Here is a 56650-nt window from a genome sequence, read left to right as displayed (position 1 = left end):
GGTGGGTCTTCTGGTAAATCGCCGTCGAGCGCGCGCCGGAGCGGCAATAGCCGAGCATCGGCCGCGGGAATTCATCGAGCGCGTCGACCATGCCCTGCACGGCTTCCTCGGTCACGCCCATCGGTCCAACCGGCACATGGGCGATCTCGAGGCCGAGCTCCTTGGCGCGCGCCTCGATGACGGAGAACGACGTCTGGTCGGGACTTTCGTGATCGGGGCGGTGGCAGACGATCGATTTGAACCCCAGTGCCTTGATCTCGTCGAGCTCCTCCAGCGTGATCTGGCCCGAAACCGAATATTCATCGTCGATCTGGCGAATATCCATCGTCTTGTCTCCTCAAAAATCGTGGGCTGAAGGTCTACGACGGAGGTCTGCCAGCGTCAACAACACTTCGTTCACAGGAAGGTAAAGGTCAGCGCATAGCTTCGGCTCTCGCCGGGCGCCAACATGTTGAACTCACCAGCGGCCTGAAGCTCGTCGCGCGATATCCAGCGATGCGAAACCGGCTCGATACCGATGATATGGGCGGGCGCCTTCTGGTTCCGCCAGACCTGCAGATGGGGCAGCGTGTCGGCGCGGAAGCGCACACGCAGCGTCCTGCCGCCGATTGCGGCGATCGGTCCGAGGCGGACCTCTGCGAAGCCCTCCTCCGTCGCCGGCGCCGTGACGCAGAAGATGCCGCCCGGCTCCTCGCCGAACGCCCAGGGGAAACCACCATTCTCCAGCATCTGGCCCTCGAGCCGCGTGCCCTCGTCCAGCCATTTGCCGCCAGTGTTTATGTGGTACATCAGGAAGGTCGGCACTGTCCGATCGCTCGTATTGACGACTCGGTCCTCGAGCCGCACCTCGCCGGTCGCCCCATCGATCCGCCACAGCCGCTCGATGCGCTGCGGCAGTCCTTCGACGGTGGTGATGTCGATATCGGCGCGGCATTCGGCATTGCCGTTCTCGAACTTCGTCCACAGCACCTTTGCCGTATGGCCGGAGGCTGATCCGTGCAGCGGATAAACCTTGCCGTCGTCCCGGCCGGGAATCGGCTGGCGGTGGCGGATATGATCCGGCCCGCAGGTGAAGAGAAAGCCTTCGAGCGAGTGGTCGATTCGCGCATCACCGTCGTCGGGAATGGCACGTTTCGGCGCGATGTCGACGCCGTCGACAATGCATCCGCCGATATCCAGCACCGATGTTTCGTCCAGCATCAGGCGCGGGCCGCTTGCGGCGGCAAATTCGATCATCACGGTCTCCTCGGGGAATTGTCGGCCCCTTAGAGCGCCGTGCGTCCTTTCGGACGCACAAAGGACGCTCTAACACTTTGAATCGACGCATTGTGCTTTTCGAAAATTGATTCCGATTTTCGGAAAGCACAATGCGCTAGCGTTAGGTTTCGCGCCGCCATTCGTCAATCGGTGCCGTTCCTATCTTGTGGTTTTGCAGCAACCGTGGAATTCGCKGAACTGCCACAAGGACGCAAACGTTTATGAGTAAAAGGAAATCTTAGTGATTTTCATATTTTGTTCAGCACGGTTTCATAAATTCCACACTAGCGTCAAAATTCGCATGTGTGTGTCTGCCCAGTCACTGTTCGAGGTGTGAGACGTGAATCGCTTTTTAAAATCGGCATTTTGCCTCGCAGCCAGCTTGGCTGCCCTTGCGGCTATAGCGCCGGAGGCAGGCGCGCAGCAGTTCCGCGACCGCCGCCAGAGCGATATCGTGCTCGTGACGCCAAACGGCGAAATCCTCGACTACGTTCCAACTGGCTATGCCTACGCCCGGGATCGTAGCGGCAATCGCGTGTTGATCGATGCCTATGGCAACGTCGTCGCTACCGAGATGCGCGCCCGGGGCTACTATCCGCCGCGGCCCGGCCCGCGCGAGGTCTATAACGACCAGTACGGCGACGACCCCTATTATTCCGACAACAATCCCGATGGCGATACGCGTTATTCCGAGCGGGGCGCCGTCACCGGCGGCATTCCGCGCGATGCGGCGATCGAACGCCGGCCGCTTGGCGAGCAGCCCTATCCCGATGACAACAGTATCGGTAATCCGCAGCCCGGCGACGATTATGCCTCGATCGACCCCGATCAGCAGATCCCGCCCGCCGACGCGCCCAAGACCGCGCCTGATGAGCCCGTCATCACGCTGAAGAACAAGTCGAAGCCCGAAATCGTCGCGCTGCAGGTCTTCCTCGATCGTGCCGGCATCTCTCCGGGTGTCATCGACGGCCATATGGGCTCGAACGTCACCAAGGGGATCTATGCCTATGACCAGATGACCGGATCGAAGCTCGATCCCAACGACACCGATGCCATTCTGGAAGAGCTGCGCATGAACGGCGGCCTGCCCGTCGTCAGTTACACGATCACGCCGGCCGATGCCGCCGGTCCCTTCGTCGCGGAGATCCCGGAGGATTATTCGCACAAGGCGCTGCTGCCGTCGCTCGCCTATACCTCGACTACCGAAATGCTGGCCGAACGCTTCCACATGGATGAGGCCTTTCTCAAGGAGATGAACCCCGGCGCCGATTTCAGCGTTCCCGGCACCGTCATCAAGGTCGTCAATCCGGGTGAGCCGAAAAGCGGCGAGGTTGCCCGTATCATCGCCGACAAGGGCCGCAAGCAGGTCTTCGCCTATGACGGCGCCGGCAATCTCCTCGCCGCCTACCCGGCATCGATCGGCTCCACCGACACGCCCTCTCCGTCAGGCTTGGTGAACGTCGAGCGTGTCGCCTTCAATCCCGGCTATACCTACAATCCGAAGATCAATTTCCAGCAGGGTGCCAACGACAAGATCCTCAACATCCCGCCCGGCCCGAACGGTCCCGTCGGCACCGTCTGGATGGCGCTTTCCAGGCCGACCTACGGCATTCACGGCACGCCCGAACCCTCGAAGATCGGCCGCACCCAGAGCCACGGCTGCATCCGCCTGACTAACTGGGATGCCACCGAACTTGCCAAGATGGTCAAGCCGGGAGTGACGGTCGAATTCGTCGACTGAACATACCATCGCGTCTTCAGGCGGAATGACCGCAAAGCGAACAGACAACAATGTCACGCGACTGGATCGACCAATACGCGGCGGGATCGGCGCTGCCCCGCACTTTGACACAACAATCTAGCGCGGGCCGCGACGGCAGTTCAAAATTGCTCTTCCGCACCAAAGTTTGGAACCCGAAAGCGCGCCAAAAGCTATTAAATCTGTAGATTTCACTTCCTAACATTTTGGAGGTCGTATGAAATCGCTTGTTCGATTGGCTTTAAGCGTTTTGGCGGGTTTGGTCGCAGTCGGCACGGCGCAGGCTGCCGATGTCTCGGAAATTCGCGTGGACTGGGCGACCTACAACCCGGTCAGCCTCATTCTGAAGGATGAAGGCATCCTGGAAAAGGAATTCGAAAAGGATGGGATCAAGATAACCTGGGTCCAGTCCGCAGGCTCCAACAAAGCCCTGGAATTCCTCAATGCCGGCTCCCTCGACTTTGGCTCGACGGCGGGTGCGGCTGCATTGATCGGCCGCGTCAACGGCAACCCGATCAAATCCATCTATGTGTATTCGCGTCCGGAATGGACTGCGCTCGTAACACGCAAGGATACCGGCATCGCCAAGGTCCAGGACCTCAAGGGCAAGTCCATCGCCGTGACGCGCGGCACCGACCCGCACATTTTCCTGGTGCGCGCCCTTGCCGATGCAGGTCTGACTGAAAAGGACGTTTCGCTTGTTCTGCTACAGCACGCGGACGGCCGCCTTGCGCTGAAACGAGGCGACGTCGACGCTTGGGCCGGCCTCGATCCGATCATGGCCTCCGCCGAGATTGAAGATGGCGATGTGCTGTTCTATCGCAAGCCGGAAAACAACAGCTGGGGCGTGCTTAACGTGCGCGAAGAGTTTGCTATCGCGCATCCTGATCTCGTCAAACGCGTGCTTGCTTCCTACGAGAAGGCGCGCATTGAAGCTCTGAAAGATCCGACCAAGCTCAAAGCCGCCCTCGTTGCCGCCACCAAGCTGCCCGACACGGTGATAGAGCGCCAGCTGGAGCGCACGAACCTCACCTATTCCGTGATCGGCGATGCACAGCGCGAGACGATCGAAGCAGCGGGTCTCGCTTTGCAAAAGGCCGACGTCATCAAGGCGGATGTCGATGTCGTCAAGACCGTATCGTCGCTGGTCGATCCCAGCTACGCCTCGGCCGCTCTCGGCCAGTGAAGCGATAGAAAGAACGTTCCCATGTCCTTGGTGCACATCGCGCTGTCATGGCACAATACGGAAACAGGAAGGGAGACCCGGCAGCGCCGGGTTTCGCCTTTCGATCGCCCGATTGTCGGAATCGTGTTTCCGGTTGCGTTGTTTGCCGCCTGGGAAATCCTCGTTCGTGCGGGAATAGTCGGAGGTCGTTTGATGCCCCCGCCCTCGAAAATTCTCTATACGGTCTATGCGCTGGCGGCCTCCGGCGATCTGGGAACGCATGTCGGCGCGACGCTGCGCAGAGTGGCGATCGGCTTCGCCTTCGGGTCCTTGGCGGGGACCGCTCTTGGGGCGCTGACCGGCTACTCCAAACCGCTCGCACGTCTGCTGGATCCGACCCTGCAGGCTCTGCGAGCCATTCCCTCCATTGCCTGGGTGCCGCTGTTCATCCTGTGGTTCGGTATTTTCGAAGCCTCCAAAGTCGCCCTGATTGCCGTTGGCGTCTTCTTCCCGGTCTATCTAGGAGTCTATGGCGCCGTCGTCGGCGTCGATAGGCGCATCGTAGAGGTCGGTCGCGTCTTTCGGCTTTCGGGCTTCGAGCTCATTCGTCTGATCTTGCTGCCGGCGGTCCTTCCGGACTTTATCCTTGCCCTGCGCGCAGGCCTGGGCCTCGGTTGGATGTTCGTCGTTGCGGCGGAATTCATGGGCGCATCCGAAGGCCTGGGATATCTTCTGGTGGATGGTCAGCAACTCGGAAAGCCGGATCAGATCCTGGCGGCTATTTTGATCTTTGCCGTTGTCGGCAAGGCGACCGATAGCCTGCTTCTGATTGCGAGCGCGCCGTTCCTGCGCTGGCGCGACACCCATGCGAGCGGGATCTGACATGCTTGACATCCGCTCCCTATCCAAGATCTACCCCAATGGAACACATGCTCTGCAAGACTTCTCCCTCAGTATCGGTAAGGGAGAGTTAGTCGCGGTCATCGGAGGATCGGGTTGCGGCAAGAGCACCCTTCTGAGACTGTTGTCGGGCCTCGAAGCCCCTACACAGGGCGAAATCAGCTTGGAGGGACGGCTGCTGAGAGAGCCGGACTCGCTCGTGAATATCGTCTTCCAGGAGCCCCGGCTCTTTCCATGGCTGACAGTCGCGGACAATATCGGTTTCGGCCTGCGCCATCTGGCAAGCAGCGAACGGGATGAGCAGGTATCGGCGGCCCTGGAGAAGATTGGCCTTCGCGGCCACGAGAAGCGCTGGATAAAGGAGCTGTCCGGCGGTCAGGCGCAACGCGTGGCCCTGGCGCGAGCACTCGTGACGAAGCCGGCCGTTCTCCTCTTGGACGAGCCCTTCTCCGCACTCGATGCGATGACGCGTGTCGAACTCCAGGATCATCTGATCGATCTATGGCGCGTGAATGCCACGACGATGCTGCTCGTCACGCACGATATCGAAGAGGCAGCCTTTTTGGCGGATCGCGTTGTCGTGATGCGCCCTTGGCCGGGACGCATTCTAGAGGTGGTCGATATAGGCCTGCCGCGACAACGCAATCGCATGTCGGACGAATTGGCCGAAGTCAAAAGGCGTCTTTCCGACCTTCTGGCTCATTCTCTCAATGATGGCAGCCGCACGGCAAGCGCCTGAAAACGAAATGCGTCGCGGACCGAACCGGACGCACTTCGTTCCAGGATGCGGGGACTCAGGCTGCCGTCGCCATGCGGGCGGACGCCACCAGCCTCACCGGCAGCTTGCGCATCATTTCCTCGGCAAAACAGGTGGCGTTTTCACGGGCCTTGTCGAGGTTGCTGACGCGCGTGGGATCGATCGTGTGCAGCGTGCCGCCACAGTCGAAGATGTCGCGAAAGGCGGAGCGTTCGATAATTGCGGTGTCCAGCACCGGCACATGCCGTTCGCTGAGCAGCGACTTGACGACTTGCAGCGCCCGTGTCGTCACCATCGAGTTGACGCGGGTCAGCACCACCGAATGGCCAATCTTGATGCCGGCCTTCTCATCCAGATACTGCAGCAGTTCGAGCACCTGCGCGCCACCGCGCGCATCCATTGCACAGCCCTGGATCGGAATCAGCACGTGGTCGGAAAGGCCGACGGCGGTGGCAAGCAGCGGATTGCGTGCACCCGGCAGGTCGACGATGAAATAGTCGGTATTGTGCTTGTTCTCGCTGATATGCTGCGGCAACGAGGCGGTTGTCACGAAATCGATCACCGAAAGRTTGGCCACGTGACCAGAGATCTCGTGCCAGCGTGAAATCCAGTGCTGCGGATCGGCGTCGAGAATGGTGACGCGATAGCCTTTGCGGGCAAGCTCGGTCGCGAGCAGGAGAACAGCGGTCGTCTTGCCGGCGCCTCCTTTGGTATTTGCGAATGTGATAACAGGCATGTTCGGTCCTCGGAAGGAAAGAGGTGCGAGCCGGAATCGCTCTTTTACGCACCCTCGGAGCATCGTGCGGTTAATCCATCCTTTCTAATCATGGTTAACAAATTCGAAACACGCGCGGCGAAATTGCAGCCGGTATTTTTCACATCCCTAAAACTTGGGATATCGCGGCAACGAAAAAAGCCCGGAAAACCGAGGTTTTCCAGGCCAGTCAGAAGGTCCGCTCTAATATTGTCAGAAGCAATCCCTGAAAAGGACCTTGGTATTTTCGAGCGTCATTGCAACCGGGTTGCCGCCTGCACTCGGATCTTCGATCGCCATGGCCGACAATTCGTCGATGCGGTCGGCAGCGATTCCCATCGCCGACAGCGTCTCCGGCACCCCGAGTTCGGAGCGGAGCTTCAGCACATAGTCGTAGAATCCGTCGAACCCGCCCGAAATGCCGAGATAGGCGGCGGCGCGGCCGATCTTCTCCTCGATCGCCTTGCGGTTGAAGCGCAGCACCGCCGGCATCACCACCGCATTGGTCATGCCGTGATGGGTGTTGTAGACGGCGCCGATCGGATGCGAGAGCGCATGGATGGCGCCGAGCCCCTTCTGGAAGGCGACGGCGCCCATGGCGGCGGCGGCCATCATGTTCGCGCGGGCTTCGAGATCGGTGCCTTCCCTGTAGGCGCGTGGCAGGAATTCCTTGACGAGCCGCATGCCTTCGAGCGCGATGCCGGCTGACATCGGGTGATAGAAGGGCGAGGAATAGGCCTCCAGGCAATGGGCGAAGGCATCCATACCGGTGCCGGCCGTAATGATCTTCGGCATGCCGACCGTCAGTTCCGGATCGGAGATGACGACGCCAGGCAGGAACTTCGGATGGAAGATGATCTTCTTCACATGCGTCTCGGAATTGGTGATGACGCTGGCACGCCCGACTTCCGAACCGGTGCCTGCCGTTGTCGGTACGGCAACGATCGGGGCGATGCCCTCCAGGCTCGCGCGCGTCCACCAGTCGCCGATATCTTCAAAATCCCAGACCGGCCGCGTCTGGCCGGCCATGAAGGCGACGCACTTGCCGAGATCGAGGCCGGAGCCGCCACCGAAAGCAACGACGCCGTCATGGCCGCCGTCCTTGAAGGCCCTGACGCCGGCTTCGAGGTTCTTCTCGTTCGGGTTCGGATCGACATCGGCAAAGATCGCGCGGCCGAGACCTGCATCCTCGAGGATATCGAGCGCAGTCTTGGTGATCGCCATCGAGGCAAGGCCGCGGTCGGTGACGAGCAGCGGCTTCTTGATGCCGAGGCTCTTGCAGGCGACGGCCAGTTCAGTGATGCGGCCCCGGCCGAGCTTGACCGATGTCGGGTAGCTCCAGTTTGCGGTGATGTTGCTGCTCATGCTGTGACTTTCTTCAGATGGAAGGATTTCGGACGCGTCAGATTCTGGAAGCCGATGATCGACAGCGAGCCGCCGCGGCCGGTCTCCTTGACGCCGGTCCAGCAAAGTGCCGGGTCGAGATAATCCGCGCGGTTCATGAAAACGGTGCCGGTTTCGATCTCGCGGCCGAGCCGCCCTGCCCGCTCGACATCCTGGGTCCAGAGCGAGGCCGTCAGCCCGTACTGGCTGTCGTTCATCAAAACGAGTGCCTCCTCGTCGCTCTTCACCTTCATGATGCCGACCGCCGGACCGAAAGTCTCTTCGCGCATGAAGGCCATGGAGTGGTCGACGTCGACGAGAACCTGCGGTGCAAGATAGGCGCCGCCGTCATCCTGGGGGAAAAGCTTGGGATCAACAAGCGCTTTGGCGCCCTTGGAAACCGCATCGGCGATCTGCTCGCGCACCACCTTGGCGAAGCGCTTGTGCGCCATCGGCCCGAGCGAGGTATCGGGATCGAGAGGATTGCCGAGCTTGTAGTTCGACACCCAGGCAACCGACTTCTCGACGAAGGCGTCATAGAGCGATTCATGCACGTAGATGCGCTCGATGCCGCAGCAGCACTGGCCGGAATTGTAGGTCGCGCCGTCCATCAGCGTGTCGACGGCTGCCTCGAGATCCGCGTCCTCCATGACATAACCCGGATCCTTGCCGCCGAGTTCGAGGCCAAGTCCGGTGAAGGTGCCGGCGGCGGCCCGCTCCATCGACCGCCCGCCTTCGACCGATCCGGTGAAGTTGACGAAATTGAAGCTGCCGGCGGCAATCAGCGCCGATGTCGTTTCATGGTCGAGAAAGACGTTCTGGAACACATCTTCGGGAACGCCGGCCTCGGTGAAGGCCTGCACCAGCCGCTCACCGACCAGCAGCGTCTGCGAGGCATGTTTCAGCACCACGGTATTGCCGGCCATCAGTGCCGGCGCAATCGTATTGATCGCCGTCATATAGGGATAGTTCCACGGCGCGACGACAAAGACGACGCCATGCGCCTCGCGCTCGATGCGGCGCTCGAAACGCTCGCTCTCCTCGACGACGAGAGGCGCCAGCGCATCCGCTGCGATCGAAGCGACATAGTTGGAGCGCTCGTTGAAGCCCTTGTATTCGCCGCCATATTTTACCGGCCGACCCATCTGCCAGGCAAGCTCCGGCACGACGACGTCGGACATCTCGTTCAGCCGCGCAGCACCCTTCAGCACCAGCTGCACACGCTCTTCGAGCGGCCGTTTCGCCCAAGCCTTCTGCGCCTTGCGCGCGCGCGCCACCACGTCCTTGGCGGCATCGAGAGAAAGTGCGGCACGCTCGGCATAGAYCGACCCGTCAACCGGTGAAATGCATTGGATCATTGCCATGATCGAATCCTGTCCTCGTATTCTTCAAAATCTTTGCGAAGGCCGTAGCCCCTCATCCGCCTGCCGGCACCTTCTCCCCGTAAACGGGGCGAAGGGGATATGCCGCACCGGCTTTCCCCAACATCGACGCTGCGTTTGGCACGTTCCCTCTCCCCGTTTTACGAGGGGAGGGTTAGGGTGAGGGGCAAGCAACCCGCAAATGCCTATTAAGCTCTTTCGAAACCGCGCGCCACTTCCCAGTCGGTGATGCGGCGGTCGTATTCTTCCTGCTCCCATTCGGCGGCGCGGGTGTAATGGTCGATCACGTCGTCGCCGAAGGCTTTGCGCAGCATTGCCGATTCCGTCATTTCGGTCGTGGCCGCACGCAGCGTGCGCGGGATTTCGCGAACGCCCTTGCCGCCATAGGCGTCGCCGACGAAGGGGGCTTCGAGTTCCAGCTTGTTCTCGATCCCGTCAATGCCGGCGGCAAGCAGCGCGGCGAAGGCGAGATAGGGATTGAGATCGGAGCCGCCGACGCGGCACTCGATACGAATTCCCTTGGTCTCCTCACCGCAGAGCCGGTAGCCGGCGGTGCGGTTGTCCTTGCTCCAGATCGCCTTGGTCGGCGCAAACGTGCCGGCCATGAAGCGTTTGTAGGAGTTGATGTAGGGCGCCAGGAAATAGGTGATCTCGCTCGCATGGGCGAGAAGCCCGGCGATGTAATTGTGCATCAGCGGCGACATGCCGTATTTGCCGGTATGGTCGAAGAATAGCGGCTTTTCCTCCAGGCTCCAGAGCGACTGGTGGATATGCGAGGAACTGCCGGCCGCATTGTAATTCCACTTGGCGAGGAAGGTGATGGCCTTGCCCTTCGACCAGGCGATCTCCTTGCAGCCGTTCTTGATGATTGCGTGGCGGTCGGCCATGGCGAGCGCATCGGCGTAGCGCACGTTGATCTCCTCCTGGCCGGCCGAAGCTTCGCCCTTGGAGTTCTCGACCGGGATGCCGGCGCCCTGCAACCCGGTGCGGATCGCCCGCATCACCTCTTCCTCCTTGGTGGTCTGGAAGATGTGGTAGTCCTCATTATAGGCGCTGGCGAGCTTGAGGTTGCGGTAGCCGGAAGTCTGCGCCGCCTCATAGCTCTGGTCGAACAGGAAGAATTCGAGCTCGGAGGCCATGTAGGCCTTCATGCCCATATCCTCGAGCCGCTTCACCTGCTTCTTCAGGATCGCGCGTGGCGAGTGAGCGACTTCCTCATGCGTATGATGGTCAAGCACATCGCAGAGCACCAGCGCGGTGCCTTCCAGCCAGGGAATTCGACGCAGCGTCGCAAGATCCGGCTTCATCGTGTAGTCGCCGTAGCCCTTCTCCCAGCTCGTCGCCTTGTAGCCGGAGACGGTCTCCATCTCCATGTCGGTGGCGATCAGGTAGTTACAGCTGTGCGTTTCCTTCCAGGCGCTCTCGACGAAATATTCCGCCTGGAAACGCTTGCCCATCAGCCGGCCCTGCATATCCACCTGGCAGGCCAGAACCGTGTCGATGCGCCCTTCGGCAACATCTTTCCTGAGGTCGTCGATTGTGTAGCTGCTGCTCATGATTGATCCGCYTGAATTGGATTGACAAAATCGGGGCAACGAAATCGCATGCGCTCGGCCGGACTTTTCGGCCCGATGCCTTTTCGTTGAACCGTGATGGGGCCGCAGGATGCGGCCCCGCCATTTGAGAGGGAAGCCTTGATGCTTAGTTTTCGCCGCTTTCGCCGACGGCTGCTTCGGCGGCCGCGATCTCGGCCTGACGCTTTGCCACTTCGGCGCCGATCGGCGGCCCCTTGAAGCGACGGCTTTCGAAGCCGAACCAGACGATCGCGGTCAGCACCAGGAAACCAACGGTGATGTAGAGCGCCCATTCATTCGGCGGCTGGATGCCGAGGATGAAGATCAGGATCATCGCGATCACAGTCAGCACCGCGAAGAGCTTGAAGACGCCTTCGCCGAGGTTCCATGGCCCCATCTTGTCCCACTTCGACGTGCCCCAGGCGAACAGGCCGAGCGTGATCGGGATCGCGAAGGAGAAGAACAGGAAGATGACCGTGCACGAGACGACGATCGTATAGACCGGCGTATCGCCGATCGAAACGAGCGAGGAACCCCAGACGAACAGAACCGACAGGATCGAGCCGGTCCAGATCGCAGCCACCGGCGTGCGATACTGCGGACTGACCTTCGACAGTGCCTTCGATGCCGGCAGACCGCCGTCACGCGAGAAGGCAAAGATCATGCGCGAGACCGAGGTGACGGTCGCAAGCCCGCACAGCCACTGGCTGACCAAGATGGCAAGATAGAGAATATCCTTGACGATCGGGTTCACCTGGCTGTCCATCGCCCAGAAGAACACGTTCCAGCCCTGCTTTGCCGCATCATCCATATTCGGCAGCATCAGAACGAAGGCGCAGAGCATGATGTATCCGAAAAGCGCCGACCAGAGAACCGACGCGACCATGCCGCGCGGGACCGATTCGGCAGCCTTGACTGTCTCTTCCGACGTATGCGCCGAGGCGTCATAGCCGGTGATGGTGTAGATCGGCAGAAGCAGGCCGAGAAGGAAGACCCAAGCACCGGAAGTGGAGGGCCAGACATTGCCGCCGACTTCGCCGGAATAGTTGGCGAAGGTAAAGAGGCGACCGATCTCGTAGGAGGGCGCTGCGATCAGGCAGACGGCCGCCAGCGCGATTGCTGTTGCAAAGATCAGATAACCCGAAAAGTCCGTCAGCTTCGCGGTCAGTCCGATGCCCATGTGGTTGACGAGCGCCTGCGCGCCGGTGATGACAACGAGGAAGGCGATGCGCACCATCGTCGTATCCGTCAGCCCGAAATAGCTGGTGCCGAACGAACCCATGAAGAAATAGTAGGTGCCGACGTTGATGGCGCCGAGCACAGTGACGAGACCGAGCAGGTTGAACCAGGCGGTCAGCCAGCCGGTGAAACGGTTACCGAGGATGGAGCCCCAGTGATAGAGGCCGCCGGCCGTCGGATAAGCGGAGCTGATCTGCGCCATGGCGACGGCGAAGACGAGCGAGATGAAGCAGCCGAGTGGCCAGCCGATGCCGATCGCGGCTCCGCCGGCGCCCGAGGTTGCCTGCGCCAGCGAATTGATGCCGCCGGAGAGGATGCAGATAATGGAGAATGATACGGCGAAGTTCGAGAACGAGCTCATGCGTCGTTCGAGTTCCTGGGCATAACCCATGGAATGCAGGATGTGCACATCCTGCTTCTTGTCCAGTTCGGAATAATCCGACATGACTTCCCCCTGTTCACGATCGGCCGCGGGATTGCGGCCGGTTCAGTGCCAATTGTCCGCGGCATTTTCGCCGTGCGGACGTCCGCAGTTAAACTGCTCCCTCGGGTCTTCTTTTTATGTCAGGCGTCCAGGCTTTGCTGGAGCAGCCCTTTCAGATAGTCGGCCATGACCCCTTGGCCGATATCGTCTGCGATGAGGTCGTTACGGACCTCGATCATCACATTGCGCAAGCCGTTCGAAAGCCCGTGCAGGATCAGCGTGTGGGTCACGCCGTCCTCAGGCCCGTAAGGCTGGTTGCGTTCCGTCCTGTAAAGCGGCGCTTCGGCCGCGACCTCCAGCATACGGTCGGCAAGCCGGCTGTCCTCATCGTGCAATATGCCGAGTTCGACGGCACGTTCGCGGCCGTGATAGACCGGCGTGAAGCTGTGCATCGTCACGATGACGCTGTCTTGTCCCCTCGCCCGGCGATCGCGGATCAGTCCGCGAATGGCGTCATGGAAAGGAACGTAGAGCGCGTCGGTGCGCGCAAGCCGTTCTTCAGGGCTCAAATCCTTGTTGCCGGGGACGGCGTAGATCTCGCTGGTTTCCGGCATGGCGCCGGGTGAACTGGGCGGCCGGTTGCAGTCATAGATAAGCCGCGAGAACCGCTGGCAAACAAGCGTCGCGTCGAGCGCTTCCGATATGCTGCGGGCGACCGCAAGCGCGCCCGGGTCCCAGGCAATGTGGCTGGTGAGCGCCTCGCTGGGCAGGCCGAGATCGCCGAAAAGGGCTGGAAGCGCATTCGAAGCGTGCTCGCAGATGAGAAGCACCGGACTCCGGCCGTGGATGCGCTCGATCCCGACGCAGTCACCGTCCGCTTCGCTGAGGATTTTCGGTCGGGCTAGCACCAAAGGCGCCACTCCTTATCCCTTAACAAATTCCTTATGAAGAAAAGAATTCTTCAGGTTTCAACCTGTGTCAAGCATCCACTGAAAATTTCTTTTCATGACAGTGGTTGACATGGATTATGACAGCGTTGTTAACTTTGAGTGGGAAAGTGGCGCCAGACCATCCCGGGGAGCATAAGTACGTGACAGTTGCGTCGAAGACGGTTTCGGACGTCATACACTCGCATTTGGGGGTGTTGACGCGTGCCGAGAAGCAGCTGGCCGAGAGCCTGCTCGACAATTATCCGGTCTCCGGGCTCGGTAGCATCACCACGATCGCCGAGAACGCCGGCGTCTCGACGCCGACCGTCGTGCGCATGGTGCAGAAGCTCGGCTTCAAGGGCTATCCGGACTTTCAGGCGCATCTGCATCAGGAAGTCGAGGCGACGATCTCGAACCCCATCGCCAAACATGACCGCTGGGCGCAGAACGCCCCAGGCACCCATATTCTCAACCGTTTCGCCGATGCGATCATGGGCAATCTGCGCCAGACGCTGACCGATCTCGACACCGCGACTTTCGACAGCGTCGCCGCGTTGCTCTCCGACCGTAAGCGCGGCCTTTATTTCGTCGGCGGTCGCATCACTGGCGCGCTTGCCGAATATTTCTTCACCCATATGCAGGTCATCCGGCCGGCAACGACACTGCTATCGTCGAATTCCAGCAGCTGGCCGCAATATGTCCTCAACATGAATGCCGGCGACATCCTGATCATCTTCGACATCCGCCGCTACGAGCAGGAGATGGTGAGCCTCGCCACCGCCGCCCGCAAGCGTGGCGCCGAAATCGTCGTCTTCACCGACCAGTGGGCCTCGCCCGCCGCCAAGCTCGCCAGGCATGCTTTTCGCGTCCGGATCGAGGCGCCGTCGGCCTGGGATTCCTCCGTCGTCACCCTTTTCATCGTCGAAGCGCTGATCGAGGCCGTTCAGAATTCGACCTGGGACGAGACGAAGGAGCGCATGAAGACACTGGAAGGCCTGTTCGAGCAGACCAGGCTTTTCCGTAAACCCGGCTAGGAGGACAAGATTAAAACAGAAGAAAAACAATGACGGATTTTCACGGAACCACGGCGCGCTGTCGCAAACGAAACATTGCCGCAACCGCCTGCTATTTAGGGTGAAATGAACGTCATCCAATCGTCATACAAGCTTCATGTAAGCTCATTAACAGCATCGCCAGACACTGAAAACCCGAAGGAGAACAACAGTGATCTCTAACATTTCTCGACTACTGTCGCTTTCTACTGCGATGATCGTGGCTTCGACCGCGATTGCCGCTGCCGAGCCGAGCGCTGAACTTATCGCCGCCGCCAAGAAGGAAGGCACGCTGACGACGATCGCTCTTCCGCACGACTGGTGCGGCTACGGCGAAGTCATTGCCGGCTTTAAGGCCAAGTATGGCCTCGAGGTCAACGAGCTCAACCCGGATGCGGGTTCGGGCGACGAAGTCGAAGCCATCAAGGCCAATAAGGGCAACACCGGCCCGCAGGCTCCTGACGTCATCGACGTCGGCCTCTCTTTCGGCCCGTCTGCAAAGAAAGACGGCCTGATCCAGCCTTACAAGGTCTCCACCTGGGACTCCATCCCGGATACCGCCAAGGATGCCGAAGGCTACTGGTACGGCGACTACTACGGCGTTCTCTCGTTCCTCGTGAATAAGGATCTCGTCAAGGAATCGCCCGCCGATTGGGCCGACCTGAAAAAGAGCGACTACGCAAACAGCGTTGCCCTCGCAGGCGACCCGCGCACCGCCAACCAGGCCGTCCAGGGCGTCTATGCCGCCGGTCTTTCCGCATCCGGCGGTGACGCTGCCAAGGCCGGCGAAGAAGGTCTGAAATTCTTCGCCGAATTGAACAAGAACGGCAATTTCGTGCCGGTCGTTGGCAAGGCGGCTCCGTTCGCGCAGGGCTCGACGCCGATCATCGTTGCCTGGGATTACAACGCCCTCTCCTGGGGAGAAAGCCTCAAGGGCAATCCTCCGTTCGAGGTCGTCGTTCCGAAGTCGGGCGTCGTTGCCGGTGTCTACGTCCAGGCTATCTCCGCCTTCGCTCCGCACCCGAACGCTGCCAAGCTCTGGATGGAATACCTTTATTCCGACGAAGGTCAGCTCGGCTGGCTGAAGGGCTATTGCCACCCGATCCGCTTCAACGATCTTGCCAAGAACAACAAGATCCCGAAGGAACTGCTCGACAAGCTGCCGCCGGCTGCAGCCTATGAAAAGGCCGTTTTCCCGACGCTCGAAGAACAGTCCGCTGGCAAGGAAGCCATCACCAAGAACTGGGATTCCGTCGTCGGCGCCGCCGTCAAGTAGCCTCTAATCCTGCCTCCCCGCCGCAAGGCGGGGAGGTTTTCTCACTCCGACGCCCCAGGATGAGCTTTTCCATGAGCACCGTTTCAACGCCTATGGTGCGCAGTGCCCCCTTGATCAACAGAGATCGCGTGATCGACTGGCTGGGCATTGCACCCTTCATCATTTTCTCCCTGCTGTTCCTGATCATCCCCACGCTTTATCTTGTGGCGGGCGCATTCCTGACGCCCGAGGGCGATTTCACGCTGAAGAATATCGGTGATCTCTTTACCCCATCCATCATGAGCGCCTACTCGATCAGTATCCGTGTCTCGGTGGCGTCGGCTCTAGGCGGTGCGCTGATCGGCTTCTTCCTCGCCTGGGCCGTCGTGCTCGGTGGCCTGCCCGCCTCCGTCCGTTCGACGCTCTTGACCTTCTCCGGTGTCGCCTCGAATTTCGCCGGCGTGCCCCTTGCCTTCGCCTTTCTCGCAACGCTCGGCCGCACCGGGCTTGTGACGATTTTCCTGCGCGAATGGTTCGGCTTCAATCTCTACGGCACCGGCTTCAATCTGCTGTCCTTCTTAGGCCTCACCATCACCTACATGTATTTCCAGATACCGCTGATGGTGCTGATCCTGACGCCGGCCCTCGACGGCATGAAGAAGGAATGGCGTGAAGCCTCGCAGATCCTCGGCGCCACCAACCGCCAGTACTGGACGATGGTCGCGCTGCCGATCCTTTGGCCGAGCCTGCTCGGCACGACGCTGTTGCTCTTCGCCAATGCTTTCGGCGCCATCGCCACCGCTTTCGCGCTGACCGGCAGCTCGCTGAACATCGTGCCGATCCTGCTCTACGCGCAGATCCGCGGCGACGTTCTGCACAATGCCAATCTCGGTTACGCCATCGCGCTCGGCATGATCGTTATCACCGGCGTCTCCAACGTCCTTTACCTCATGCTGCGCATGCGCGCCGAACGGTGGCAGAAATGAAAGCTCAACGTCTCGGAGCCTGGATCGCTGTCATTCTGGGTGCATCCTATTTCGTCATTCCGTTGATCGGCACAATCGAGTTTTCGTTGCGCATGCGCCGCGGCGAATACAGCCTCGATGCTTATGAGTCGGTATTCTCCGACATTCAGTTCCGCGAGACCTTCGGCTATTCCATGTTGATGGCGCTTCTGACCATCGTCTTCGGCATGCTGCTCGTCGTGCCGACGGCCTATTGGGTGCGCCTGCGCCTGCCGCAGATGCGTCCGGTCGTCGAATTCATCACGCTGCTGCCGCTTGTCATTCCGGCGATCGTCATCGTCTTCGGTTACCTCAGAATGTATAATTCGTCCTCTTACCTACCGTTGACGGGTTCGACGACCGGCACCAACGCCCTGCTGGTCTTCTCCTATATCACGCTGTCCCTGCCCTATATGTACCGCGCCGTCGATACCGCCATGCGCGCGATCGACGTCCGCACGCTGACGGAAGCGGCCGAAAGCCTCGGCGCCCGATGGACGACCATCATGTTCAAGTGCATTTTCCCGAATGTCATGAGCGGCGTGCTCTCAGGCGCTTTCATCACGCTGGCGATCGTCATGGGCGAATTCACCTTTGCCGCACTTTTGAACCGTCCGGCCTTCGGTCCCTACCTGCAGCTCGTCGGCGCCAACAAGGCCTACGAGCCTTCGGCGCTTGCGGTCATCGCCTTCTCGATCACCTGGCTCAGCATGGGCCTGCTCAACCTCGTTTCCCGCTTCGGCAAAGCCGCCCCGGCAAAGGCTTAAGGTATCTGGCTCATGTCTTTTCTCACGCTGAACAACATTCAGAAATCCTTCGGCCCGGTTCAGGTCGTCAAGAACTTCAACATGACGATCGAGAAGGGTGAGTTCATCTCCTTCCTCGGACCGTCGGGCTGCGGCAAGACGACCGTCCTGCGCATGATCGCCGGCTTTGAAACGCCGACTGGCGGCACGCTGACCATCAACGGCAAGGATCAAAGCTCGCTGAAGCCGAACCAGCGCAATATCGGCATGGTGTTCCAGGCCTACGCGCTGTTCCCCAACATGACGGTGCACGACAACGTCGCCTTCGGCCTCAAGGTGGCAGGCGCGCCGAAGCCTGAGGTCGACGCCCGCGTCAAGGAAATGCTCGGCCTGATCAAGCTCGATCACCTGGCCGACCGCTTCCCCTATCAACTGTCGGGCGGCCAGCAGCAGCGTGTCGCCCTTGCCCGTGCGCTTGCCGTCAAGCCGCAGGTGCTGCTGCTCGACGAGCCGCTCTCCGCACTCGACGCCAAGATCCGCGTGTCGCTGCGCGAGGAAATCCGCCAGATCCAGCAGCAGCTCGGCATCACCACGGTCTTCGTCACCCATGATCAGGAAGAAGCCCTGTCGATCTCCGACCGCATTGTCGTCATGAATGCCGGTAAGGCCGACCAGATCGGTTCGCCCTTCGAGATCTACAACACACCGGCGACGCGCTTCGTAGCCTCCTTCGTCGGCACGCTGAACCTCATCGAGGCCAAGGTCGTCGATCCCGATACCAACCGCATCCAGATCGGCGATCAGGGCATAACGCTGAAGCAGTCCGTCGCCGCCCACAAGGCCGGCGAAACCATTTCGCTAGCCCTGCGTCCGGAAGCCGGCTCGCTCTCCGACAGCGTCAAGAGCGACACGGCGCTGACCGGTCAGGTCGTTTCGGCCCATTTTCTGGGGTCGGTCATCCGCACCCGCATGAATGTTGGCGGCAACGTCATCTCCTTCGATATGTTCAACAGCCCGGGCACCACCCCGCCGCAGGCCGGCGAAACGGTAACGCTGCGCTTCATGGCAGCCGACCTGCTCATCATCCGCGACTAACCAGCGTAGCGCGACCTCGCCTGGAAGGCGCCGCCGACGCGGCGCTTTTTTCATTTCAGGCCGGCCGACCTGTCAGCAAACGTGATGCAGCCATCACCGTAAAGCACTTGAACTCTCCCAGCCCGGTGCCACAAGTTGAATAGACCAAATGAGCCGGGCAGCCCTCCGCCCGGCATTTACGCGATGGGATATGTCAATGATTACCTGCCACCTGCGTTATGTGATCGATCCGTACAAGCTTGCCGAATTCGAGGAATATGCCCGGCTCTGGATTCCGATCGTCAACAGAATGGGCGGCACCCATCACGGTTATTTCCTGCCGTCCGAAGGCGCCAACAACATTGCCGTTGCCTTGTTTTCCTTCCCGAGCCTTGCCGCCTACGAGGACTATCGCACACGCATGGCGAGCGATCCGGAATGTCAGGCCGCTTTCGAACTCGACAAACGCAACCGCAGTATCGTCAGCTATGAACGCAGCTTCATGCGGCCCGTGCTCGGCTGAGCGAACCGCACACGAAGGGAAACGAAAAAGCCCCGCCAGGCTGGCTGGCGGGGCTTTTTCGTTCTGTCATGCGCTTAGCGGATCGCCTGGTCGTCTACATCGAAGCGATGCACATGCGCCTGGTCCGGGGTCGCATAGACGATCTCGTCCGGCTCATACTGGTGCTCGCCGAAAAGACGCGCCGTCAACAGGCCGCATTGATCAGATTCGAGATAGATGATCGTGTCGGCGCCGAGATGCTCGACATGCACGACCTTCGCAGCCCAAGTCCCCTGTTCGCGCGACAACGTCAGGTGTTCGGGACGCACGCCGATCGTCTTGGCGCTGTGATCGCCAACCTTCTCGGCCGCGATGAAATTCATCTGCGGCGAGCCGATGAAGCCGGCGACGAAAACATTGGCCGGTCGTTTATAGAGTTCCATCGGCGAACCGATCTGCTCGATCGCCCCGGCATTCAGCACCACGATCTTGTCGGCAAGCGTCATCGCCTCGACCTGATCGTGGGTGACATAGATCATCGTCGCCTTCAGACTGCGGTGCAGCCGGGCGATTTCGAGACGGGTCTGGACGCGCAGCGCCGCATCGAGGTTCGACAGCGGTTCGTCAAACAGGAAGAGTTCGGGTTCGCGTACGATGGCACGGCCGATGGCGACGCGCTGGCGTTGGCCGCCGGAGAGCTCGGCCGGCCGCCGCGCCAGATAGGGTTCCAGCGAAAGCATGCCGGATGCCTTGCCGACACGCTTGTCGATCTCGTCCTTGGCGGTGCCGGCCTGCTTGAGACCAAGCCCCATATTGTCCTTGACCGTCAGATGCGGATAGAGCGCGTAAGACTGGAACACCATGGCGATGCCGCGCTTGGCCGGCGGCGTCAGCGTCTCATCGCGACCATTGATGACGACGGCGCCTGACGTGACGTCTTCGAGGCCTGCAATGCTGCGCAGCAGCGTCGATTTCCCACAGCCCGACGGCCCGACGAAGATGACGAATTCGCCGTCCTTGACCTCAAGGTCGATGCCTTTCAGCACCTCATGCGTGCCATAGGTCYTGCGGATGGATTTGAGTTGAAGCGATCCCACTGTTTTTCCCTTACAATCTGACCGGCTGGCCGGTACGCACGCTCTCGTCGGCGGCAAGGCAGATGCGCAGCGACGCCACCGCATCCGCCATATGGCGGTCGAGGTCCAGATCCTCGCGGATCGCCCTCAGCATGAAGGCCTGTTCCAGGTCGCAGAGCGCCTGATGGCCGGGTTCGCCTTCCATCGTCATGTCCTGGTCGGGTCGGATGAACTTGCCGTCAGGCCCGGTCTCGGCAGTGTGCAGCCGGATCACCGAGGTCTTGGTGTGTGTGTCGATATCGTCGGACTTGGCGTTCGGATCCATGACGATCGACACCGCGCCTTTCGGCGACATCACATCCTTCACGAAGAAGGCGGTCTCCGAGATCATCGGGCCCCAGCCGGCCTCGTACCAGCCGACCGAACCATCCTCGAACAGCACCTGCAGGTGACCGTAATTATACATGTCGGCGGCGATCTCTTCCGACATACGCAGCCCCATGCCGCGCACCTCGACAGCCTTGGCGTCGGTGATCTGGCACATGACGTCGACATAATGCACGCCGCAGTCGACGATCGGCGAGGTGGTGCGCATCAGCGACTTGTGCGTCGCCCACGTCGGGCCGCTGGACTGCTGGTTGAGGTTCATGCGGAAGACGTAAGGTGGACCGAGCTTGCGCGCCTCTTCGATCAGCTTCATCCAGGAAGGATGATGGCGAAGGATATAACCGATCACCAGCTTGCGCCCCGCCTTCTTAGCTGCCGCGACGACGCACTCGGCATCGGCGACGGTGGTTGCAAGCGGCTTTTCCACGAAGACGTCGCAGCCGGCCTCGAAGGCGGCGACGGCATAATCGGCATGACTGTCGGAGTAGGTGTTGATGGAGCAGAGGTCCGGCTTCAGCTCGGCCAGCGCCGCCGTGAAGTCGGGATGGATCGTATAGCCCTGCAACTCAGGCTCCAATTGCGGCGTCGAGCGGTTGACGAGACCGACGATCTCGAAGCCGGGATTGTTGTGATAGGCGAGCGCGTGGCTGCGACCCATATTGCCGAGGCCGGCAACGAGGACACGGATCGGTTTTACTGTCACTTGACGGCTCCTGACGTGATGCCGCGGATCAGCTGCCGCGAGAAGATGACGTAGAGGACGAGGATAGGCAGGATCGCCAGTGACAGCGCCGCCAGCACCGCGTTCCAGTTGGTGACGAACTGGCCGATAAAGATCTGCGAGCCGAGTGTGACCGTCTTGGTGGCCTCGGAGGGCGCGAGAATCAGCGGGAACCAGAGGTCGTTCCAGATCGGGATCATCGTGAACACCGCGACCGTCGCCATCGCCGGGCGCACCAGCGGCAGCACCAGACGGAAGAAGATCGCATATTCGGAAAGCCCGTCGATGCGCCCGGCATTCTTCAGATCGTCCGAAACCGTGCGCATGAATTCCGACAGGATGAAGATCGCCAGCGGTATGCCCTGCGCGGTATAGACGAGGACCAGCGCCGTCAGCGTATTGACGAGGCCGGCCGCGACCATGCCCTGCAGGATCGCCACCGTGCCGAGACGGATCGGGATCATGATGCCGATCGCCATGTAGAGACCAAGCAGCATATTGCCGCGGAAGCGATACTCCGAGAGCGCGAAGGCCGCCATGGCGCCGAAGAGCAGCACCAGCAGGATCGAGACGATCGTGACGATGAAGCTGTTCTGGAAATAGGTGGCGAAATCGCCCTGCCCGAGCACCGTCTGATAGCCGACGAGGCTGAAGGTCGACGGCGTCGGGATCATCAGCGGCTCGCGGAAGATCGAGGCACGATCCTTGAACGAGTTGACGATGGTCAGAAACACCGGAAACAGCGCGACCAGCGTATAGGCGCTCAGCGCCAGATGCACGAGGCCGGTGCGGATGGGAGATGTGCGTGCCTTGGACATGCGCGCTCCTCAGAACTGGTAGCGACGCATGCGCCGCTGGATGACGAACAGATAAAGCGAGACGCCAGCGAGAATGATGAGGAACATCACCGTGGCGATGGTCGCGCCCATCGAGCGGTCGCCGAGCTGAAGCTGGAAACCGAAGAAGGTGCGGTAGAGCAGCGTGCCGAGAATGTCGGTCGACATGTCTGGCCCGGCAAGCGCCCCCTGCACGGTATAGATCAGGTCGAAGGCGTTGAAATTGCCGACGAAAGTCAGGATCGAGATAATGCCGATCGCCGGCAGGATGAGCGGCAGCTTGATTTTCCAGAATTGGGCCCAGCCGGTGATGCCGTCGCATTCGGCCGCCTCGATCACCTCTTCGGGGATGCTGAGCAGTGCGGCATAGATCAGCATCATCGGAATGCCGATATATTGCCAGTTCGAGATCAGCGACACCGCGATCAGCGCCGAACCGGACTTACCGAGCCAGGGCGCGAACAGGAATTTCAAGCCGATGAGATCGAGCATCCAGGGCGCCACACCCCAGATCGGCGAGAGGATGAGCTTCCAGATGAAGCCAACGATGACGAAGGATAAGAGCGTCGGCAGAAACATCGCCGTGCGGTAGAAGGCAACGCCGCGCAGCTTCGGCACCGAAAGCAGGGCGGCAAGCGCCACGCCTATCGGGTTCTGCACGCACATGTGGATGGCAAAGAAGATCAGGTTATTGACAAGGGCATTCCAGAAATCGCGCGCCCAGCGCGCATCGCCGAACAGCACCTTGAAATTCGCCAGTCCGACGAAGGCCGGCTGCCCGTCGACCGTATTGTAGAGCGACAACCGGAGCGTTTCGATGAGCGGCAGCACCATGACGGCGGAATAGACGATCAGGGCCGGCAGCATGAAGACGAAGATGTGCCAGCGCACCGGGCGCCTGATCGGGACGATATCGACCGCGTTGTCGGTTTCGCTCATGGCTTTTGCCTGTTCTTGTCGACTGGCCGCAAGGCGCAGCACAGATGGAAAACATTGCGCCTCACCCTGCCCTTCTCTCCGGCTGCGGGGAGAAGGAACGTGCCCTGCTGAAATGCCATGTCGGGCTGGGAGGTCGCTGCGAGTCTCCTTCTCCCCGCAAGCGGGAGAAGGTGGCCAGCAGGCCGGACGAGGGGCGGCAAACGCCGCCCCTGATCACATCACTTGGCCGGCTTGTACCAGCTGTCGAGGCCCTTCTGGAGCTTTTCGGCAGCAACCGCAGGCGTATCCGTGCCGTTGATCACATTGGCCGATTCGACCCAGGTCTCGTTTTCGAGGTTCGGCGTGCCGCGCGACAGGATCTGATAGGTCGAGCGCATGGTCGACTTGTACGGGCCGCGCCAGGAGACGAACTCCTGAGCGAGCGGATCGGACATCTTGACCGGGGTGGAGTTCAGGCTGAAGAAGCCCGGCAGCGAGTTCGCATAGATGTCGGCGAACTCAGGCGAAGCAACCCAACTGAGGAACTTCTTGGCTTCCTCGGCATGTGTGCTCTTCGCGTTCAAGGCGACGCCGATGTCCGGATGGTCGGAGATGTAGCCGGTGTCACCGGCCTTCGGAACCGGCGGCGGGAAGGCGCCCATCTTGAACTGCGCCTGGCTGTTGAACAGCGAGATTTCCCACGAACCGGCCGGGTAGATGGCGGCACGGCCGAGCGTGAAGAGGTTCTGGCTGTCCGAATAGGTCTGGGCTTCGAAACCGTCGCCGAGATAGGGCTTCCACTTGGCAAGCTCTTCATAGGGCTTGACCCATTCGGCGTCGGTCAGCTTCTGCTTGCCTTCGATCAAGGCCTTACGGCCTTCCTCACCCTTCCAGTAGTTCGGGCCGATATTCTGGTAGCCCATGGTGGCGGCCTCCCAGAGATCCTTGGTGCCCATGGCGAGCGGGATGTAGGTGCCGTCGGCCTTGATCTTGTCGAGCGCTGCGTAGAACTCGTCCTGCGTCTTCGGCACGGAGATGCCGAGCTTATCGAAGGCGTCCTTGTTGTAGATGAAACCGTGGATGACCGATGCCATCGGCACGCAGAAGGTCGACTTGCCATCGTCGGTCGCCCAGGCGGCCTTGGCGACCGGAGAGAAGTTCTCCATGCCCGGCAGGCTGGTAATGTCGACGAGCTGTTTCTTGTTGAAGAGCTCGAGCGAGGTGAACGGACGGCAGGTGATGATGTCGCCTGCGGAACCGGCATCGAGCTTGGCGTTCAGCGAAGCATTGTATTCGGTCGGCGCGGTCGGCGAGAAGACGATCTTGATGCCCGGGTTCTTGGCTTCGAACGCCGGAATGATCTTTTCCTGCCAGATCTGCAGGTCGTCGTTACGCCAGCTTTCGAGCGTCAGCGTGACGTCGGCGGCATGGACGAGACCTGCCGGCGTCAGCAGGCTAGAGGCAAGCAGCAAGCTTTTCAGAGCAGTGTTTTTCATTTCCCTCTCCTGTTGTCAGGCGCCGAAGGCGCCGTTTTTCGATCTGAAACAAGCAATTGGCGTGTCTGAGGAAACACCCCAATGCCCCTTGGAGGACCGCCAGCGACTGCCGGCCCCGAAAGCTCGTGGACGCAAAGGCGGATCGCCTGCGGCCGGAAGTGCGCGCCTTCCCGGTGACCTGCACCGGGCGTGGCGAAATGACGAGGGAAAGCCGATGGATGCCTGAACTCAACCACTGGCCACACGGGCCGGCAGGTGTCCTTGCAATCATCCTCGAAGCGGTTCCGGCTTGGCTTTACTGCCGGTTTTTGTGGGCTTCGAAACGCTGTTCCCTTTGATCGAATTAAGGCCAAAAAAATACCAATTGTCCAGCCGAATTTAACTTTTTCGCTGCCAAAAATTCATTAAAAAATTTTATCTAGCAAAATCAATAAGATAAAAAGATTGATTTTCTCCTTCATTCCCACTTGGTAAATGGTATTTTTTTGGTATTGTATTAAAAAACATGGGGAACGGCATATTCGGAGGCCCGATGACGGAGCTTGCAATCGGCATAGACGGCGGCGGAACAAGCTGCCGAGCCGCGGTCGCGGACAGAAACGGCAATATCATCGGCCGCGGCAAGGCAGGCCCTGCCAACATTCTGTCGGATCTCGAAAACTCTCTTCTCAATATCGTTGAATCCGCCCGGCAGGCGCTGCGCGATGCCGGGCTTGCTGCAGAAACCATTTCCTCCGTCGCAGCCGTCGTCGGCGTCGCAGGCGCCAATGTCGGGGATTACGGCAGGCGAATCGAAAAGGCCCTGCCCTTTGCCGAAGGCCGCGTCGTCACCGATGCACTGATCGCGCTGCAGGGCGCGCTCGGCGATGCCGACGGCATCGTCGGCGCCTTCGGCACCGGCTCGGTCTATAACGCCCGTAGGGATGGCCGACTGAATGGCATCGGCGGCTGGGGTTTCGTCGTCGGCGACCAGGCAAGCGGCGCCCGCCTCGGCCGCGACCTCCTGGAACGATCGCTGCTCCCCCATGACGGAGTGCGCCCGGCATCGCCGATCACCGAAGCGGTCATGGCCGAATACGGCAATGATCCGGAGCGTATCGTCGAATTCGCGCATTCGGCAAGACCGAAGGACTTTGCCCGCTACGCACCGATCGTCTTCCAACATGCGGCCAAGGGCGATGCCGTCGCGGTCGGCATCGTCACGGATGCCGCAGCGGCGATCGGCGAAAGCCTCGACGCGCTGCTCTGGCCTGAATGCCCGTCGATCTGCCTGCTCGGAGGTCTTGCTGAAGCTTATGAACCCTGGCTTTCCGAACGCTACAGACCGCTGCTCGCCAGACCGAGGAACGATGCCTTGCACGGCGCGGTGGAACTTGCGGTGAAGCTCCTGAACGATCGGCAGAGAGGCGCGGCATGAGCGACGACCTCGCTACCATCCTGTCCCTGGAGCGCCTGCAGGCTGCCGGCACCGGCCCGCTCTACGTCAAGCTGCGCCGCATGCTCGAAGAGGCTGTGCGCACCGGCACGCTCGGCCACGGCGATGCGCTGCCGCCGGAACGTGACATCGCCGAATTCGCCGCCGTCAGCCGCGTCACCGTGCGAAAGGCGATCGACGATCTTGTCGCCGACGGCCTGCTGGTGCGCCGCCACGGCTCGGGCACCTTCGTCGCCAAGCCGGTCTCCAAGGTCGAGCAACGCCTGTCGCAGCTCACCTCCTTTACCGAGGATATGGCGCGCCGCGGCATGTCCTCCCGCTCCGAATGGCTGCACAAGGGCATCCACACCCCCTCGCCCGACGAGATGATGATCCTTGGCCTCGGTACCGACGTCAAGGTTTCGCGCCTCTCCCGCCTGCGCATCGCCGACGACCAGCCGCTGGCGATCGAGAACGCTAGCGTCTCCGGCGAATTCCTGCCCGATCCCTCAGCCGTCACCAATTCACTCTATGCCGAACTCGAACGCCTCCAGGTTCGCCCTGTGCGCGCCGTGCAGCGCATCTCGGCGACCAACATGAAGGAAGCCGATGCCCAGCTTCTCGGCGTCTCCGTGGGTGCGGCCGGCCTGTCGATCGAGCGTATTTCCTATCTCGGCTCAGGCCGCGCCGTCGAATTCACCCGCTCGCTCTATCGCGGCGACGCCTATGATTTCGTCGCGGAGCTGACGATCGCGGTGACTTGAACCGCAAAGCCGACAGCATCGGCTCCAAGGAATAATCTTCTTGATTTTCAAAAGCATGGAGCCGGAAAGTGAATCACTTTCCGGCTCCATCGTTTCTTGAATCACTTTATCAGCGGACGACGCCAAACGGCTGGTTACGCCGCATCCTCGATCTCGGTTTCGACCTTGCGCGGCACGTAGTTCAGCACCGGTCCGAGCCAGCGCTCGACTTCGGAAACCTCCATGCCCTTGCGGGCCGCATAGTCTTCCACCTGATCGCGCTCCACCTTGGCAACGCCGAAATAATAGGAGTCGGGATGGCCGATATAGAGGCCGGAGACCGAGGAACCCGGCCACATCGCATAGCTCTCCGTCAGCTTCACGCCAGCCGCTTTTTCAGCGTCGAGCAGTTTGAACAGCGTTGCCTTTTCGGTGTGGTCAGGCTGGGCGGGATAACCGGGCGCCGGGCGGATGCCGGCATAGGCTTCGGTGATGAGATCCTCCTTGCTGAGCGTCTCGTCCTTGGCATAGCCCCAGTATTCGCGTCGTACCTGTTCATGCATGCGCTCGGCAAAAGCTTCGGCGAAGCGGTCGGCCAGCGCCTTGACGAGGATCGAAGAATAATCGTCGTTCGCCCGTTCGAAACGTTCGGCAATGGCGATCTCCTCGATACCCGCCGTCACCACGAAGCCGCCGACATAATCCTGAACACCGCTTGTGACAGGCGCGACGAAGTCGGAGAGCGCCACGTTCGGCCGCCCGTCCCGCTTCGAAAGCTGCTGCCGCAGCGTATAGAAGGTCTCAAGCTCCTGTTTCCGGCTCTCGTCCGTGAACAGCCGGATATCGTCGCCGACGGCGCCGGCCGGCCAGAAGCCGATGACGGCGCGCGGGCGGAACCACTTCTCGTCGATGATCTTCTTGAGCATGGCCTGCGCATCGGCCCAGAGCGCGCGCGCCGCCTCGCCCTGCTTCTCGTCTTCCAGAATGGCGGGGTAACGGCCGCGCAGCTCCCAGGTCTGGAAGAACGGCGTCCAGTCGATGTATTTGGCAAGCTCGGCCAGATCGTAATCCTCGAACACCCGCGTGCCGAAGAATTGCGGCTTCACCGGCTGGTAGGCAGACCAGTCGATCTTGTGGGCATTCTCGCGAGCCCGGGGCAATGGCAGGCGCACCTTCTCGGCCTCGCTGCGCGCATGGGCGGCCGCCACCTTGGCATATTCGGCTCTTATATCGTCGACATAGCTCTGGCGGGTCTCCGGCGACAGCAGCGCCGAAACAACGCCGACGGCGCGGCTCGCATCGGTGACGTAGACCGTCTGCCCCTTGTTGTAGCCCGGATGGATCTTCACGGCCGTATGCACGCGGCTGGTCGTCGCCCCGCCGATCAACAGCGGGATCTCGAAACCCTGCCGCTCCATCTCGGCGGCAACATGCACCATCTCGTCGAGCGACGGCGTGATCAGGCCGGAAAGGCCGATGACGTCGACCTTCTCGGCAATCGCCGTTTCAAGGATCTTCGTCGCCGGCACCATGACGCCGAGGTCGACGATCTCGTAATTGTTGCAGGCAAGCACGACGCCGACGATGTTCTTACCGATATCGTGTACGTCGCCCTTGACCGTCGCCATCAGGATCTTGCCGGCCGACCGGCGTTCATCGCCGCCGTTGAGGCGCTTTTCCTCTTCCATGTAGGGCAGCAGCACGGCGACCGCCTGCTTCATCACGCGCGCCGACTTGACCACCTGCGGCAGGAACATCTTGCCCGAGCCGAACAGGTCGCCGACGACATTCATGCCGGCCATCAGCGGCCCTTCGATGACGTGCAGCGGCCGGGCGGCCTGCAGGCGCGCCTCCTCGGTATCGGCCTCGATATATTCGGTGATGCCGTTGACCAGCGCGTGTTCGAGACGCTTCTCGACGCTCCATTCGCGCCAGGAAAGATCCTGGACCCGGCCTTCCCTGGCACCGGCGCCACGGAAACGCTCGGCCACTTCGAGCAGCCGCTCGGTGCCGTCGGGGCGGCGGTTCAGCACCACGTCCTCGCAAGCCTGGCGCAGCTCGGGATCGATATTGTCGTAGACGGCAAGCTGGCCGGCATTGACGATGCCCATGTCCATGCCTGCCTGGATGGCGTGGTAGAGGAACACGGCATGCATCGCCTCGCGCACCGGCTCGTTGCCGCGGAACGAGAAGGACAGGTTGGAGACGCCGCCCGAAATATGCACCAGCGGCATGCGCTCGCGGATCGTCCGCGTCGCCTCGATGAAATCGACGCCGTAGTTGTTGTGCTCTTCGATGCCGGTGGCGACCGCGAAGATGTTCGGATCGAAAATGATGTCCTCAGGCGGGTAGCCGATCTTTTCGGTCAGCAGCTTGTAGGCGCGCGTGCAGATATCCACCTTGCGCTCGTAGCTGTCCGCTTGCCCCGTCTCATCGAAGGCCATGACGACGACGGCGGCACCGTAATTGTGCAGCAGCCGCGCCTGGGCGAGGAAGTTCTCCTCGCCTTCCTTCAGCGAGATCGAGTTGACGATCGGCTTGCCCTGGACGCGCTTCAGGCCGGATTCGATGATCGAGAACTTCGACGAGTCGATCATCACAGGCACGCGGGCGATGTCAGGCTCGGCGGCGATCAGGTTGAGGAACTCGACCATCGCCTTTTCGGAATCGATCAGGCCTTCGTCCATGTTGATGTCGATCACCTGCGCCCCGTTCTCAACCTGGTCGCGGGCGACATCGAGCGCTGCGGTGAAATCGGCGTTGGTGATCAGCTTGCGGAAGCGGGCCGAGCCGGTGACGTTGGTGCGCTCGCCGACATTGACGAAGGGGATGTCCTTCGTCAGTTCGAAGGGTTCGAGACCCGACAGCGACATGAAGGGGCGGTGCTCGGGAATCGGCCGTGGCTTGTACTTGGCAACGGTCTCGGCGATCGCCTTGATATGCTCCGGCGTCGAGCCGCAGCAGCCACCGACGATGTTGACCAGGCCTTCGCGGGCGAAGCTGTCGATCTGCGCCGCCATCAGCTCCGGCGTTTCGTCATACTGGCCGAACTCGTTCGGCAGGCCGGCATTCGGATAGGCGCAGATGAAGGTGTCGGCAACGCCCGAAAGCTCCTGCAGGTGCGGGCGCATCGCATTGGCGCCGAGCGCGCAGTTGAGCCCGATCGTGAAGGGATTGGCATGGCGCACGGAATTCCAGAAGGCCGACGGCGTCTGGCCGGACAGCGTGYGGCCGGAAAGGTCGGTGATCGTGCCGGAGATCATCACGGGCAGACGCACGCCCTTGGCCTCGAAGCGCTCCTCGCAGGCGAAGATCGCCGCCTTGGCGTTCAGCGTGTCGAAGATCGTCTCGATGAGGATGATGTCGGCGCCGCCGTCGATCAGCCCGTCGATCTGCTCGCCATAGGCGGAACGCAGATCGTCGAAGGTGACGGCGCGGAAACCGGGATTGTTGACGTCAGGCGAGATCGAGGCGGTGCGGTTGGTCGGCCCGATGGCGCCGGCGACAAAGCGGCGGCGGCCGTCCTCGCGCTCGGCGCGCAGTGCCGCCCGGCGCACGATCTCGGCGCCTTCCTTGTTGAGGTCGTAAACCGCACCTTCCATCTCGTAATCGGCCTGCGCGATGCGGGTCGAGGAGAAGGTGTTGGTCTCGAGAATGTCGGCGCCGGCCTTGGCGTATCTGTAATGGATCTCTTCGATCGCATCCGGCTGGGTCAGGATCAGAAGGTCGTTATTGCCCTTCTGGTGACAGGCGCAGCCGATGAAGCGCGTTCCGCGAAACTGGTCTTCGTCATAGCCGAGCCCCTGGATCTGCGTGCCCATGGCGCCGTCGAGAACAAGGATGCGTTCGCTCGCGGCTTGTTTCAAAGCTGCGAAAACTTCACTGCCGTCACGCTTGCCCGTTTCCGGACCAAAGAGATTGTCAAACACGGGAGGGCTCCTTGACGTCATAAGACCAGACTTCCAAATCACATAAAGATATCTTTATGTCAATATATGCCTGGCGATTTCGTGCTTTGCAAGTCTACAGCGCCGCGCGTCTTTTAAGACGCGCAAAGGACGCTGTAGCAGTTTGAATCTGCGCATCGTGTTTTCCGAAATTCGATTTTCGGAAAGCACGATGCGCTAGCCAGATGACAGGCTTGCCCGACCTCTATATAGGCGTTTGCGACGCTTGTGCACGAAATCGGAGGAGCATCATGGCACCCGCAACCGGCAACGCCGCGCTTGGAAACTGGACGACCCGCGCCTATCATCGCGACTGGCTGCTGACCCAGGCGAACGGTCTTTTCGATTTCTTCCAGCACAATTCGGTCAACCCCAAGGGCGGTTTCTACGATCTCGACGACCAAGGCGGGCCGCTCGACGCCGAGGGCCAGGTCCGCGGCATCCATATCGCCGCGCGCGCCGTGCATTGCTTCTCGATCGGCGCCCTGCTTGGTCGTCCCGGCGCTGCCGATGTCGTCGACCACGGCATGGACTATATCTGGAACCATCATCGCGACCGGAAAAATGGTGGCTATTTCTGGTCCCTCGACAATAACGGTCCCGTCGATTCCAACAAGCAGGGCTATGGCCATGCTTTCGTGTTGCTTGCCGCCTCAGCCGCAAAGACGATCGGCCATCCGCTTGCCGACGGCATGCTTGATGATATCACCGAGATCCTGAATACGAAGTTCTGGGAAGCGAAACACGGCGCAATCGCCGAGGAATTCACCGCCGACTGGCAGCCGCTCGACGGCGGCGCCTATCGCGGTCAGAACTCCAACATGCACCTGACCGAAGCGCTGATGGCGGCCTTCGAAGCCACCGGCGACCGGGACTATCTGACCAAGGCCGAAAGCATCGCCGATCTCGTCATCCGTCGCGCCGCCGGTTCGGTTGACTGGCGCGTCGCCGAGCATTTCGACGCCGAATGGAATCTCGACAAGACATACTATCATCCGAATGAAATGTTCCGCCCGGCCGGCACGACACCCGGCCACTGGCTGGAATGGGCCCGCCTCATCCTGCAGCTCTGGGCGCTCGGCGGCAAACGCATCGAATGGATGCCGGATGCGGCCAAGGCGCTCTTTGCGCAATCCATGGCGCTCGGCTGGGACAACGACAAGGGCGGCTTCTTCTATACGCTCGATTGGGACGACAAGCCCGCCAAGCGCAACAAGCTCTGGTGGCCAGCCTGCGAAGGTGCGGCCGCTGCACATTTCCTCAACGAACACCTGCCGAGCGATTACCACGAAGAGAGCTACCGCAGGATCTGGAACGTGATCGAACGCGCCTTCATCGATCACAAGAACGGCGGCTGGCACGAGGAACTGACGGAAGATCTCGTCCCCTCGCATTCGCTGTTCCCCGGCAAGGGCGATATCTATCACGCCCTGCAGGCCTGCCTCATCCCACTCTTCCCGGCAACGGGCAGCCTGACAAGGGGCATCGCCGAGGCCGGCGGGAAGCTCTGAAGCAGAGCATGATGGCGAAAAGTGTGAGCGGTTTTCGGTATCACGCTCTAACTATTCAATTTACAGCGTCCTTTGCGCGTCCGAAAAGACGCGCGGCGCTATAAGGATCAGTAACCCGGCGCCGGCAGTTCGACACTCGGGTTCCGCTGGAACCACTCGACATCCTCGTTGACACGGTCGAGATCGTCCTGCACGTCGCGCTGGTCGCGGCGGATGTCGTGCATGTCGTCTTCGAGATCCTCGGTCCGCCGGCGCAGTTCCGAGCGGTCACCGTCCTTGGCATCTCTCAGCTTGTCGGAAAGCTCGTCGATTTCAGTTTCCTTATTGCTATAATCGCTCTGCATCGAGCTGAGACGCGACTGCAGCTCGTGCTGCTTGCTGCCGAGGTTGAAGCCGCGCAGGAAGCCCGGCGCGGTCTCGGGCGGGCAGACATTGGCGTAGCCGCTGCCCGCCTGGCCGCGCGCAAGCCCGCTGAGCGGCGTGCAGTAGCGCACCAGACCGGCCTGATATCCCTGAAACCAGATCGTCTGATCGGGTACGATCTTGACCCGCTCGCAGGATTTCGCATGTGCGGCGAAGCGCTGTTGCGGCTCGTAGCCCGCCGCGCCGTCGCTCTCGCCGATCACCCGCCAGTCGGCGGCGACGCATTCCTCCTTGGAAAGCGTGTTGCAGGAGGCAAGCAAAAGGCCGAAGCCGATGGTGGCGGCAAGCGCAAGAAACAAGCGGATCATGGCGTCCCGGGTAAGATGAGGAGTGCGATGCCGCAGCTTAGCCGTAGGACAAGCCCGCGTCACCGTCACGGCGACGCAAATTTGAAGTTTTCATGGCTTTTTTCTGTCAAAATTACGGCGGGAAAAACCGCATCAAAGCGGCGGGGCGAGCCGGAGCGTATCCAGATCCTTCGCCAGCATCAGCGCCAGCGCTTCGACCGCGAGATTATGGTCGTCGCGCTGCGGCAGTCCCGAGACGGTGACGGCGCCGATGCAACCGGTGCCCTTGACGTTGATCGGGAAACTGCCGCCATGCGGCGCATAGTCGGCGCCGGAAAGCCCGTTATCCTCGACCGTCTTGCCGTCCTTCTGCAGCTTCAGGCCGGAAGCGTAGCTGCTGCGGAAATAACGCAGCACCATATTGCGCTTGCGACGCACCCAGTTGACGTTGTCGGGCGTGACACCCGGGAGTGCCGCATAGAAGACCGGCATCGAATGCAGGGTCACGTCGATCGCGATGCCGAGGCCGCGCTCGGTGGCGAGTTCCTGCAGAAGCTTGCCGAGCTGCCATGCCGTCGTCAGGTCGAAGGCGTCGAAGCTCAGGACTTTCTCCTGCTCCGCGATCCGGCTGAGATCGTCCTCGATTGTCATGGGTAAAGCGCTCCTCTGTCGCGATGATCCGTAGCCGACCATTCTCGCGGGAGCCGAAAAAGTAAAGCAAAAACTTGGGCCTATCCCTGGAGCAATTCCAGCAAGAGTGCGCAGCGGTTTTGCGTCCGGAATTGCGCGAAGCCAAAGAGATAGAGCATTTTCGTCACTCGAAGAAAACCAAAATGCTCTATGTCAGAGCTTCGGCGTCAGCATCTCGAAACGGTCGCGGATGGTGGCGCAGGTATCGCCGCCGAGCCTCGCAATGGCATCGACCGCGGCCGGATCGACATGCAGCCGTTCCGGATCGACGACCCCGTCGCGGTAATGCGCGTAGACGATCTCGCCCATGATGATCTGCCGCGAGCGGCCAAGCTCCAGCGTCACATGCCGCCGGCATTCGAAGGCAGCCGGCGCCTCGGCGATGAAGGGCGAGGCCACCTTCTCGCCCGGCATCGCCGTCAGGCCGGCTTCCTTCAGCTCGTCGACGCCGCGCGGATATTTGGCGCCGCAGATATGCATGGCCTCAGCGATCGCGAAGGAGACGATATTGACCGTGAACACCTCGGTCATGCGGATATTGTGGCCGGTGTCCTTGAACGACATGTCGGCATTGTTCTCGACCCCGATCGCAAGGATCGGCGGATCGGCCGAAAGGCAGTTGAAGAAACTGAAGGGCGCGGCGTTGATCCGGCCATTCTCGTCGACCGTCGTCACCAGCGCAATCGGCCGCGGAATGATCGTGCCGATCATCAGCTTGTAGCGTTGGCGCTCGGTAAGCTGCTCGAAATCGAAGGAAACGGACATCGGTCAGCCGACCTTCAGGATCGGCGAGAAACCGCTCATCGCCCCAGTGAAGGGTTTCGGCAGCGGCGAGGCGTAGGAGCCGCGCTTGCTGGTGCAAAGTCCGAGCGACACCAGCGCTTCGGCCTGCTTGACGGCGGCGGCGACGCCATCGACGACAGGCACGCCGTAGATCTCCTGCAGCTCGCGGGCCAGATCGGTCATGCCGGCACAGCCGAGTACGATCGCCTCGGCTCCGTCTTCTGAAAGCGCCCGCTCGATCTCGGCCCTGAGCTTGCCGATCGCGCCGGAGGCCGCATCTTCCAGCTCGAGCACCGGGATATCGGAGGCGCGCACCTTGGCGCGGTCGCCCATGCCATAGCGGCGCACCAGATTGTCGATCAGTACCCGCGACCGCTCCAGCGTCGTCACCACGGTGAAGCGCTGCGCCAGAAAGCCCGCCGTCACCACCRCGGATTCGCAAAGCCCGAGGATCGGCACGTCGGCAAGGGTCCGCGCCGCTTCGAGCCCAGTATCATCGAAGCAGGCGATCACGGCCGCATCATAACCCGCCGGCTGCCGGTCCCTGAGTTCAGCGAGCAGACCGGGGATCGCCAGCGCACCGTCGTAATGTCCTTCGATGGAGACCGGCCCCATGCGCGAGGTGGCGGCGATGATCTCCGTGCCGGATGCCGCCACCGCACGCGCGACGGTCGCGGCCTTCTCGGTCATGGAGGCCGTGGTGTTCGGATTGACGATGAGGATGCGCATGTCAGTTTATCTTTGCCTGCCGCCGGCTGAGCATCGTCATGATGCCGAGTGCGACGAGAATGATGGTGAAGGAGAACAGCGTCGTCACCGTGCCGAGCGCATAGAGCACCGGCGTCGTGACGTTGGTGGTCATGCCGTAGATTTCGAGCGGCAGCGTATTGTAGGTGCCTGATGTCATCAGCGTGCGGGCGAATTCGTCATAGGAAAGCGTGAAGCCGAACAGGCCGACGCCGACGAGGCTCGGCGCGATCATCGGCAACACCACATGGCGGAACGTCTGCCAGGAGCTGGCGCCAAGGTCACGCGCCGCCTCTTCATAGGCCGGCGAAAAGCGGTTGAAGACGGCAAACATGATCAGCACGCCGAACGGCAGCGTCCAGGTCAGATGCGCACCGAAGGCCGACGAATACCAGGCAGGCTTCAGCCCTCCCTCCTGGAAGACGACGCCGATGCCGAGCGAGATGATGATCGACGGCACGACGAGGCTGGCAACTGTGGCGTAGAACAGCGCGGTGGAACCGCGGAAGCGGCGGCGGAAGGCAAGGCCGGCGAGCAGCGAGACGACGACAGTCACCACCATCACCATCAGCCCGAGGGTGAAGGAGCGGCGGAAAGAAGCGCCGAAATCGCCGACCGCCTGCTTCTCGAACAGGTTGAAGAACCAGTGCGTGGAAACACCGTTCATCGGGAAAGTCAGGCCGCCATCCGGCCCCTGGAAGGAGAGGATCAGGATCGCCGAAAGCGGGCCGTAGAGGAACAGCACGAAGATGATGAAGAAGATCGCCAGCAGATAGAATTCCAGGCCGCGTTTTTCGTGGTTCATCTCAAAGCTCCTTGCGGATGTCGACGACACGCAGGATGGCCGCGACCATCAGGAGCACGACGGCGAAATCGGAATAGAGCAACCATTCGATCGGCTTGGGGATGATGCCCATATTGATCAGCGTCGAATTGACGAGGCCGTTGCGCCCGAGCACCGGGATCCATGAGATCATGCGGATGATGTTCGACGTCATGAACGGCACGGTGCAGACGAGGAAGAGGATCATCTGCGTCGAAGTCTTGCGAATGTGGAAGGCCAAGAAATAGGCGATCCAGAAGCCGATGACGAGCGTCAGCGACCAGACAATCGCAGTGAATTTCAAGGTGTTAAGATAGGTCTTCCACGTCACCCACGAACCGAGCGTGTCGGTGTAGTTCATTGTCAGGAAATCGGGATAGAGACCGGCAAAATCGTAGTCCCAGAAGCTGACGACACCGATCATGGCGATCGGCAGCAGGAAGAAGAAGCCGAGAATGACGAACAGCGGCGTCGCCTGGAGATAGGATATCGCCGATGGGGAAAGCTTCAGTCCGCGCCCGCCGCGCGCGCCCTGGCCGTCCTCCTCCGTTTCCGCCGCGATGGTCGCCATGATCCGGTTCTCCGTTGTCTCATTGTCAAGCGTGACGACCGAGGGCTCGTGCCCCGCCCCTCGTCCGCCTGCCGGCACCTTCTCCCCGCCGAGGAGAAGAGAATCGCGGCGGCACCTAAGCCACCGCGCACCTCAGTTTCGTCTCGCGGCCAAACCGCGAACTCCCTCTGCTCGCCAAAGGACGGGTCGAGACCCGTGGCTCGACCCCGGTCAGATGCCAGAAGGGCAGATGAGTGGGCGGAGCGAAGCCACGTCTTGAGCATCGCCAAAGACAGTGGCTCTCCGCCCTCTCTGCGGAGATCAGGCAGCGATGAACTCGTTCCAGCGACGGACCATGTAGCGGTCCTCGTCCATGACGGAGTTCCAGCAGGCAACCGCGCCCATGCGGGCTTCGAAGGAACCGCCGTCGCGAACGGCGCCGGCCTTCTCCATGACTTTGCCCTCGGGAGACAGGATATCACCCTGCGCCGGCTTGCCCTCGATCCAGTAGCCCCATTCGTCGGCCGACATGAATTCCTTGGCGGTGTCCATGCAGGCGGAATAGTAACCCTGGCGGTTGAGGTAGCCGCCGACCCAGCCCGACGTGTACCAGTTGATGTATTCATAGGCGGCATCGAGCTGCGCGCCCTTGAGATGCGAGGCAAGGCCGAGACCGCCGCCCCAGGCGCGATAGCCTTCCTTGAGCGGCTGGAAGGTGCAGGCGATGCCCTTCGAACGGACAGCGGCGACGGCCGGCGACCACATCGACTGGATGACGACTTCGCCCGAGGCCATCAGGTTGACGCTTTCGTCGAACGACTTCCAGAAGGCACGGAACTGGCCGTCACCCTTGGTCTTGATCAGGAAGTCGATCGTCTTGTCGATTTCTTCCTTCGTCATGTTGCCCTTGTCGGCATATTTGATCTTGCCGGAGGCTTCCATGATCATCGCCGCATCCATGATGCCGATCGACGGGATGTTGAGGATCGCGGTCTTGCCCTTGAAGGCCGGATCGAGAATATCGGCCCAGCTGGTGATCGGACGGCCGGTGAGGTCGGGGCGAATACCAAGCGTATCGGCGTTGTAGATGGTCGGAACCATCGTCATCCACTGCGTCGGCTCCTTGGCGAACTTCTTGGAACCCTGCGCCTCGACGAAGCCGACCGTGTGCGGCGCCGTGCCCTGGGCGATGACGCTTTCCGGCTTCAGCTTGCCGTTGATGAACAGCGGCACGATCTTGTCGTAATATTTCAGCTTCTTGACGTCCATCGGCTGCATGACGCCAGTCGGGAACACCTTCTTGGCGATCCAGTATTCGATGTCGGCGATATCATAGCTGTCAGGCTGGGTGACGGCGCGCTGGGCGGCGGCGTCTGAATCGGTTGCCGTCATCTCCAGGGTGATGCCGAGATCGGCCTTGCACTTCTCGGCGATGGCATTGATGTTCGAAACACCGGTGCCGAACTGGCGAAGCGTGATGTTCGTCTGCGCCCAGATGGTGGGAAAGCCGGTGATGGCGCCGGAGCCGGCGATGGCGCCGACGGCGGCAGCACCCGTCTTCAGCAGCGTGCGGCGGGAAAGTCCCTTCTCCGCCTTGGTCGATGTCGTTTCAGTCGTCATGTCAGTTCCCCTTTTCTTGGATAGAAGGTTCAGTGTTCTTGATGGTGATGGCTCATGCGGAAGAGCGGCCGAGAAGTACGGCATCTTCGAGCGCCCAGCTGAGCGAGACGGTGTCGCCAACGGCAACCGGCCGGGCGAAATAGTCGCCGTCGTCGGCAATGACGGTGAAATCGTCGCTGCCGGCGCCGATAACGGTGATCTTTACGGAAGAGCCGCGATATTCGATGTTGGAGACGATGCCGTCGAAGCCGAGCGTCCATTCGGTCGCCACTTGCAGGCGGACGCGGTCGGTGCGGATACCGATATCGACAGGCTCGCCGACTTCCCTGCCCGTCCCGCGCACGGAAAAGCTCTGACCTTCCGGCACGGTCATGACGAGCACCCCGTTCTCGCTCGAAGTCACCCGGCCGGACAGCACATTGTGGTCGCCCATGAAGCGCGCGACGAAGGCAGTCGCCGGCCGCTCGAAGACCTCGCGCGGGGCGGCCGCCTGCTCGATCCGGCCGTCATTCATGATGACGATGACGTCGGCGAGCGCCATCGCCTCTTCCTGGCTATGAGTGACGTGCACGAAGGTGATGCCGAGCGACTTCTGCAGCTTCTTGAGTTCGGCGCGCATGCGGATCTTCAGGAACGGATCGAGCGCCGACAGCGGCTCGTCGAGCAGCAGCGCTTCCGGATCGGTGATCAGCGCGCGCGCCAGCGCCACGCGCTGCTGCTGGCCGCCGGAAAGCTGGGCCGGACGCCGGTTGGCATAGGCCTCCATCTGCATCAGTTTCAGCATCTCGAGCGCCTTGGCTTGCCGCTCTTGCCTGTCGACGCCCTTCATCTTCAGACTGAAGGCGACGTTGTCGATCAAATCGAGATGCGGGAAAAGCGCGTAGGACTGGAACATCATCGCCGTGCCGCGCCTGGCCGGCGGAAAATCGGTGACGACGATATTGCCGAGCCTGATGTCGCCCGACGAGATGCTCTCGTGGCCGGCAATCATGCGCAGCGTCGAGGTCTTGCCGCAGCCCGACGGGCCGAGGAAGCAGCAATAGGAGCCGGCCGGAATCTTCAGGCTGATCGCATGGACCGCCGTCGTCGCGCCATAGACCTTCGAAACGGATACTATATCGATCTCTGCCGCTTTCGACATCGTGCCTTCCCCTGTTCGGAAAAGACGATGCATCTGCCGTGCCAAACTCCGTTGCTCGCGTCAAGCCATTGCGAAATCAGGCTTTTTTCGACGCAAAACTTGCGAGAGCAAATTATATGCACAACGAACTCTGCACATGATTTAGGCTATCGTGCACAGTTTGTGCAGAAAATCGTATACAATATTGCCATCATTTCGGGCACAAATTCCGTTTAACTTTTGCCGCGAACACGGATATGGTTTCTCGTCATCAGGAAATCGATTTTCATGAAATCCGCCGCCAAGGCTCAGCAAGCCGAAGACTCCGCCGAAACAGGCGCGCAACAGATCCGCGATGCCATTCGTGAAGCGATTGTCGAGCGCAGGCTCTCGCCCGGCACCAAGCTTTCGGAGAGCGATGTCGGCAATCTCTTCAACGTCAGCCGCACGCTTGCGCGCGCCGCCCTGCAGGCGCTGTCCTATGAAGGCCTCGTCAGCGTCGAGAAGAACCGCGGCGCTTTCGTCGCCTATCCCTCGCCGGAAGAGGCTCGCCAGATCTTTTCCGCCCGACGCCTGGTCGAACCCGGCATATTGCGCGAGGCCGCGGCGCGGATCACGCCTGATGACATCGCGCATCTGAGACAGCTTCTGCTGGAAGAAGGCCGTCTGATGAGCGAGCGCGGCCAGACGGCGCGCCGCGCCGAAATCAAGGCATCGGGCGATTTTCATCTGACGCTGGCGCTCATATCAGGCAATTCGATCATGCAGCGCTTCATGGAGGAACTCGTCGCCCGCTCCTCGCTGGTGATTGCGCTCTATGGGCAGTCGACCGCATCGAGCTGCGGCCACTCCGAACATGGTGACATCATCTCGGCGATCGAAGCCAACGAACTCGACCGCGCCTGCCAGCTGATGCTGCATCATATCGCCCATATCGAGGCCGATCTCGACCTGCGTGAACGCAAGAGTCTGGGCCTCAAGGAAGCCTTCGAACTCTGAACATGCAAAAGCTGCGGGCGCGGATGCTCCACCGCGCTCCGCTTCAAACGGAATCTCGAAACACTACCAAGGCGTCTTCTTCGGCAACATCTCGAAGGCCGCGAAGATATCCTCCGCGGTCATTGGCTCGCTCGAGCGCAGCTTCACGGTTCCGTCGCGTCCGATCAGGATCAACCCGAACTCGCCGGTCGGCGGCCCCTGCAGCCGCTCGCGAATATCGTCGGCATCGAGTTCCCAGTCATCGTCGAACAGCGCAAACGCGCCGCCGCCGGCGATGCTGAACACTTCGACGTCTTCTTCGATGAGGCGCATATGCGACTTGCGCAGCCATTCGTCCTGAATGAGCGCGCGGTCGTCTTGCGCATCGGCGAAGATGATCAGCACCCKCTTCCTGTCGCGAAACTGCTCGAGCGATTGCGGAAGGTCAGGCTCACGCCTGGATGTACCGATGATTTCATGAACGATGGATTTTAGCATGGTACTTATTCCTCGCCCGTCGCGACTGCATAATTCCTTAGATCGGGATCGATTTAAGGATAAAATTATGCGGCAATTCAAAGTGCCACAGCGGCGCTGTAGCGGCGGGCCGTGCCTGCCGAATTAAACGGTTGGGAATAGGTGAGGTTCCGCCAGGAAGCGGAAAAGGATCGCAGCCATGGCCGCGATCCTCATCCTGTCAGTCGCGGCTCTGGTCTTCGGACGCGTGGGCCGAAACGGCAACGAGATCCACGGCACCGGTGGCGAGAAGGCGCTTGCGCACCAGCACGCGCATGACGCGCGCCGCCGTGGAGAAGGTCATCTGGTCGAGCGGGCCTTCGCCCTCCCACGGCTTGGTCAGCCGTTCAGTGACGGCGCCGACAATGTTCATCGGCACAATGTCGGTGCATTCGCGCATGGCTTCGAAAACGAAGCTGATTGGAATGACCCTTCCTTCGTGGGTCACGATCGGCTCGGTCAATTCGCTGTCCCATTCCTCAAAGGCATAGAGCGCTTCGCGAAACAGCTGCTGGAGGGTAAACGGCGCGTGGCCGTTATGAAGTGGCGGCAGTGCATTCATCATGTCTGTCTCCTCTTGTTGGATTGAAGCCAAGTCCTCCGGTATCGGTCGGCATCAACGCGGGGAACGAATATTTGCCCCTGCGGACCGAATAACACGATTGATTCTATAGAGTAACGCGCCGGGGTAAAGCCCATTTATCAACCGCTGCGGAAACGAATTCCATAACACCCTGATATTTCTGCATGTTTTAGGCGAAATTTTCTGAGCGTCCCGCATTCTTAAAAATCTATGCCAGCCGCTTCAGATCGCTCCGGAATGGCACGCCGAGGCGAAAAAACCCTGAAAATTCACGGAACTTTTGTCTCTGTAATTTGTTTTGTTCTCACATTCGCAAAACAGTCTGGGGTTATCACCAATGACGCAAATCCATGAGCCGGAGCGCCGAAGCAGAATCCTGCGCGGCCGCCCCTATAGCCTTGACGAATTCGCCTCCAAATATGGCCTGCATGGCGATCAGGCCGAAAGTCTTTTCACCCGTTTCGGACCCTCCTCGATCGAACTCGACCTGCTGATGGCAGCCAAACGCCGGCCACCGGTTCTGCAGGACAAAATTGCCGAATAATACTTTAGACGAGTGGGATGGATAGATGAGCAATAGACGCCACGAATGGATCAGCAAAAGAGCTTACGCGATCTGGGAGGAACAGGGCCGTCCTCACGGCCGCGACGACGAACACTGGCGCCAGGCAGTTGCCGAACGCGATGCACTGGAGCGCACGAAGGCCTCTTCCGACGGTCGCGAAGTACTGAAGTTTCGCCCGAGGCAGCCCGAAGCGCTATGCACCGGCTGGCTCGGCCGATCGGCAAGCGTCGGCTGAACCGCTTCCTGTCTCGGCCCCGGACGGCTCAATCCGTACCGGGTCGAGCGGCAAATCCCCGCGGGATCGCATCCCCGTTAGGGGTGACTCAGTCGAGCCTTAACCGGAAACGCGCCTGAAAATCTCCCTGCCACCACATCGGGAAATTGGTTCCCCATTTATTGTTGTGCAGATTGAAACGGATGCCGGCGGTGAAATCCGGCAACGTCCTGCAAAACGTCATGAAATCTGAGCCTTGCGGCGCAACGAGCGGCGCATCGAAGGTTTCGATTGTCAGCGGACCATCGGCAAGATCACCGCGTGCCGATGTCACCGCCTGCAATTGTCCGCCGCCGCTCGTCGCAATATTCCCCGATCGATGCCAGAGGCCCATCTTGCGGAAATTCCACTCCGCGGCACGATCAGGCGTGAAGGAGAGGAAGCTTGCCTCCGGCATACGGTTGGCCGGCTTGTCAAGCAACGTCAGACGCAGATCAAGACGATCACCCTCGGCGGTGAAATGCAGCATCACATGCGGCGGCGCGCCATATTTCTGCACGGCCTCGACCGGCATCGACAGAAGGATGCCCGCCTCATCAGTCGCTTCCAGCACCGGCAGAAAAATCTTCGAAAGTGCCGCCCCCGACCGGGCAAGCCCCGGCTTGTCATGGTCTAGTATCGCCCATTCCTGCCGATGAGTCAGATAGGTCTGCATGTGACGGTTGATGTCGCCGGCATCGTAGCTCTCGTATCGATAGGCGATCAGCGCGCCGTCGCGGCCGGTGATCGTCCTGCCGGAAGGCGAGGTAATTTCGGCAATATCGCCGCTCACGCCGTCGAGCGCGATCGACCAGCCACCGGCCTGCAAGCGGAGCTCCCGCCCACCGCCCTCGATGACGGCAGGCGTGGCGAGTTCGGCGAGCACGGCCTGGGCCGCCTTCCGGTCCGTCTCGTCAAGCTCCGAGACCGCCTGGTCGAGATAGGCCCGCTGCTCGTCCCAGGAGGCTTCGGTATAGGCGAAGCGATAATTGGATCGGCGCGCGGCCTCGAAATCGGCCCGCGACCACGCCTTGTCGTCGCGCAGATAGGACTTGATATCCACGCCGCAGGTATGCTCGGCCACCATCGCCAGTCCGCGCCCGAAGGCGAGACGCCGCGCATCGAGACCATCCGCCGCGAAACGGTCGTAGAGCCGCTGCAGCGCGAGAAACCGCGCCGTCTTGACCGGATCGCTGCCGCTACCATGGATCCAGCTGTCGCCGAGTTCCAGCTCAACAACAGGAAAACGCTCACGCTCGCTCCAGAGAATGGCGCCGTAATCCTCGAGCGTTGCTGCGCGGATGATCGCATCCGGCCCACGGGCGCGCAATTCGCGATAGGCCTCGGCCGTCTGCGGCACGCTCTGCGGCCCGATATTGTCGTTGGTATGGGCAAAGCTCAGGCCATCCTCGAAACCATCGGGGAAGCAGGTCTCGCCATAGGAGCGCTGGTACATGACGACCACCTCCTCGCCGCCGGGCGCCCGCCAGCGGAAGATATCGGGCACATCGGGCTGCGGCGACGCCGTATTGACACCGAGATGCAGGAAGCGGATGCCCGCCTCGGCAAGCAGCGGCACCATGCCGAGCGTATGGCCGGGCACATCGGTCATCTTTGCCGCGATCGTCGTCTTGCCGAAACGCCGGTCGAGCTCCTGCGAATAGGAAAGCCCGGCCCGAAAGAGATCCGGCGACATCAGCTCCGTATGCGTGGTGAACGGCAGGCCGTGCCAGCGAATCAGTCCGCGCTCGATCGCCTGCTCCAGCGCCGCAACTTCTCCCGCCGAGCGCGAATTCAGATGGTCCCAGATCAGCCAGGCGCCCGTCGTCCAGATGAATTTCGGCTCTTCAGGATTTTCGGCATGAAAATGCCTGGCCGTCTCGATCGCCTGCGGAATGAAGCGCTCGTGATATTGCCGGCGGACTTTCTCGGCATGGTCGGTAAAGCCGATATCGAGATGGGTCTTGAAGACCAGATGCACGCGCTTTTCAGTCATTCCATTTCACACATCGGTGATGACAGTCGAAACAGTCTGCAGCCAGTGGCGGTACAGGTGAGGAGTGTAACCGTTTCCACAAACACCCTTGCTCCTGCCGCAAACGCTCCGTCAACCGTTTTGGAACAAAAGGATAAAATAATGCGGATTTCTTAACCATATATCCAGAACGCAGCGTCCGATCCTTTCGCCGCCAAATCGAATCACGACATGAATGAAGACGTGTTCATTGACAATTTTGCAGAGCAGAAAGGCGGTGGGATTTCCCTGCCGACCGGCGTGGGTGGCCCGCCTAAATTGCGGAGAAAAGGCTGAGCCGTTCGGGAAGGCCGATCGTCAGAAAGCGTTGGTTTCCTGGCAGAGCGCCCGGTGAACCTCGGTCCAGAACAGCGCCAGCGGCCTGTCGCCATTGCGTTCGGCAACGAGGGCGCGGATCAGCGCTTCGGAGCCTGCCATGTCCTGCCAGCTGGATTTCAGGCCCTTGGCGGCCTGTTGGCATTCGGCAATCTCGAATGGTCTCTTGCTGTCCATATGAGGTCTCCTCATCACAGGCGCTAGCAGATGGGACCCGGATTGTCATTCCCCGCATATGTGGGGATGCCTTGTATTTGTGACGGCCCTCGCGGTAGGATTGAGGGAATTGGGGCAGTGGAAATGATTGAGAATACCTATAGCGAAAAGTTCGAGTCCACATTCGAACAGATCAAGGCGGCGGCCAACGTGGATGCCGCCATCCGTATTCTCCAGGCGGAATATAACCTCGATTTCGTCACCTACCATCTCGCCCAGACGATCGCGAGCAAGATCGATTCGCCCTTCGTGCGCACCACCTATCCGGATGCCTGGGTCTCTCGCTACCTCCTCAACAGCTATGTAAAGGTCGATCCGATCGTCAAGCAGGGCTTCGAACGCCAGCTGCCCTTCGACTGGAGCGAGGTCGAACCGACGCCGGAGGCCTATGCCATGCTGGTCGACGCCCAGAAACACGGCATCGGCGGCAATGGCTACTCCATCCCCGTCGCCGACAAGGCGCAGCGCCGCGCCCTGCTGTCGCTGAATGCCCGTATACCGGCCGACGAATGGACCGAGCTCGTGCGCCGCTGCCGCAACGAATGGATCGAGATCGCCCATCTGATCCACCGCAAGGCGGTCTATGAGCTGCATGGCGAAAACGATCCCGTGCCGGCATTGTCGCCGCGCGAGATCGAGTGTCTGCACTGGACCGCCCTCGGCAAGGATTACAAGGATATTTCGGTCATCCTGGGCATATCCGAGCACACCACGCGCGATTATCTGAAGACCGCCCGCTTCAAGCTCGGCTGCGCGACGATCTCGGCCGCCGCCTCACGGGCCGTGCAATTGCGCATCATCAATCCCTAGTCTTTTTGTTGGCGCATGTCGTTATCGCAAAACCGCTGCACAGTTTTGCGCGACATGCTGCCCCCTCATCTGGGGGGGCCTATCTGAGGGAATTTCCGATCCGGCTCGCCTGAACCATTCTGCTTTCCACGAACTTGAAAACGCTGGAGGGCAAAATGTTCGTTATCATTCAGGCACATGAGTATCAGAAATRCGCTGCCGTACTCGACCAGATGTTTCGTCTGCGCAAGAAGGTCTTCGCCGATACGCTCGGCTGGGACGTTCCTGTCATCGGCCCTTACGAACGTGACAGCTACGATTCGCTTGCTCCCGCCTATCTCGTCTGGTGCAATGACAGCCGCACCCGTCTTTATGGCGGCATGCGCCTGATGCCGACGACGGGCCCGACCCTTCTCTACGACGTCTTCCGTGAGACGTTCCCTGATGCCGCCGATCTTATCGCCCCCGGCATCTGGGAAGGCACGCGCATGTGCATCGACGAGGAGGCGATCGCCAAGGATTTCCCCGAGATCGACGCCGGCCGCGCCTTCTCCATGATGCTGCTCGCGCTTTGCGAATGCGCGCTCGATCACGGCATCCACACGATGATCTCCAACTACGAGCCCTACCTCAAGCGCGTCTACAAGCGCGCCGGCGCAGAGGTGGAAGAACTTGGCCGCGCAGACGGCTACGGCAAATATCCCGTCTGCTGCGGCGCCTTCGAAGTCTCGGACCGGGTGCTGCGCAAGATGCGCGCCGCCCTCGGCCTCACCCTACCCCTTTATGTCAGGCACGTGCCGGCCCGCTCGGTCGTGACCCAATTCCTGGAGATGGCAGCATGAACCGCCTCGCTGAAACCGCTACGCAGACCTCAATGCAGAAGGATATCGGCGCGCTGGAGCGCCATGTTCTCGCATCCCGCGACATCGCCACGCAGATAGGGGATCCCTTCCTCTCCTATCTCCTCTCGATGGCGCTGTTCACGATCTACGAGAAGAAAGCCCATCACGAGAACGAGGCGCTGAAGAGCAGCTTCAGCTGAGGGTGCGGTTCCCCTCCGCCCGCCTGAAGACGAGCATGTCTCCCGGCGCCTCGCGCGCAGCCGCAAAAACMGTCCCCGTTTTGCGGCTGCGCGCCCCTGCCATGTCATCAGGACATTGCCGTTACGTCATCAGGGAATTGATGGTCGATATCAGCGCGTCGTGCAGATAGGGCTTCGGCAGGAAAGCGGTATTGGCGGGCAGCGCCATCGGGTCGAGCCGCACCATGCCGGAGGTGATGATGATGCCGATGTTCGGCCGCATCGCCCTCACCCGCTTGGCAAGCTGGAGACCGTCCATCGAGCCGGCCATGTTGACGTCGGTGAATAGAATATCGACATCCTGCCTGCCCTTCAGCACCACCAGAGCCTCGTCGGCATTCGCCGCCTCCAGCGCCACATGGCCGACCTCCTCCAGCACATCGAGGATATTGAACCGGATCAGCGGCTCGTCCTCCACGATGAGCACCACGGCACTGTTCGAAGCCACCATCTGCGATCGCCCTCTTCATGCGGAATGTGACTTGGATAAGTGTAGCCCGCGCGAGAAGGTTCCAGTGGCTGCCCACGAATTATGCATCATCCACAGATGCTTGCGCTGCCCGCTTGTGGCTCCTTGCAATTTGCGTTAGAGCGAACCGATGCTCGCGGGAACCATTGCCCCGGCATCACGGCGCCGGCCACCCGACGCCAAGGGCCTGTAGCTCAATGGTTAGAGCCGGCGGCTCATAACCGCTTGGTTGGGAGTTCGAGTCTCTCCAGGCCCACCATTTTTGCATCCGCAAGGGCGACATCGGACGCCTTTGTCGTAAAAATCCGCCCGGCGTCGGCGAAAACAGTTCGTTTCCAATGCCTTGGCTCGTGAAGCGAACCACGCCGGGCGGTGATTTTCCGATTTCCAACGACTGTTAACCGGCGGGGCCAGGGTTCGAGCCTAGCCAGAAAAGCCCAGTTATCGAGGCTTTTTTCATGGCTCGATATCGCTGGAAAATCGGCATGGCATCATTTCTGGCAACATTGGCGCTCGACGCCGCGCGTTGCCGCATTTGTCCGGCCGCTATCCCCCGTGCGGTCGCTGCCTTTTTTGGCGTCTGAAATCGGGATTCCCATGGTGAAGCCTGTTTCCTAGTTGAAGGGCGGCGGGTTGGCGATCCAGTCATGGATTTCGTCGGCGTAGTAGGCCTTCTTCCGTCCGTCGGTTATGCGGTGCATCTTGGGGAAAAGTCCTTTCTTGGTCATCCGCTTCTGGGTGCTTGGCGACAACGTCGTCAGAGCGTGGACCTGACGCATGCTGTAGAGTCGTCTGGGTTCCATTGCTTACTCTCCCGGTCTGGTTAAGCGGCGATCTTGCCGCCCTCCCGACTATGCTGAGGTCAGCACAAAAGACAACCTTTGATTGAGAGTTGACAATGGTCGGTCGCCGTCTCGGCCACGGCGGTTGCGCCCCTGTCTCCTCGCGCACGGGAGGAGCAGTCCAAGTTCCCTTGATGGCATCGAGCGTGACATCCGAGCGGCAAGTTCAGCTTGTCGGGGGCAATCGCCCTCAGATTTAATAAATGACCACTTCATGATCAAAAATACCATGACATGATCATTAAGTCGTGATACGCTCTTTTAATTGAAGAGCAAGTGGCTGTAAGTGTTCAGACAGAAGGTGGAACCCTGATCGGAGGAGCTGTCGTGGGCCGCTGCGAGTCCTTGCAGATGAGGCGACGCTGGCGACCGCGGATCCTTGAGGGTGATGCAACCTATGAAGGATTCAGAGCTTCTTTAAAAAAGCCGCGAATCCTTTCACAGACCTCGTTCTCTCGGCCCCTCGAAGCAGCAAGAAAACCGACTCCGTGACATATTTATCACGCACGGCCACGGGCGGGCGGCGCAGGGGCATGCTCTTGCCCCAATAATTCGTAGCTACGCCGTCGCATACCGACGACCGGCTTGGTTCGTCGCTGCAAAACAGGCTCGCCCGGTCACTCGATCGGCTCCAAAGTATCTAGCATATTGAGCCCGGTATTGTCACTTGTCCCGCCATCAGCCTGACCGCGGTTCAAAAGACGCCAGGATCGGGCATAGGCGATCATTTGAGGTCAAGATAGACTCTAACTATCTGATAGTATTGATTTTTTTGTAACGTCATGCTTTCTTAGATCGATGCGGCGCTCAAAAACTCGCCATTCTCTATTCAAGGGAGGTACCGATGGTTCGGAAGCTGCAAGATGACAAGGACGTAGTTCGACTGCCGCCGGCGAAGCATGACGCCTATTTCATCCATGACGGCGTCGTGCCCCACCTCCGCGTCCGAATCGGAACCGGGGGAGCGAAGAGCTTCGTGATGCGAAGTAGGTTCGGACAGGCGAAGCATCCCACGACCCGGACGATCGGTGATGCGAACAGGATGACGATCGAGTCGGCGAGAGAGATCGCGCTCGAGTGGAACCACCTCAATCGCAAGGGCATCGACCCATGGGAGGAAGCGATCCTTGCCGAATTGGAGGACGAGAAGTTTCGCCGCCGGACCTTCGCTAACGCGTTGGAGGACTACATTGCCACGCTGCCACTCCGCCCTCAAAACCGCAAGGCGGACGATGACGGGAGAACCCTGCGAAGAGAGTTTCTCGATCCCAAGCGTATTCCGTGGCTCGAAAAGCCGCTCAGGGACGTGACGGGCGCGGACATCCAGCGCGCCATCCAAGCAATCCGCGACCGTCCCGCTCGGACGCAGGCCTTTAACGTCTACAGCCTCATCAAGACCTTCTTTGCCTGGACCGTGACGCCGTTGGGGATGGAGGCATATGGCATAACCCATTCGCCAGTCGCTACTTTGAAGAACTCCACGATGAAGCTCCAGAGAAACGTAGCCACCCGAAAGCACACCTCGAACGAGATCCGCGCATACTTCGCGGCATGCGACGTGATGAACTATCCGATGAACGAGTTTCTCAGAGCCGTTCTACTGACGGGCCAGCGCAAGAATGAAGTCAGACTGGCAGAGTGGTCTGAAATAGACATGGCGAACAAGATCTGGACCATTCCGGCGTGGCGCTTCAAAATGGACAGACAGCAGCCGGTTCCTCTATCCGTGCCGATGCTGCAACTGCTGGGCCGGATAAAGGCCGCCCAGGGGGACAAGCATGGACCGTTCATATTCAGCCGGAATGACGGCCTGACGCCGATGCCGTTCAATGGGTGCGACATGGACAAGTTTCGCGCGAAATTGACTGAAATCTTCCTGGCGAACAACCCCGAGGCAAAATCTCCCGAGCATTGGACGCTGCACGACGACAGGCGGACAGTGAAAAGCGCCCTGAGCAATCTTGGAGTGCCGGAGGACGTCTCCGAGGCTGTGATCGGGCACAGCAAGAAGGTGCTTGAAGAAACATACAACAAAAACTCCTTCAAGATTCAGCGCCGCCGTGCCCTGCACATGTGGGCCGAGGAGGTGAAGTTCATTCTGGACGATCCCGATCACAGCCTCGAGGCGGAGGAGAACATAGTGCCAGACTGGCCGTCTCGCTGGAATGAGACAGATCCGGCGAGGCCAAGCAAATGACACGCGAGGAGCTTTTCGACCTCGTATGGGCCGAGCCCGCTGTGGTGGTAGCCCGAAGGCTAGGCGTTTCAGGTAGCTATCTTGCGCGGGTCTGTACTGCTCTGGAAGTGCCTCGTCCAAATTTAGGATATTGGGCCAAGCGGGCTGTCGGACGTGCTCCGCCCCCGCCGTGTCTTCCTTCCTCTAGTCCCGGCAATCCGTCATCGTGGTCCCGCGACAAGTCGGAGCGTGTCGTGATCAAGCCCTTCTATCAAGCCGCATGCCTTTATCGCAGGGCGGACGATCGCGAAGCCGAGCATCCGCTCGTCGGCCTGACGCGTCGACATTTCGAAGCCGCGGCAGTTCGAACCGATGTCATCGATGACTACCTTCGACTTTCGAACAGGTCCTACCGCCTAGACGTGACGGCGTCTCGCGGGGGATTGGCGACCGCATTGGCATTTGTCGACAACCTCATCAGGGCTTTCGAAGACCGAGGTCATCGCGTCGTCATCGCTGGCGGGTTTCAGAAGCTCGCTCGAATTTCGATCGGCGGCGATGAAAACTCTCGGGAGTACTTTCGGTTGGCGGCGCGGCGACCGACCGTCGTCTATGTCGGTAATATTCCAATCGGCCTTGCGATCATCGAGATCAAAATCTCCAAAAAAATGCAATACGCCGGATACGGCAAGTTCGTTCCAGCGGAGGAGTGGAAGGGGCGACATGTCGGACATACGTGGTCCACCGTCAAGGAGATGCCGAGCGGACGCATAAAGCTCGTCGCCTACGATCCTTCTCGAAGCGCGGGATGGCGACAGGAGTGGCAGGAATCGAAAACCGGCCAACTGGTCGGGCGCGTCGATGAGATCGCAAGGCGGGTCGAAAAAGCCGCAAAAGTGCTGGCGGCAGTCGAGTAGAAGAACCTGTCCGCGGGTTCTCGCTAGCTGCCCCGCGTCGCCACCTCCAATCTGTCGGCTAGACCTCGTCTCGAGCGCATTCTGTGTCGGTCCGCACGGTTTCCCAGGGCGCCTCTCGTTGCGACATCTCGGGTCTCGGTTCGTCGGTTCGATTGAATAGTCTCCACCGATAGGAGCAAGCGATGCCACTCCGCATGGACGTTCTCGGTTTTCTTGGTGCGCCAGATGGCAGTCGCGATAGAAGCCGCCCCCTCTAGTTCCAGCCGTTCAGCGGCCGAGCATAGTTCCCACCGACAGCCGCCGCGCCATCGACATTGTTGACAAATCCCGGTCAATCGGCGACAAAATACTCACAACATGAGCATGGCGCTCATGAGTCGTTGAAGGATTCGTCGATGAAACTACTTCGATTTGGAGAGCCTGAGGGCAACTCGTCGCCACGGGCGATCAGCGCGCGCATCAACTCATCTGCCAGCCTCACCGCGGACCTAAGCAGGATTCTCGTCGATCGCTCCCTTCCCATTCTCAATCCGGATGACGGTCCCCTGGTGGAGGAATGGAACATTGAGTCCCGCATGGTTCCGATGCTGACCGGGTACTTCCGGTATCAGAAAAAAGTCGATCCGCGCGGAGAGGAATGGCTAAGTTTCACGGCGCCGTTGGAACTGCTGTCTGTCGAGGGCCGCGTCGCGAGGTCAATGGAGCGTTGGTACAGGCTTGGGAAACCCTCGCCGTTCGCCAAGGACATGGTTCAGATCTGGGGCGCGACCGATGGAAAGTAGGGCGCTTTCAGCCACCAACGTCCGTAGCAGGAACGTGATCCCGCATGTCTTTGCGAAAATCCGCCAGTCGACGGCTCTATTCCTGGCATATGCAGCGCTGCGGGCGACCTTGAGAGGGCAGTATCCTCTGATGCACGGAATTCCTTCGATCGTTGTTGTCATCACCGGTGGCGTCAAAGTCACCGAAGCTCACCGAAAGGCAGCAGAACTGCTGTTGACGGGGTCGCTGGGATCCTGGACCCGCCGGACTCTCGAGCAAAGGGCTCTTGTACATGTAGTGGAAGCGCCGCTGCGAAAGCGGATCAAACAGTCAAATCCCATTTTAGAGGAGCACGGGAGATACGACGTCATCATCGTCCTCGCCCGAAGCCGCTCTGAGATCCCCTCGGACCTGGCTATAGGCGCAGACGCGCTCGTTGATCTGATCCGTCCGACGGCTCGGCATATACACGCCGTGCGTCGACTGCTTGGCCGCACGCCTTTCGATGAGGAAACGGCGAAGGTCGTCGCGGCGTTAGATTTCTCTCTCCTTGTTCCGGTCGTCAGCAGGCGCAGTCTCCCGGCTGCGGAAGCGCGACGTCTTGTAAGCACGGTCGCGAGCGCCACCGCGGATGGTCCATCTCTCGAAGATCTTCCTGGTTATGGCCGCGCAAAGATTTGGGCTCGCGCATTCGTCACTGACCTCGCCCGCGTCAGAAGCGGAGCGTTGGACTGGGCGGAGATGTCCCGAGGCGTCCTCTTGCATGGTCCCCCAGGTACGGGAAAGACTCTCTTTGCTCGCGCGTTTGCGCGATCGGCGGGTCTGCCTTTGATCGCGGCGTCGGTGTCGCGTTGGCAATCGGCCGGGCACCTCGGAGACCTCCTCGGCGCGATGAGGGAAACCTTCGAAGAGGCGCGGGCAAAACAGCCATCAATCTTGTTCCTGGACGAACTGGATTCGATCGGCGATCGGGCGAAGTTCAGCGGCAGCCATGTCGACTACTCGCGCCAAGTGGTCAACTTCCTGCTCGAGTGCATCGATGGCGCGCAAGGACGAGACCGAGTCGTCGTCGTCGCTGCCACCAACTATGCCGATGTGATCGACCCCGCCCTTTTGCGTAGCGGTCGCATCGAACGGCATATCAAAGTCGAGCTACCAGACGCGGAGGACCGCTTCGACATCCTCCGCTACCACCTAGGCATTAAGGATAAAGAAGATCGACTGAGAACGATTGCCTTCGATCTTGGAGGATGGAGCGGCGCCGACCTGGAAATGCTCGCACGGGAGGCGAAACAACGCAGCCGCTCTTTTGGGCGCGCTGTTCAGATCGACGACGTCGTCAGATCGCTACCGCCGCTGCACGAGCTTTCCGATTCCGAAGCCCGTCGCATTGCATTGCATGAGGCTGGGCACGTCGTGGCCGCCTGTGCCCTCTTTCCAGGGTGCCGAGTCAGCGTTTCACTGCGTAAGAAGTTCCGCTGGCTTGATTCGAAGCGAGTTGCGCCCGGCATTACACTGTATGAGATTTTCGGCGAAGACCAATTGCTCCAGACACGGCAGGCTCTCGAAGACTACATCTGCAGAGCCCTGGCCGGCGCAGCCGCCGAGGAACACGCGCTAGGATCGAAATCGAACGGTTTCAGCGGGTCAATTGGAAGCGACCTGGAGACTGCGACAGTCATCGCCGCGCGAATGCTCTGCTCTTACGGACTAGGCAGAAGCTTAGCGTTCCTGACCGAGGCTACCAAAGTGGATTCAAGCTTCGCCACAAGGCTCCCCAATGATCTGCGCCGGGAGGTCGGTCGTATCCTTGATGAACAGTATTTGCGAGCAAAACTACTCGTCGCCGATCGCACGAGCACGCTCGAGGAAATTGCTGGAGAGCTTCTGGAAAAAGGCACACTCACCGCAGATGATGTCGCCGCCATAGTGTCCAGGAACGCTGCTGCGTTCGTTGATTCTGAAAGATCGTTTATTCGGCTGTAGACTCCATTCTCGAGCCACGGTGACGGATCAACGCAACAGCGGGCCCTCGAGTCGCGTTGCCTTCCACGAAGACGACCCCGGCGRCTTCCAATGCGATACGCACCTTCTCGATCGCTTCGGCCAGCACGTTGCCCTCGCATTTTTCTATCCGTACAATAATCTGACGGCTGACGCCTGCTGCAACCGCAAGCTCTTCCTGGCTGAGGTCCAGCAGCGCCCGTGCGGCGCGCAACGCATTCATAATGTCCGACGTCGAATCCATGAATTCGAACGTGGCTTCATTTGAAAAGCGTTGTCAACAATTAGCGGAAGGATTCAGCGAAGGTACAGCATCCAATAATYGGTCGCGAATCCTTCAGGTCGGCTTGGAGGGGCCTCGTTTTTTCAAAGACTCACGTCGCCGGCCTTCCTTGACGATAATCCGGCGTCGAACTGTGTCGTCGCGCGGGACGGATCCGATATCGCCAGCACCGTCGCCGGAAATCATGGACCGGCTGTCAGGAGGTTTGTCACCTAAGCTATTCTTGTCGCGTCGTTCGTCCATTTCACTGCCGAAAGTAGGGAACTGCTGCGTCTGGAAGCATATAGGATTTCAAGACCTCRGGCCACTCCAAGCCGCCGATTGTTCATTCTTTCTCTACTGTGGACGGCTCGCAGGTCATTTCCTCGTGTATTCCGCCGCGGTCCTGATCCATAGTGGATTGCGGTCGTTCAACATAGAAGGACGACGCTATTCTCGAAGAAACCATCGCGCTCGGGCGGCAGAAGATATCGGCCAAATGGCCAGACCTATGAGGAGGATCGCTGGCATCATGTCTACGTCCCGCACAATGGACCAAGAGCGAAGGAGGGAGGCTAGCTCAGCCTCCCATCATTCGCACCAATCATTTCGATGTTTACTCTCATCTCGATCGAGGCAAAGCTGCGCTGTATGACGTGTGGCAATAAAGGGAACAACCGACTACGGGCAGTTCGCCTGCGCCGTTACCACAGCCRCCTCTCTTAGGGAGGCATAAACATCCCTACTTAGAGATCAATCATCTGCCGACATCTCGCGCGGCGCGCTCGATCCAAGCGCCAATGTTGTTATAGCCATCATCGCGCACCCAATCGTACGTGCGATATAAAGATGTGAACGGCTTGCCATTTGCATGCCAGTGTTCAAGTGGATTTCGCCCTTGCGGATCTGTGCCGGTGAGCGGATCTCGAACGTTGTGGATGTCAATCGCGACAATTCCCATTTTTAGCTGGTAGCTGCGTTTGATTTCGTGCTTGACCCACGGGCGGTCATAAGTATCTCGACCAAAAAGCACGGCGGTGACCGAACAACCCGCTAATTGGTCCTCAATCCATTTCTCGATACCGCCGGGGCGGCGTTTGACTTGTTCAAACTCCGCCTTGTCGTAAAACGGTTGAGCGGCGCCGTGCTCCCGAATAACCCACGACTGCCGCACCTGCTGAATCCTTCGTACATCACGCTCATAATGAAAGCTGAAAAACACTTTGCGTGGCATTACCTCTTGCCTCCCTGCAGAATCTGTACCGCCCTAAGCAGGGGCTCAATTAACTCCATGGGACTTTCCGGCCTTTGCAAGAGGCCGTCTACGATCTTTCCGCCATCGTCGCCCAACTCAGGCACTATCCTGTTTGGATCTTCAAGTACTTTATAGGCGAGAGACTCCGCCGCACCGCCGGTACCGCCAACTGGGATCACTGCTACTCCCTGATTTCGCGCAATCTCGAACTCACGAAACATTCCCTCCGCCACCTGTATTTCGCCATCGACGTCTTTTGTGCCAAACAGGAAAATTGCAATGCCCGCATGAGATAGTATTTCCTGTCGATAATCTTCCCATAACTTAGTGAGATCCTCACCCTTCATGGCTTGAGGGAACGGACGCAAAATAAGCGATTCATCGACTGTTCGATTGCTGCTCAGCACTTCTCTGAGCGCACCCGACAACAGGCTGTCACCTATTCCGGCACCCAGACCGCTTGCGATTCGAGTGCCCTTCGCGACGAGCAATTTTCCTAATGTCTGGGTAAATTCATCAACCACCTCCTTTGACCACCCGCCAAAGTCTACTGAGCTGGCTGCGACGAAAACGGTACGCCTTTTGTATCGGTCGACAAGTTCCTTCAAAAATTCCGTGATTTCACCGTAGTCGTCGATGGTAAGGACGCGGACGTTGAAGCGCCGTAAATCTTCAATCACAAGCGCCTGCCGAAGCTTGTAGTGCTCGAAATCTGCTACGGACTCGCCCTTCAGACGCGTCCGCATCCTGAATACAGCATAATGTCTGCGCTGATTGTTGGCGAATGTCAGGCGGACTCGCGTCAGCACCTGCTCAAGATTGGGGTCGGTGAAGCTGAAACCTAAAAAGAGAAAGGTCTTTGACACAAGGTCGCCAGCTAGGGCGGTTATGAACGCTCCACGATCTCTTGGATAACGCTCAAAATCGTCTCTCGTCGCGACTGCCTCGTCTGGCCGATCTACATCACCATGCATCTTGTAGATGGTAGCGTCACGACGCGGTCTAGTTGTTGCGAGTTGCGGCACGGCGCTTTTCACGTCAACGATCTTGCCGACTGCGCGCAAGGAATTTTCGATCAACCTGTCGTAATTTGTAGTCCACCAGGTCTGGATCGGAAGCTTTGCAAGCAACTTGTGATTTTCTGTCGGCGGATTGTCGGCGGAGATTGCCTCGATCACAGCCTTGTGGAGCTTGTGGCGGTTTGCGCCATTGGCATTAACATGGAATTGAGCGAGGGCAACTAGGTCATTCTCTAGTTGGATGTTGAGCCCTAATTCCTCAGACAATGGACGGATCAATTCCCGCCAATCGACGTATCCAGCAGGTACAGATAGGCCGGCGCCCGCAAAAATCGCCGCGCTGCCCTCAATAAGCTCTCCTAAAT

General features: G+C 60.1%; 53 protein-coding genes, 1 tRNA gene and 1 pseudogene (1 of these 55 cut by a window edge). 24 read left to right on the top strand and 31 right to left on the bottom strand.

Annotated elements, in window-relative coordinates; all coding sequences use genetic code 11:
- Together AC1D1Z_RS03945 and AC1D1Z_RS03940 are read right to left on the bottom strand one after the other, a co-directional pair.
- Positions 1-325 carry the 5' portion of a protein tyrosine phosphatase family protein gene (locus tag AC1D1Z_RS03945; protein ID WP_018074112.1) on the bottom strand. 14 nt of this gene lie to the left of the window's left edge, so 325 of the gene's 339 nt are visible here — the first part of the coding sequence; it begins with the start codon at positions 323-325; its stop codon lies beyond the left edge, outside the window.
- 71 nt (positions 326-396) lie between these two features.
- A complete protein-coding gene (locus AC1D1Z_RS03940) occupies positions 397-1236 on the bottom strand; it encodes an aldose 1-epimerase family protein (RefSeq protein WP_047623420.1) in 840 nt (279 codons plus the stop codon).
- Positions 1237-1597: 361 nt separating this feature from the next.
- On the opposite strand from AC1D1Z_RS03940, the gene AC1D1Z_RS03935 reads away from it, so the two are divergent.
- The 4 genes from AC1D1Z_RS03935 (at position 1598) to AC1D1Z_RS03920 (ending at position 5820) form a co-directional block, all read left to right on the top strand.
- A complete protein-coding gene (locus AC1D1Z_RS03935) occupies positions 1598-2998 on the top strand; it encodes a L,D-transpeptidase (RefSeq protein ID WP_028732858.1) in 1401 nt (466 codons plus the stop codon).
- Positions 2999-3233: 235 nt separating this feature from the next.
- A complete protein-coding gene (locus AC1D1Z_RS03930; RefSeq protein ID WP_026230694.1) occupies positions 3234-4202 on the top strand; it encodes an aliphatic sulfonate ABC transporter substrate-binding protein in 969 nt (322 codons plus the stop codon).
- 21 nt (positions 4203-4223) lie between these two features.
- Complete coding sequence (locus AC1D1Z_RS03925; protein ID WP_047623422.1) at positions 4224-5063, top strand: ABC transporter permease; 840 nt, start codon at positions 4224-4226, stop codon at positions 5061-5063.
- A gap of 1 nt (position 5064) precedes the next feature.
- On the top strand, positions 5065-5820 hold the full coding sequence (locus AC1D1Z_RS03920) for an ABC transporter ATP-binding protein (protein WP_047623424.1): 756 nt from the start codon (positions 5065-5067) through the stop codon (positions 5818-5820).
- 55 nt (positions 5821-5875) lie between these two features.
- Here AC1D1Z_RS03920 and AC1D1Z_RS03915 read toward each other — a convergent pair whose 3' ends face one another.
- The 6 genes from AC1D1Z_RS03915 to AC1D1Z_RS03890 all read right to left on the bottom strand — a co-directional run bounded on the left by AC1D1Z_RS03915 (position 5876) and on the right by AC1D1Z_RS03890 (position 13505).
- Positions 5876-6574, bottom strand: coding sequence for a ParA family protein (locus AC1D1Z_RS03915; RefSeq protein ID WP_047623426.1), 699 nt, complete (start codon positions 6572-6574; stop codon positions 5876-5878).
- Between the two features lie 231 nt (positions 6575-6805).
- Positions 6806-7957, bottom strand: a complete 1152-nt coding sequence (locus tag AC1D1Z_RS03910; protein WP_028732863.1) for an iron-containing alcohol dehydrogenase — start codon at positions 7955-7957, stop codon at positions 6806-6808.
- On the bottom strand, positions 7954-9339 hold the full coding sequence (locus AC1D1Z_RS03905; protein ID WP_477849566.1) for an aldehyde dehydrogenase family protein: 1386 nt from the start codon (positions 9337-9339) through the stop codon (positions 7954-7956). Before AC1D1Z_RS03905 ends, AC1D1Z_RS03910 begins: the two co-directional genes overlap by 4 nt.
- Before the next feature lie 206 nt (positions 9340-9545).
- Positions 9546-10913: a glutamine synthetase family protein gene (locus AC1D1Z_RS03900; RefSeq protein ID WP_130652783.1), complete on the bottom strand. Its 1368-nt coding sequence runs from the start codon at positions 10911-10913 to the stop codon at positions 9546-9548.
- A 145-nt stretch (positions 10914-11058) separates the two neighbouring features.
- Positions 11059-12615, bottom strand: a complete 1557-nt coding sequence (locus AC1D1Z_RS03895) for an amino acid permease (RefSeq protein WP_028732865.1) — start codon at positions 12613-12615, stop codon at positions 11059-11061.
- A gap of 119 nt (positions 12616-12734) precedes the next feature.
- Positions 12735-13505 (bottom strand): N-formylglutamate amidohydrolase, encoded by a 771-nt coding sequence (locus tag AC1D1Z_RS03890; RefSeq protein ID WP_130652784.1) that lies wholly within the window; start codon positions 13503-13505, stop codon positions 12735-12737.
- Between the two features lie 179 nt (positions 13506-13684).
- Between AC1D1Z_RS03890 and AC1D1Z_RS03885 the strand changes: the two genes are divergently transcribed.
- The 6 genes from AC1D1Z_RS03885 (at position 13685) to AC1D1Z_RS03860 (ending at position 19177) form a co-directional block, all read left to right on the top strand.
- A complete protein-coding gene (locus AC1D1Z_RS03885) occupies positions 13685-14557 on the top strand; it encodes a MurR/RpiR family transcriptional regulator (protein WP_018242903.1) in 873 nt (290 codons plus the stop codon).
- A 190-nt stretch (positions 14558-14747) separates the two neighbouring features.
- Positions 14748-15851: an ABC transporter substrate-binding protein gene (locus AC1D1Z_RS03880; protein WP_018242904.1), complete on the top strand. Its 1104-nt coding sequence runs from the start codon at positions 14748-14750 to the stop codon at positions 15849-15851.
- A gap of 71 nt (positions 15852-15922) precedes the next feature.
- Positions 15923-16816 carry an ABC transporter permease gene (locus tag AC1D1Z_RS03875; RefSeq protein WP_018242905.1) on the top strand — a complete coding sequence of 298 codons (894 nt, stop codon included), beginning with the start codon at positions 15923-15925 and terminating at the stop codon, positions 16814-16816.
- Positions 16813-17601, top strand: a complete 789-nt coding sequence (locus tag AC1D1Z_RS03870; protein ID WP_018446585.1) for an ABC transporter permease — start codon at positions 16813-16815, stop codon at positions 17599-17601. The genes AC1D1Z_RS03875 and AC1D1Z_RS03870 overlap by 4 nt, the downstream gene beginning before the upstream one ends.
- A gap of 12 nt (positions 17602-17613) precedes the next feature.
- Positions 17614-18675, top strand: coding sequence for an ABC transporter ATP-binding protein (locus AC1D1Z_RS03865; RefSeq protein WP_018446586.1), 1062 nt, complete (start codon positions 17614-17616; stop codon positions 18673-18675).
- A 196-nt stretch (positions 18676-18871) separates the two neighbouring features.
- A complete protein-coding gene (locus AC1D1Z_RS03860; protein WP_012758329.1) occupies positions 18872-19177 on the top strand; it encodes an NIPSNAP family protein in 306 nt (101 codons plus the stop codon).
- A gap of 74 nt (positions 19178-19251) precedes the next feature.
- Here the strand turns inward: AC1D1Z_RS03860 and AC1D1Z_RS03855 are convergent, their stop codons facing one another.
- From AC1D1Z_RS03855 to AC1D1Z_RS03835, 5 genes are all read right to left on the bottom strand, one after another.
- The gene (locus tag AC1D1Z_RS03855; RefSeq protein ID WP_477849560.1) at positions 19252-20253 is read right to left on the bottom strand and encodes an ABC transporter ATP-binding protein; all 1002 of its coding nucleotides are present in this window, start codon (positions 20251-20253) and stop codon (positions 19252-19254) included.
- Positions 20254-20263: 10 nt separating this feature from the next.
- Entirely contained in the window at positions 20264-21322 is a 1059-nt protein-coding gene (locus tag AC1D1Z_RS03850) for a Gfo/Idh/MocA family protein (RefSeq protein WP_130652785.1), read from the bottom strand.
- Positions 21319-22158, bottom strand: coding sequence for a carbohydrate ABC transporter permease (locus AC1D1Z_RS03845; RefSeq protein ID WP_018074095.1), 840 nt, complete (start codon positions 22156-22158; stop codon positions 21319-21321). The genes AC1D1Z_RS03850 and AC1D1Z_RS03845 overlap by 4 nt, the downstream gene beginning before the upstream one ends.
- 9 nt (positions 22159-22167) lie before the next feature.
- The gene (locus AC1D1Z_RS03840) at positions 22168-23115 is read right to left on the bottom strand and encodes a carbohydrate ABC transporter permease (RefSeq protein WP_018242910.1); all 948 of its coding nucleotides are present in this window, start codon (positions 23113-23115) and stop codon (positions 22168-22170) included.
- 218 nt (positions 23116-23333) lie between these two features.
- Positions 23334-24590: an ABC transporter substrate-binding protein gene (locus AC1D1Z_RS03835; protein WP_018242912.1), complete on the bottom strand. Its 1257-nt coding sequence runs from the start codon at positions 24588-24590 to the stop codon at positions 23334-23336.
- 532 nt (positions 24591-25122) lie between these two features.
- Between AC1D1Z_RS03835 and AC1D1Z_RS03830 the strand changes: the two genes are divergently transcribed.
- Entirely contained in the window at positions 25123-26007 is an 885-nt protein-coding gene (locus tag AC1D1Z_RS03830) for a glucosamine kinase nucleotide-binding domain-containing protein (protein ID WP_130652786.1), read from the top strand.
- A complete protein-coding gene (locus AC1D1Z_RS03825) occupies positions 26004-26768 on the top strand; it encodes a GntR family transcriptional regulator (RefSeq protein ID WP_018242914.1) in 765 nt (254 codons plus the stop codon). The genes AC1D1Z_RS03830 and AC1D1Z_RS03825 overlap by 4 nt, the downstream gene beginning before the upstream one ends.
- Positions 26769-26902: 134 nt before the next feature.
- Here the strand turns inward: AC1D1Z_RS03825 and metH are convergent, their stop codons facing one another.
- Positions 26903-30676, bottom strand: coding sequence for a methionine synthase (gene metH, locus AC1D1Z_RS03820; RefSeq protein ID WP_477849556.1), 3774 nt, complete (start codon positions 30674-30676; stop codon positions 26903-26905).
- Between the two features lie 269 nt (positions 30677-30945).
- On the opposite strand from metH, the gene AC1D1Z_RS03815 reads away from it, so the two are divergent.
- Positions 30946-32205, top strand: a complete 1260-nt coding sequence (locus tag AC1D1Z_RS03815) for an AGE family epimerase/isomerase (RefSeq protein WP_130652788.1) — start codon at positions 30946-30948, stop codon at positions 32203-32205.
- A 107-nt stretch (positions 32206-32312) separates the two neighbouring features.
- Here AC1D1Z_RS03815 and AC1D1Z_RS03810 read toward each other — a convergent pair whose 3' ends face one another.
- From AC1D1Z_RS03810 to AC1D1Z_RS03775, 8 genes and pseudogenes are all read right to left on the bottom strand, one after another.
- A complete protein-coding gene (locus AC1D1Z_RS03810) occupies positions 32313-32936 on the bottom strand; it encodes a DUF2799 domain-containing protein (protein WP_130748010.1) in 624 nt (207 codons plus the stop codon).
- 132 nt (positions 32937-33068) lie between these two features.
- Positions 33069-33566, bottom strand: coding sequence for a heme-degrading domain-containing protein (locus AC1D1Z_RS03805; RefSeq protein ID WP_018446594.1), 498 nt, complete (start codon positions 33564-33566; stop codon positions 33069-33071).
- 192 nt (positions 33567-33758) lie between these two features.
- Entirely contained in the window at positions 33759-34370 is a 612-nt protein-coding gene (locus tag AC1D1Z_RS03800; RefSeq protein ID WP_130652790.1) for a flavin reductase family protein, read from the bottom strand.
- 3 nt (positions 34371-34373) lie between these two features.
- Entirely contained in the window at positions 34374-35117 is a 744-nt protein-coding gene (locus AC1D1Z_RS03795) for an aspartate/glutamate racemase family protein (RefSeq protein WP_477849552.1), read from the bottom strand.
- 1 nt (position 35118) lies between these two features.
- Positions 35119-35940, bottom strand: a complete 822-nt coding sequence (locus tag AC1D1Z_RS03790; RefSeq protein ID WP_018242920.1) for an ABC transporter permease — start codon at positions 35938-35940, stop codon at positions 35119-35121.
- Positions 35941-35983: 43 nt separating this feature from the next.
- Positions 35984-36529 (bottom strand): annotated as a pseudogene (locus tag AC1D1Z_RS03785) (ABC transporter permease); the annotation flags it as partial.
- 300 nt (positions 36530-36829) lie between these two features.
- Complete coding sequence (locus tag AC1D1Z_RS03780) at positions 36830-38128, bottom strand: ABC transporter substrate-binding protein (protein ID WP_018074083.1); 1299 nt, start codon at positions 38126-38128, stop codon at positions 36830-36832.
- Between the two features lie 52 nt (positions 38129-38180).
- Positions 38181-39269, bottom strand: coding sequence for an ABC transporter ATP-binding protein (locus AC1D1Z_RS03775; protein WP_018446597.1), 1089 nt, complete (start codon positions 39267-39269; stop codon positions 38181-38183).
- A gap of 267 nt (positions 39270-39536) precedes the next feature.
- On the opposite strand from AC1D1Z_RS03775, the gene AC1D1Z_RS03770 reads away from it, so the two are divergent.
- The gene (locus AC1D1Z_RS03770) at positions 39537-40247 is read left to right on the top strand and encodes a GntR family transcriptional regulator (RefSeq protein WP_018242923.1); all 711 of its coding nucleotides are present in this window, start codon (positions 39537-39539) and stop codon (positions 40245-40247) included.
- Between the two features lie 63 nt (positions 40248-40310).
- On the opposite strand, the gene AC1D1Z_RS03765 is transcribed toward AC1D1Z_RS03770, so the two are convergent.
- Together AC1D1Z_RS03765 and AC1D1Z_RS03760 are read right to left on the bottom strand one after the other, a co-directional pair.
- Positions 40311-40724, bottom strand: a complete 414-nt coding sequence (locus tag AC1D1Z_RS03765; protein ID WP_018446598.1) for a DUF4174 domain-containing protein — start codon at positions 40722-40724, stop codon at positions 40311-40313.
- Positions 40725-40923: 199 nt separating this feature from the next.
- On the bottom strand, positions 40924-41307 hold the full coding sequence (locus AC1D1Z_RS03760; RefSeq protein WP_018446599.1) for a BRA0787 family protein: 384 nt from the start codon (positions 41305-41307) through the stop codon (positions 40924-40926).
- A 355-nt stretch (positions 41308-41662) separates the two neighbouring features.
- On the opposite strand from AC1D1Z_RS03760, the gene AC1D1Z_RS03755 reads away from it, so the two are divergent.
- Together AC1D1Z_RS03755 and AC1D1Z_RS03750 are read left to right on the top strand one after the other, a co-directional pair.
- The gene (locus AC1D1Z_RS03755; protein WP_018242926.1) at positions 41663-41869 is read left to right on the top strand and encodes a hypothetical protein; all 207 of its coding nucleotides are present in this window, start codon (positions 41663-41665) and stop codon (positions 41867-41869) included.
- Between the two features lie 25 nt (positions 41870-41894).
- Positions 41895-42125 (top strand): DUF2934 domain-containing protein, encoded by a 231-nt coding sequence (locus AC1D1Z_RS03750; RefSeq protein ID WP_018446600.1) that lies wholly within the window; start codon positions 41895-41897, stop codon positions 42123-42125.
- 88 nt (positions 42126-42213) lie between these two features.
- Here the strand turns inward: AC1D1Z_RS03750 and AC1D1Z_RS03745 are convergent, their stop codons facing one another.
- Positions 42214-44139: a DUF5054 domain-containing protein gene (locus AC1D1Z_RS03745; protein WP_477849547.1), complete on the bottom strand. Its 1926-nt coding sequence runs from the start codon at positions 44137-44139 to the stop codon at positions 42214-42216.
- Between the two features lie 336 nt (positions 44140-44475).
- Complete coding sequence (locus AC1D1Z_RS03740) at positions 44476-44670, bottom strand: hypothetical protein (RefSeq protein WP_018242928.1); 195 nt, start codon at positions 44668-44670, stop codon at positions 44476-44478.
- Positions 44671-44793: 123 nt separating this feature from the next.
- Here AC1D1Z_RS03740 and AC1D1Z_RS03735 point away from each other — a divergent pair, with 123 nt between their 5' ends.
- The 3 genes from AC1D1Z_RS03735 (at position 44794) to AC1D1Z_RS03725 (ending at position 46540) form a co-directional block, all read left to right on the top strand.
- Positions 44794-45519, top strand: coding sequence for a LuxR family transcriptional regulator (locus AC1D1Z_RS03735; protein ID WP_130652794.1), 726 nt, complete (start codon positions 44794-44796; stop codon positions 45517-45519).
- Positions 45520-45674: 155 nt separating this feature from the next.
- Positions 45675-46340, top strand: coding sequence for an acyl-homoserine-lactone synthase (locus AC1D1Z_RS03730; protein WP_477849545.1), 666 nt, complete (start codon positions 45675-45677; stop codon positions 46338-46340).
- Entirely contained in the window at positions 46337-46540 is a 204-nt protein-coding gene (locus tag AC1D1Z_RS03725) for a hypothetical protein (protein WP_018242931.1), read from the top strand. The genes AC1D1Z_RS03730 and AC1D1Z_RS03725 overlap by 4 nt, the downstream gene beginning before the upstream one ends.
- 121 nt (positions 46541-46661) lie before the next feature.
- Here the strand turns inward: AC1D1Z_RS03725 and AC1D1Z_RS03720 are convergent, their stop codons facing one another.
- Positions 46662-47030, bottom strand: coding sequence for a response regulator (locus AC1D1Z_RS03720; protein ID WP_018242932.1), 369 nt, complete (start codon positions 47028-47030; stop codon positions 46662-46664).
- A gap of 201 nt (positions 47031-47231) precedes the next feature.
- On the opposite strand from AC1D1Z_RS03720, the gene AC1D1Z_RS03715 reads away from it, so the two are divergent.
- Positions 47232-47307: transfer RNA gene (locus tag AC1D1Z_RS03715), tRNA-Ile, on the top strand.
- Positions 47308-47662: 355 nt separating this feature from the next.
- Here AC1D1Z_RS03715 and AC1D1Z_RS03710 read toward each other — a convergent pair.
- Positions 47663-47851 (bottom strand): helix-turn-helix transcriptional regulator, encoded by a 189-nt coding sequence (locus AC1D1Z_RS03710; protein ID WP_130712065.1) that lies wholly within the window; start codon positions 47849-47851, stop codon positions 47663-47665.
- Positions 47852-48734: 883 nt separating this feature from the next.
- Between AC1D1Z_RS03710 and AC1D1Z_RS03705 the strand changes: the two genes are divergently transcribed.
- From AC1D1Z_RS03705 to AC1D1Z_RS03690, 4 genes are all read left to right on the top strand, one after another.
- Complete coding sequence (locus tag AC1D1Z_RS03705; RefSeq protein ID WP_477849541.1) at positions 48735-50087, top strand: tyrosine-type recombinase/integrase; 1353 nt, start codon at positions 48735-48737, stop codon at positions 50085-50087.
- The gene (locus AC1D1Z_RS03700) at positions 50084-50983 is read left to right on the top strand and encodes a hypothetical protein (RefSeq protein WP_168277983.1); all 900 of its coding nucleotides are present in this window, start codon (positions 50084-50086) and stop codon (positions 50981-50983) included. The genes AC1D1Z_RS03705 and AC1D1Z_RS03700 overlap by 4 nt, the downstream gene beginning before the upstream one ends.
- 395 nt (positions 50984-51378) lie before the next feature.
- Entirely contained in the window at positions 51379-51765 is a 387-nt protein-coding gene (locus tag AC1D1Z_RS03695; protein ID WP_168277981.1) for a hypothetical protein, read from the top strand.
- Positions 51755-53731 (top strand): AAA family ATPase, encoded by a 1977-nt coding sequence (locus AC1D1Z_RS03690; protein ID WP_168277979.1) that lies wholly within the window; start codon positions 51755-51757, stop codon positions 53729-53731. Before AC1D1Z_RS03695 ends, AC1D1Z_RS03690 begins: the two co-directional genes overlap by 11 nt.
- Here AC1D1Z_RS03690 and AC1D1Z_RS03685 read toward each other — a convergent pair.
- The 3 genes from AC1D1Z_RS03685 to AC1D1Z_RS03675 all read right to left on the bottom strand — a co-directional run.
- Positions 53718-53993, bottom strand: a complete 276-nt coding sequence (locus tag AC1D1Z_RS03685; RefSeq protein ID WP_477849538.1) for a helix-turn-helix transcriptional regulator — start codon at positions 53991-53993, stop codon at positions 53718-53720. The two genes, AC1D1Z_RS03690 and AC1D1Z_RS03685, sit on opposite strands and share 14 nt — an antisense overlap.
- Before the next feature lie 775 nt (positions 53994-54768).
- Entirely contained in the window at positions 54769-55245 is a 477-nt protein-coding gene (locus tag AC1D1Z_RS03680) for a TIR domain-containing protein (RefSeq protein WP_168277975.1), read from the bottom strand.
- On the bottom strand, positions 55245-56650 hold a 1406-nt coding region (locus AC1D1Z_RS03675), incomplete at its 5' end, for an SIR2 family protein (protein ID WP_477849536.1). The genes AC1D1Z_RS03675 and AC1D1Z_RS03680, both read right to left, overlap by 1 nt.

The organism is Rhizobium sp. P1_E1, assembly GCF_056406015.1.
The sequence above is the reverse complement of the archived record's forward strand: the minus strand, read 5'-3'. Positions and strand labels throughout refer to the sequence as shown.

Excerpts from the sequence above, each read along its gene's own strand:
- AC1D1Z_RS03940 (WP_047623420.1), bottom strand. The coding sequence starts at position 1,236 with ATGATCGAATTTGCCGCCGCAAGCGGCCCGCGCCTGATGCTGGACGAA.
- AC1D1Z_RS03930 (WP_026230694.1), top strand. The coding sequence starts at position 3,234 with ATGAAATCGCTTGTTCGATTGGCTTTAAGCGTTTTGGCGGGTTTGGTC.
- AC1D1Z_RS03925 (WP_047623422.1), top strand. The coding sequence starts at position 4,224 with ATGTCCTTGGTGCACATCGCGCTGTCATGGCACAATACGGAAACAGGA.
- AC1D1Z_RS03920 (WP_047623424.1), top strand. The coding sequence starts at position 5,065 with ATGCTTGACATCCGCTCCCTATCCAAGATCTACCCCAATGGAACACAT.
- AC1D1Z_RS03910 (WP_028732863.1), bottom strand. The coding sequence starts at position 7,957 with ATGAGCAGCAACATCACCGCAAACTGGAGCTACCCGACATCGGTCAAG.
- AC1D1Z_RS03900 (WP_130652783.1), bottom strand. The coding sequence starts at position 10,913 with ATGAGCAGCAGCTACACAATCGACGACCTCAGGAAAGATGTTGCCGAA.
- AC1D1Z_RS03895 (WP_028732865.1), bottom strand. The coding sequence starts at position 12,615 with ATGTCGGATTATTCCGAACTGGACAAGAAGCAGGATGTGCACATCCTG.
- AC1D1Z_RS03875 (WP_018242905.1), top strand. The coding sequence starts at position 15,923 with ATGAGCACCGTTTCAACGCCTATGGTGCGCAGTGCCCCCTTGATCAAC.
- AC1D1Z_RS03870 (WP_018446585.1), top strand. The coding sequence starts at position 16,813 with ATGAAAGCTCAACGTCTCGGAGCCTGGATCGCTGTCATTCTGGGTGCA.
- AC1D1Z_RS03865 (WP_018446586.1), top strand. The coding sequence starts at position 17,614 with ATGTCTTTTCTCACGCTGAACAACATTCAGAAATCCTTCGGCCCGGTT.
- AC1D1Z_RS03860 (WP_012758329.1), top strand. The coding sequence starts at position 18,872 with ATGATTACCTGCCACCTGCGTTATGTGATCGATCCGTACAAGCTTGCC.
- AC1D1Z_RS03845 (WP_018074095.1), bottom strand. The coding sequence starts at position 22,158 with ATGTCCAAGGCACGCACATCTCCCATCCGCACCGGCCTCGTGCATCTG.
- AC1D1Z_RS03840 (WP_018242910.1), bottom strand. The coding sequence starts at position 23,115 with ATGAGCGAAACCGACAACGCGGTCGATATCGTCCCGATCAGGCGCCCG.
- AC1D1Z_RS03835 (WP_018242912.1), bottom strand. The coding sequence starts at position 24,590 with ATGAAAAACACTGCTCTGAAAAGCTTGCTGCTTGCCTCTAGCCTGCTG.
- AC1D1Z_RS03830 (WP_130652786.1), top strand. The coding sequence starts at position 25,123 with ATGACGGAGCTTGCAATCGGCATAGACGGCGGCGGAACAAGCTGCCGA.
- AC1D1Z_RS03825 (WP_018242914.1), top strand. The coding sequence starts at position 26,004 with ATGAGCGACGACCTCGCTACCATCCTGTCCCTGGAGCGCCTGCAGGCT.
- AC1D1Z_RS03815 (WP_130652788.1), top strand. The coding sequence starts at position 30,946 with ATGGCACCCGCAACCGGCAACGCCGCGCTTGGAAACTGGACGACCCGC.
- AC1D1Z_RS03810 (WP_130748010.1), bottom strand. The coding sequence starts at position 32,936 with ATGATCCGCTTGTTTCTTGCGCTTGCCGCCACCATCGGCTTCGGCCTT.
- AC1D1Z_RS03805 (WP_018446594.1), bottom strand. The coding sequence starts at position 33,566 with ATGACAATCGAGGACGATCTCAGCCGGATCGCGGAGCAGGAGAAAGTC.
- AC1D1Z_RS03800 (WP_130652790.1), bottom strand. The coding sequence starts at position 34,370 with ATGTCCGTTTCCTTCGATTTCGAGCAGCTTACCGAGCGCCAACGCTAC.
- AC1D1Z_RS03790 (WP_018242920.1), bottom strand. The coding sequence starts at position 35,940 with ATGAACCACGAAAAACGCGGCCTGGAATTCTATCTGCTGGCGATCTTC.
- AC1D1Z_RS03780 (WP_018074083.1), bottom strand. The coding sequence starts at position 38,128 with ATGACGACTGAAACGACATCGACCAAGGCGGAGAAGGGACTTTCCCGC.
- AC1D1Z_RS03775 (WP_018446597.1), bottom strand. The coding sequence starts at position 39,269 with ATGTCGAAAGCGGCAGAGATCGATATAGTATCCGTTTCGAAGGTCTAT.
- AC1D1Z_RS03770 (WP_018242923.1), top strand. The coding sequence starts at position 39,537 with ATGAAATCCGCCGCCAAGGCTCAGCAAGCCGAAGACTCCGCCGAAACA.
- AC1D1Z_RS03760 (WP_018446599.1), bottom strand. The coding sequence starts at position 41,307 with ATGATGAATGCACTGCCGCCACTTCATAACGGCCACGCGCCGTTTACC.
- AC1D1Z_RS03755 (WP_018242926.1), top strand. The coding sequence starts at position 41,663 with ATGACGCAAATCCATGAGCCGGAGCGCCGAAGCAGAATCCTGCGCGGC.
- AC1D1Z_RS03750 (WP_018446600.1), top strand. The coding sequence starts at position 41,895 with ATGAGCAATAGACGCCACGAATGGATCAGCAAAAGAGCTTACGCGATC.
- AC1D1Z_RS03745 (WP_477849547.1), bottom strand. The coding sequence starts at position 44,139 with ATGACTGAAAAGCGCGTGCATCTGGTCTTCAAGACCCATCTCGATATC.
- AC1D1Z_RS03740 (WP_018242928.1), bottom strand. The coding sequence starts at position 44,670 with ATGGACAGCAAGAGACCATTCGAGATTGCCGAATGCCAACAGGCCGCC.
- AC1D1Z_RS03735 (WP_130652794.1), top strand. The coding sequence starts at position 44,794 with ATGATTGAGAATACCTATAGCGAAAAGTTCGAGTCCACATTCGAACAG.
- AC1D1Z_RS03725 (WP_018242931.1), top strand. The coding sequence starts at position 46,337 with ATGAACCGCCTCGCTGAAACCGCTACGCAGACCTCAATGCAGAAGGAT.
- AC1D1Z_RS03720 (WP_018242932.1), bottom strand. The coding sequence starts at position 47,030 with ATGGTGGCTTCGAACAGTGCCGTGGTGCTCATCGTGGAGGACGAGCCG.
- AC1D1Z_RS03710 (WP_130712065.1), bottom strand. The coding sequence starts at position 47,851 with ATGGAACCCAGACGACTCTACAGCATGCGTCAGGTCCACGCTCTGACG.
- AC1D1Z_RS03705 (WP_477849541.1), top strand. The coding sequence starts at position 48,735 with ATGGTTCGGAAGCTGCAAGATGACAAGGACGTAGTTCGACTGCCGCCG.
- AC1D1Z_RS03700 (WP_168277983.1), top strand. The coding sequence starts at position 50,084 with ATGACACGCGAGGAGCTTTTCGACCTCGTATGGGCCGAGCCCGCTGTG.
- AC1D1Z_RS03695 (WP_168277981.1), top strand. The coding sequence starts at position 51,379 with ATGAAACTACTTCGATTTGGAGAGCCTGAGGGCAACTCGTCGCCACGG.
- AC1D1Z_RS03690 (WP_168277979.1), top strand. The coding sequence starts at position 51,755 with ATGGAAAGTAGGGCGCTTTCAGCCACCAACGTCCGTAGCAGGAACGTG.
- AC1D1Z_RS03680 (WP_168277975.1), bottom strand. The coding sequence starts at position 55,245 with ATGCCACGCAAAGTGTTTTTCAGCTTTCATTATGAGCGTGATGTACGA.